Origin of the sequence: Novosphingobium sp. ZW T3_23, assembly GCF_044987305.1 — a bacterium.
Classification (GTDB): domain Bacteria; phylum Pseudomonadota; class Alphaproteobacteria; order Sphingomonadales; family Sphingomonadaceae; genus Novosphingobium.
In genome coordinates, this window is record NZ_JBJDRF010000005.1 from 115,344 (window position 1) to 170,464 (window position 55,121).

The 55,121-nt window shown below is 65.1% G+C and carries 53 protein-coding genes and 1 other RNA gene (2 of these 54 cut by a window edge); 21 read left to right on the top strand and 33 right to left on the bottom strand.

The annotated features are described in order from the left end of the window. Together ACI3K3_RS04910 and ACI3K3_RS04915 are read left to right on the top strand one after the other, a co-directional pair. Nucleotides 1–990 carry the 3' portion of a M16 family metallopeptidase gene (locus ACI3K3_RS04910; protein WP_404912504.1) on the top strand. It extends 1,923 nt beyond the left edge of the window, so the window shows 990 of its 2,913 coding nt (coding positions 1,924–2,913); its start codon lies beyond the left edge, outside the window; the stop codon is at nt 988–990. Between the two features lie 28 nt (nt 991–1,018). Further along, nucleotides 1,019–1,321: a hypothetical protein gene (locus tag ACI3K3_RS04915; RefSeq protein WP_404912505.1), complete on the top strand. Its 303-nt coding sequence runs from the start codon at nt 1,019–1,021 to the stop codon at nt 1,319–1,321. A 75-nt stretch (nt 1,322–1,396) separates the two neighbouring features. Here the strand turns inward: ACI3K3_RS04915 and gatB are convergent, their stop codons facing one another. The 7 genes from gatB to ACI3K3_RS04950 all read right to left on the bottom strand — a co-directional run bounded on the left by gatB (nt 1,397) and on the right by ACI3K3_RS04950 (nt 7,313). Further along, a complete protein-coding gene (gatB, locus tag ACI3K3_RS04920; RefSeq protein WP_404912506.1) occupies nt 1,397–2,893 on the bottom strand; it encodes an Asp-tRNA(Asn)/Glu-tRNA(Gln) amidotransferase subunit GatB in 1,497 nt (498 codons plus the stop codon). Nucleotide 2,894: 1 nt separating this feature from the next. Next, entirely contained in the window at nt 2,895–4,385 is a 1,491-nt protein-coding gene (gatA, locus tag ACI3K3_RS04925) for an Asp-tRNA(Asn)/Glu-tRNA(Gln) amidotransferase subunit GatA (protein WP_404912507.1), read from the bottom strand. Beyond that, nucleotides 4,385–4,687, bottom strand: coding sequence for an Asp-tRNA(Asn)/Glu-tRNA(Gln) amidotransferase subunit GatC (gene gatC, locus ACI3K3_RS04930; RefSeq protein ID WP_021234714.1), 303 nt, complete (start codon nt 4,685–4,687; stop codon nt 4,385–4,387). Before gatC ends, gatA begins: the two co-directional genes overlap by 1 nt. A gap of 125 nt (nt 4,688–4,812) precedes the next feature. Beyond that, nucleotides 4,813–5,370 (bottom strand): FKBP-type peptidyl-prolyl cis-trans isomerase, encoded by a 558-nt coding sequence (locus ACI3K3_RS04935; protein ID WP_404912508.1) that lies wholly within the window; start codon nt 5,368–5,370, stop codon nt 4,813–4,815. Nucleotides 5,371–5,384: 14 nt separating this feature from the next. After that, nucleotides 5,385–5,969 (bottom strand): FKBP-type peptidyl-prolyl cis-trans isomerase, encoded by a 585-nt coding sequence (locus ACI3K3_RS04940; RefSeq protein WP_404912509.1) that lies wholly within the window; start codon nt 5,967–5,969, stop codon nt 5,385–5,387. 264 nt (nt 5,970–6,233) lie between these two features. Beyond that, complete coding sequence (rpsU, locus tag ACI3K3_RS04945; protein ID WP_007688176.1) at nt 6,234–6,440, bottom strand: 30S ribosomal protein S21; 207 nt, start codon at nt 6,438–6,440, stop codon at nt 6,234–6,236. Between the two features lie 234 nt (nt 6,441–6,674). Continuing rightward, nucleotides 6,675–7,313 carry a hypothetical protein gene (locus ACI3K3_RS04950; protein WP_404912510.1) on the bottom strand — a complete coding sequence of 213 codons (639 nt, stop codon included), beginning with the start codon at nt 7,311–7,313 and terminating at the stop codon, nt 6,675–6,677. 112 nt (nt 7,314–7,425) lie between these two features. Between ACI3K3_RS04950 and crcB the strand changes: the two genes are divergently transcribed. From crcB to ACI3K3_RS04975, 5 genes are read left to right on the top strand one after another with little or no spacing between them, the layout of a single operon-like run. Next, nucleotides 7,426–7,836 (top strand): fluoride efflux transporter CrcB, encoded by a 411-nt coding sequence (crcB, locus tag ACI3K3_RS04955; protein WP_404912511.1) that lies wholly within the window; start codon nt 7,426–7,428, stop codon nt 7,834–7,836. Beyond that, complete coding sequence (locus tag ACI3K3_RS04960; RefSeq protein ID WP_404912512.1) at nt 7,833–9,101, top strand: RluA family pseudouridine synthase; 1,269 nt, start codon at nt 7,833–7,835, stop codon at nt 9,099–9,101. The genes crcB and ACI3K3_RS04960 overlap by 4 nt, the downstream gene beginning before the upstream one ends. An 8-nt stretch (nt 9,102–9,109) precedes the next feature. Further along, nucleotides 9,110–9,760, top strand: a complete 651-nt coding sequence (locus tag ACI3K3_RS04965) for an HAD-IA family hydrolase (RefSeq protein WP_404912513.1) — start codon at nt 9,110–9,112, stop codon at nt 9,758–9,760. Next, on the top strand, nt 9,757–9,966 hold the full coding sequence (locus tag ACI3K3_RS04970) for a hypothetical protein (protein WP_313437689.1): 210 nt from the start codon (nt 9,757–9,759) through the stop codon (nt 9,964–9,966). The genes ACI3K3_RS04965 and ACI3K3_RS04970 overlap by 4 nt, the downstream gene beginning before the upstream one ends. Further along, nucleotides 9,963–10,673 carry an ATP12 family chaperone protein gene (locus ACI3K3_RS04975; RefSeq protein ID WP_404912514.1) on the top strand — a complete coding sequence of 237 codons (711 nt, stop codon included), beginning with the start codon at nt 9,963–9,965 and terminating at the stop codon, nt 10,671–10,673. The genes ACI3K3_RS04970 and ACI3K3_RS04975 overlap by 4 nt, the downstream gene beginning before the upstream one ends. 154 nt (nt 10,674–10,827) lie before the next feature. On the opposite strand, the gene ACI3K3_RS04980 is transcribed toward ACI3K3_RS04975, so the two are convergent. From ACI3K3_RS04980 to ACI3K3_RS04995, 4 genes are read right to left on the bottom strand one after another with little or no spacing between them, the layout of a single operon-like run. Next, complete coding sequence (locus tag ACI3K3_RS04980; protein WP_404912515.1) at nt 10,828–11,472, bottom strand: ABC-type transport auxiliary lipoprotein family protein; 645 nt, start codon at nt 11,470–11,472, stop codon at nt 10,828–10,830. Nucleotides 11,473–11,513: 41 nt separating this feature from the next. Continuing rightward, entirely contained in the window at nt 11,514–12,452 is a 939-nt protein-coding gene (locus ACI3K3_RS04985) for an MlaD family protein (RefSeq protein WP_404912516.1), read from the bottom strand. A 10-nt stretch (nt 12,453–12,462) separates the two neighbouring features. Continuing rightward, nucleotides 12,463–13,368, bottom strand: coding sequence for an ABC transporter ATP-binding protein (locus ACI3K3_RS04990; protein ID WP_404912517.1), 906 nt, complete (start codon nt 13,366–13,368; stop codon nt 12,463–12,465). Continuing rightward, entirely contained in the window at nt 13,365–14,480 is a 1,116-nt protein-coding gene (locus ACI3K3_RS04995; RefSeq protein ID WP_404912518.1) for an MlaE family lipid ABC transporter permease subunit, read from the bottom strand. The genes ACI3K3_RS04990 and ACI3K3_RS04995 overlap by 4 nt, the downstream gene beginning before the upstream one ends. A gap of 174 nt (nt 14,481–14,654) precedes the next feature. Between ACI3K3_RS04995 and ACI3K3_RS05000 the strand changes: the two genes are divergently transcribed. The 3 genes from ACI3K3_RS05000 to ACI3K3_RS05010 all read left to right on the top strand — a co-directional run bounded on the left by ACI3K3_RS05000 (nt 14,655) and on the right by ACI3K3_RS05010 (nt 19,859). Continuing rightward, a complete protein-coding gene (locus ACI3K3_RS05000; protein WP_404912519.1) occupies nt 14,655–17,312 on the top strand; it encodes a valine--tRNA ligase in 2,658 nt (885 codons plus the stop codon). Between the two features lie 362 nt (nt 17,313–17,674). Continuing rightward, complete coding sequence (locus tag ACI3K3_RS05005) at nt 17,675–18,421, top strand: 7-carboxy-7-deazaguanine synthase QueE (RefSeq protein WP_404912520.1); 747 nt, start codon at nt 17,675–17,677, stop codon at nt 18,419–18,421. A 7-nt stretch (nt 18,422–18,428) separates the two neighbouring features. Continuing rightward, nucleotides 18,429–19,859 (top strand): MATE family efflux transporter, encoded by a 1,431-nt coding sequence (locus tag ACI3K3_RS05010; RefSeq protein ID WP_404912521.1) that lies wholly within the window; start codon nt 18,429–18,431, stop codon nt 19,857–19,859. Between the two features lie 3 nt (nt 19,860–19,862). Here the strand turns inward: ACI3K3_RS05010 and ACI3K3_RS05015 are convergent, their stop codons facing one another. The 7 genes from ACI3K3_RS05015 to ACI3K3_RS05045 all read right to left on the bottom strand — a co-directional run bounded on the left by ACI3K3_RS05015 (nt 19,863) and on the right by ACI3K3_RS05045 (nt 26,723). Continuing rightward, nucleotides 19,863–21,488 (bottom strand): ATP-binding protein, encoded by a 1,626-nt coding sequence (locus tag ACI3K3_RS05015; RefSeq protein WP_404912564.1) that lies wholly within the window; start codon nt 21,486–21,488, stop codon nt 19,863–19,865. Between the two features lie 105 nt (nt 21,489–21,593). After that, on the bottom strand, nt 21,594–22,358 hold the full coding sequence (locus ACI3K3_RS05020; protein WP_404912522.1) for a TIGR02186 family protein: 765 nt from the start codon (nt 22,356–22,358) through the stop codon (nt 21,594–21,596). After that, nucleotides 22,355–23,269, bottom strand: a complete 915-nt coding sequence (locus ACI3K3_RS05025) for a sulfite exporter TauE/SafE family protein (RefSeq protein ID WP_404912523.1) — start codon at nt 23,267–23,269, stop codon at nt 22,355–22,357. The genes ACI3K3_RS05020 and ACI3K3_RS05025 overlap by 4 nt, the downstream gene beginning before the upstream one ends. Before the next feature lie 47 nt (nt 23,270–23,316). Beyond that, nucleotides 23,317–24,510 carry a hypothetical protein gene (locus tag ACI3K3_RS05030; RefSeq protein WP_404912524.1) on the bottom strand — a complete coding sequence of 398 codons (1,194 nt, stop codon included), beginning with the start codon at nt 24,508–24,510 and terminating at the stop codon, nt 23,317–23,319. Continuing rightward, nucleotides 24,507–25,880: a glycosyl transferase family protein gene (locus tag ACI3K3_RS05035; RefSeq protein ID WP_404912525.1), complete on the bottom strand. Its 1,374-nt coding sequence runs from the start codon at nt 25,878–25,880 to the stop codon at nt 24,507–24,509. Before ACI3K3_RS05035 ends, ACI3K3_RS05030 begins: the two co-directional genes overlap by 4 nt. Before the next feature lie 221 nt (nt 25,881–26,101). Beyond that, on the bottom strand, nt 26,102–26,530 hold the full coding sequence (locus ACI3K3_RS05040) for a VOC family protein (protein ID WP_404912526.1): 429 nt from the start codon (nt 26,528–26,530) through the stop codon (nt 26,102–26,104). A 40-nt stretch (nt 26,531–26,570) separates the two neighbouring features. Next, nucleotides 26,571–26,723: a hypothetical protein gene (locus tag ACI3K3_RS05045; RefSeq protein WP_404912527.1), complete on the bottom strand. Its 153-nt coding sequence runs from the start codon at nt 26,721–26,723 to the stop codon at nt 26,571–26,573. A gap of 31 nt (nt 26,724–26,754) precedes the next feature. On the opposite strand from ACI3K3_RS05045, the gene ACI3K3_RS05050 reads away from it, so the two are divergent. Beyond that, nucleotides 26,755–27,582, top strand: a complete 828-nt coding sequence (locus ACI3K3_RS05050) for a metallophosphoesterase (RefSeq protein WP_404912528.1) — start codon at nt 26,755–26,757, stop codon at nt 27,580–27,582. Nucleotides 27,583–27,735: 153 nt separating this feature from the next. On the opposite strand, the gene rnpB is transcribed toward ACI3K3_RS05050, so the two are convergent. The 4 genes from rnpB to ACI3K3_RS05070 form a co-directional block, all read right to left on the bottom strand. Further along, nucleotides 27,736–28,176: RNase P RNA component class A (gene rnpB / locus ACI3K3_RS05055), an RNA gene on the bottom strand. Nucleotides 28,177–28,185: 9 nt separating this feature from the next. Beyond that, the gene (locus ACI3K3_RS05060; protein ID WP_404912529.1) at nt 28,186–28,890 is read right to left on the bottom strand and encodes an N-acetylmuramoyl-L-alanine amidase; all 705 of its coding nucleotides are present in this window, start codon (nt 28,888–28,890) and stop codon (nt 28,186–28,188) included. Between the two features lie 22 nt (nt 28,891–28,912). Next, a complete protein-coding gene (locus ACI3K3_RS05065) occupies nt 28,913–29,554 on the bottom strand; it encodes a histidine phosphotransferase family protein (protein WP_404912530.1) in 642 nt (213 codons plus the stop codon). A gap of 36 nt (nt 29,555–29,590) precedes the next feature. Further along, complete coding sequence (locus tag ACI3K3_RS05070) at nt 29,591–30,028, bottom strand: M67 family metallopeptidase (protein ID WP_404912531.1); 438 nt, start codon at nt 30,026–30,028, stop codon at nt 29,591–29,593. 18 nt (nt 30,029–30,046) lie between these two features. On the opposite strand from ACI3K3_RS05070, the gene ACI3K3_RS05075 reads away from it, so the two are divergent. Next, nucleotides 30,047–30,991 (top strand): RluA family pseudouridine synthase, encoded by a 945-nt coding sequence (locus ACI3K3_RS05075; protein ID WP_404912532.1) that lies wholly within the window; start codon nt 30,047–30,049, stop codon nt 30,989–30,991. 93 nt (nt 30,992–31,084) lie between these two features. Next, nucleotides 31,085–31,987 carry an RNA polymerase sigma factor RpoH gene (rpoH, locus tag ACI3K3_RS05080; RefSeq protein WP_313437738.1) on the top strand — a complete coding sequence of 301 codons (903 nt, stop codon included), beginning with the start codon at nt 31,085–31,087 and terminating at the stop codon, nt 31,985–31,987. Nucleotides 31,988–32,241: 254 nt separating this feature from the next. Here the strand turns inward: rpoH and ACI3K3_RS05085 are convergent, their stop codons facing one another. Genes ACI3K3_RS05085 through ACI3K3_RS05100 form a run of 4 tightly spaced genes read right to left on the bottom strand, consistent with a single transcriptional unit; the run spans nt 32,242 to nt 37,819 of the window. Beyond that, on the bottom strand, nt 32,242–33,324 hold the full coding sequence (locus ACI3K3_RS05085) for an oxidoreductase (RefSeq protein ID WP_404912533.1): 1,083 nt from the start codon (nt 33,322–33,324) through the stop codon (nt 32,242–32,244). Between the two features lie 16 nt (nt 33,325–33,340). Beyond that, the gene (locus ACI3K3_RS05090) at nt 33,341–34,966 is read right to left on the bottom strand and encodes an NAD-dependent malic enzyme (RefSeq protein ID WP_404912534.1); all 1,626 of its coding nucleotides are present in this window, start codon (nt 34,964–34,966) and stop codon (nt 33,341–33,343) included. A gap of 16 nt (nt 34,967–34,982) precedes the next feature. Beyond that, complete coding sequence (locus tag ACI3K3_RS05095; protein ID WP_404912535.1) at nt 34,983–36,452, bottom strand: alginate export family protein; 1,470 nt, start codon at nt 36,450–36,452, stop codon at nt 34,983–34,985. A 44-nt stretch (nt 36,453–36,496) separates the two neighbouring features. Further along, nucleotides 36,497–37,819, bottom strand: coding sequence for a dicarboxylate/amino acid:cation symporter (locus tag ACI3K3_RS05100; protein ID WP_404912536.1), 1,323 nt, complete (start codon nt 37,817–37,819; stop codon nt 36,497–36,499). A gap of 236 nt (nt 37,820–38,055) precedes the next feature. Between ACI3K3_RS05100 and ACI3K3_RS05105 the strand changes: the two genes are divergently transcribed. Beyond that, nucleotides 38,056–39,768, top strand: coding sequence for an ATP-binding protein (locus tag ACI3K3_RS05105; protein ID WP_404912537.1), 1,713 nt, complete (start codon nt 38,056–38,058; stop codon nt 39,766–39,768). Continuing rightward, the gene (locus ACI3K3_RS05110) at nt 39,765–41,075 is read left to right on the top strand and encodes a sigma-54-dependent transcriptional regulator (RefSeq protein ID WP_404912538.1); all 1,311 of its coding nucleotides are present in this window, start codon (nt 39,765–39,767) and stop codon (nt 41,073–41,075) included. The genes ACI3K3_RS05105 and ACI3K3_RS05110 overlap by 4 nt, the downstream gene beginning before the upstream one ends. A gap of 200 nt (nt 41,076–41,275) precedes the next feature. On the opposite strand, the gene ACI3K3_RS05115 is transcribed toward ACI3K3_RS05110, so the two are convergent. The 3 genes from ACI3K3_RS05115 to ACI3K3_RS05125 form a co-directional block, all read right to left on the bottom strand. Further along, on the bottom strand, nt 41,276–41,659 hold the full coding sequence (locus tag ACI3K3_RS05115; protein ID WP_404912539.1) for an OsmC family protein: 384 nt from the start codon (nt 41,657–41,659) through the stop codon (nt 41,276–41,278). 13 nt (nt 41,660–41,672) lie between these two features. Further along, nucleotides 41,673–42,569 carry a pirin family protein gene (locus ACI3K3_RS05120; protein WP_404912540.1) on the bottom strand — a complete coding sequence of 299 codons (897 nt, stop codon included), beginning with the start codon at nt 42,567–42,569 and terminating at the stop codon, nt 41,673–41,675. 137 nt (nt 42,570–42,706) lie between these two features. Then, entirely contained in the window at nt 42,707–43,405 is a 699-nt protein-coding gene (locus ACI3K3_RS05125; RefSeq protein WP_334185668.1) for a pirin family protein, read from the bottom strand. 116 nt (nt 43,406–43,521) lie between these two features. Between ACI3K3_RS05125 and ACI3K3_RS05130 the strand changes: the two genes are divergently transcribed. The 4 genes from ACI3K3_RS05130 to ACI3K3_RS05145 all read left to right on the top strand — a co-directional run bounded on the left by ACI3K3_RS05130 (nt 43,522) and on the right by ACI3K3_RS05145 (nt 47,166). Next, nucleotides 43,522–44,451, top strand: coding sequence for a LysR family transcriptional regulator (locus ACI3K3_RS05130; protein ID WP_404912541.1), 930 nt, complete (start codon nt 43,522–43,524; stop codon nt 44,449–44,451). A 238-nt stretch (nt 44,452–44,689) separates the two neighbouring features. Then, complete coding sequence (locus tag ACI3K3_RS05135) at nt 44,690–45,196, top strand: helix-turn-helix domain-containing protein (protein ID WP_404912542.1); 507 nt, start codon at nt 44,690–44,692, stop codon at nt 45,194–45,196. Between the two features lie 306 nt (nt 45,197–45,502). Further along, nucleotides 45,503–45,910 (top strand): DoxX family protein, encoded by a 408-nt coding sequence (locus ACI3K3_RS05140; RefSeq protein WP_404912543.1) that lies wholly within the window; start codon nt 45,503–45,505, stop codon nt 45,908–45,910. A 212-nt stretch (nt 45,911–46,122) separates the two neighbouring features. Beyond that, nucleotides 46,123–47,166, top strand: coding sequence for a tyrosine-protein phosphatase (locus ACI3K3_RS05145; RefSeq protein WP_404912544.1), 1,044 nt, complete (start codon nt 46,123–46,125; stop codon nt 47,164–47,166). A gap of 82 nt (nt 47,167–47,248) precedes the next feature. On the opposite strand, the gene ACI3K3_RS05150 is transcribed toward ACI3K3_RS05145, so the two are convergent. From ACI3K3_RS05150 to ACI3K3_RS05165, 4 genes are all read right to left on the bottom strand, one after another. Beyond that, nucleotides 47,249–48,523: a fibronectin type III domain-containing protein gene (locus ACI3K3_RS05150; RefSeq protein ID WP_404912545.1), complete on the bottom strand. Its 1,275-nt coding sequence runs from the start codon at nt 48,521–48,523 to the stop codon at nt 47,249–47,251. Nucleotides 48,524–48,534: 11 nt separating this feature from the next. After that, on the bottom strand, nt 48,535–51,747 hold the full coding sequence (locus tag ACI3K3_RS05155) for a TonB-dependent receptor (RefSeq protein WP_404912546.1): 3,213 nt from the start codon (nt 51,745–51,747) through the stop codon (nt 48,535–48,537). A 112-nt stretch (nt 51,748–51,859) separates the two neighbouring features. Then, entirely contained in the window at nt 51,860–52,831 is a 972-nt protein-coding gene (locus ACI3K3_RS05160) for a FecR family protein (RefSeq protein ID WP_404912547.1), read from the bottom strand. Further along, nucleotides 52,828–53,343 carry an RNA polymerase sigma factor gene (locus ACI3K3_RS05165; RefSeq protein WP_404912548.1) on the bottom strand — a complete coding sequence of 172 codons (516 nt, stop codon included), beginning with the start codon at nt 53,341–53,343 and terminating at the stop codon, nt 52,828–52,830. Before ACI3K3_RS05165 ends, ACI3K3_RS05160 begins: the two co-directional genes overlap by 4 nt. A gap of 277 nt (nt 53,344–53,620) precedes the next feature. On the opposite strand from ACI3K3_RS05165, the gene ACI3K3_RS05170 reads away from it, so the two are divergent. Further along, nucleotides 53,621–53,959, top strand: coding sequence for a hypothetical protein (locus ACI3K3_RS05170; protein WP_404912549.1), 339 nt, complete (start codon nt 53,621–53,623; stop codon nt 53,957–53,959). Beyond that, on the top strand, nt 53,956–55,121 hold the 5' portion of the coding sequence (locus tag ACI3K3_RS05175) for a PepSY-associated TM helix domain-containing protein (RefSeq protein ID WP_404912550.1). 394 nt of this gene lie beyond the right edge of the window; the window shows 1,166 of its 1,560 coding nt (coding positions 1–1,166); the start codon lies at nt 53,956–53,958; the stop codon falls past the right edge of the window. Before ACI3K3_RS05170 ends, ACI3K3_RS05175 begins: the two co-directional genes overlap by 4 nt.

Genomic DNA, 55,121 nt, shown 5'->3' on the forward strand with positions numbered 1-55,121 from the left:
GTGGCGCGCGTAAAGGCGCAGACGGAGGCCGAACTGGCGCAGGCACTCTCGACGCCCAGCGCACTGGCCGCGCGTTCGCTCGGCGCCGAACTGTTCGGCTCGCACCCTTACGCGCAGCCGGGCGACGGCCTTGGCAACGCCGCCTCGCTGGGCGCGCTCACCCCGGACCAGCTCCGGGCCGCGCATGACAAGTGGCTCCGCCCCGACCTCGCGCGGATCACCGTGGTGGGCGACGTGACCATGGCCGAACTCAAGCCCATGCTCGAACGCGCCTTCGGCCAGTGGCAGGCGCCCACCTCGCCCCGTCCGGCAAAGCCGATCGACGCGCCGGTCGCCGCCGCCCAGGGCAGCCGCATCGTCCTGATCGATCGCCCCAACTCGCCGCAGTCCGTCATCGTGGCCGGGCGCGTTCTGCCGATGACCGGCAGGACGCCGGATACCGAGGCGGTGCAACTCGCCAACGATGTGATCGGCGGCGGCTTCCTCTCACGCCTCAACAAGGACCTGCGTGAGGAAAAGGGCTGGAGCTACGGCGTGCACAGCGGCGTGGCCCAGCCGGTCGGCCCGCGCTCGGTACAGGTCGCCGCGCCCGTCCAGTCGGACAAGACGGGTGAGGCGATCAAGGCGATCATCGCCGACATGGCCGCTTTCCCCGCGCGCAAGCCGGTGACGGCGGAGGAACTTCAGCGCGTGACCGAAGGCGCGATCAGGCAGCTTCCCAACCAGTTCGAAACCGGCGCCGCGGTGCAGGCCGCAATCCGCAAGAACGACCGCCTCGGCCGTCCTGAAGACTACTACGTCACGCTTGCCGCCAAGTACCGCGCGATCGACGCCAAGGCGATCGGCGCTGCCGCCACGCAATATCTCCAGCCTAATGGGCTGACGTTCGTCGTGGTGGGAGACCGCAAGGTGGTGGAGCCGCAACTCAAGAGCCTGGGCCTGCCCGTCGAAGTGCGCAGCGCACCGGCGGCGTCCCAGGGTCAGGAATAAGGCCAGGGTCAGGAATAAGGAGAAAAGAATGTCGCTGCTCGGCGGAACCTACGAATGTTCGACCAAGACCCCGCTGGGGCACCAGAAGGGCACGCTGACGATCGTGCCCGAAGGTGACACCTTCACCGGCCAGATCACCGGCGATCTCGGCACGATGGAACTGCGCGACGGCCGCATCAGCGGCAACCAGTTGAGTTGGAAGATGAAGATGACCTCGCCGATGGCCATCGACCTCGACTGCAAGGCCGCCGTCGAAGGCACGGAGCTGACCGGCACGATCAAGGCAGGGTTTTTCGGCACGATGTCTCTTACCGGAACCAAGACTTCGTAAGCGCGCAAAGGTCACGAAAAAGCCCCGGAAAGCGCACTGCTTTCCGGGGCTTTCTTAATCCGTCGCGTGGCGGGATCAGCCGAGCTTGGCCTTGAGGATCTCGTTCACCACCTGCGGGTTGCCCTTGCCGGCCATGGCCTTCATCGTCTGGCCGACGAAGAAGCCGAACAGCGCGACCTTGCCATCGCGGTACTGGGCGACCTTGTCGGCATTGGCGGCGAGGATCTCGTCCACCTTGGCCTCGATGGCGCCGGTGTCCGATTCCTGCTTCAGGCCCTCGCGCTCGACGATCACGCCGGCATTGTCGCCGGTCTCGATCATCGTTTCCAGCACCTGCTTGGCGATCGAGCCCGAGATCGTGCCCTTGCCCACCAGCGCCAGCAGTTCCGCCGCCTGCTCATGGCTGACCGGGGAATCTTCAAGGCTCTTGCCCTGCTTGTTGAGCGCGCCGAAGAATTCGGAGATCAGCCAGTTGGCCGCCTGCTTGGCGACTTCGGCGGGCGCCTTGCCCTGCGCCGAAGCGGTTTCTGCCAGCAGTGCCTCGAACCATCCGAAGGTATCGACATCTGCGGTCAGCACGGCGGCGTTGTAGGCGGAAAGGCCCAGTTCGCCTTCGTAGCGGGCGCGCTTGGCGTCAGGCAGTTCGGGCAGGCTCGCGCGGCAAGCCTCAAGGAAGGCATCGTCCAGTTCCAGCGGCAGCAGGTCCGGATCGGGGAAGTAGCGATAGTCGTGCGCGTCTTCCTTCGAGCGCATCGAACGCGTCGAACCGGTGGTGGGATCGAACAGGCGGGTTTCCTGCACGATCTTGCCGCCCGCTTCCAGCACGTCGACCTGACGGCTCGCCTCGTGCTCGATCGCCTGCATGACGAAGCGCACGGAGTTGACGTTCTTGGTCTCGGTACGGGTGCCCAGCTCGTCGCCGGGCTTGCGCACCGAGACGTTGACGTCGGCACGCATCGAGCCCTGGTCCATGTTGCCATCGCACGAGCCGACATAGCGCAGGATCGTGCGCAGCTTCGACAGGTAGGCGCCGGCCTCGGCGGGCGAAGCCATGTCCGGACGGCTGACGATTTCCATCAGAGCGACGCCGGAGCGGTTGAGATCGACATAGGACATCGTCGGATGCTGATCATGCATCAGCTTGCCCGCGTCCTGCTCGACGTGGATGCGCTCGATGCCGATCACCTTGTCGGCCGGGATGCCCGCCTTCTCGTCCGCATCGATAGTCAGCGAGCCCTCACCCACGATCGGGTGGTAGAGCTGGCTGATCTGATAGCCCTGCGGAAGATCGGCGTAGAAGTAGTTCTTGCGGTCGAAGCGCGACCACTTGTTGATCTGCGCCTCGATCGCCATGCCGGTGCGCACGGCCTGCCGGATGCATTCGCGGTTCGGAACCGGCAGCATGCCCGGCATCGCCGCGTCGATCAGCGAGACCTGGCTGTTCGGCTCCGCGCCAAATGCCGTCGCCGAGCCGGAGAACAGCTTGGAGTTCGAGGTGACCTGCGCGTGGACTTCGAGGCCGATCACGACCTCCCAGTCACCGGTGGCGCCCTGGATGCGATAAGTGCTCATATTACCACCACTTTTCCGGCTTGGCCGCGAACTGTGCGCGGGCCTCGATGGCGAGACCGGCGTTCAGCACGCCTTGTTCGTCGAAAGCCTTGCCGATGACCTGAAGACCCAGCGGCAGACCCTCACGGTTGAGGCCGGCCGGGACCGACATCGCCGGAAGACCCGCGAGCGAGGCCGGCACCGCGAAGACGTCGTTGAGGTACATCTTCAGCGGATCGTCGACGTTCTCGCCGAGACCGAAAGCGGCCGAGGGCGCGGTCGGCGCGAGGATCACGTCGCACTGCTCGAAGGCCTTGGCGAAGTCCTGCGCGATCAGCGCGCGCACCTTCTGGGCCTGCGTGTAGTAGGCGTCATAGAAGCCGGCCGAGAGCACGTAAGTGCCGATCAGGATGCGGCGCTTCACCTCGGGGCCGAAACCGGCGGCGCGGGTGGCGGCGTACATGTCCTGAAGGTTGGCGCCGTCCGGCAGGTCGCGCAGGCCATAGCGCACGCCGTCATAGCGCGCGAGGTTGGACGAGGCTTCGGCAGGCGCGATGATGTAGTAGGTCGGCAGCGCGTACTTGGTGTGCGGCAGCGAGATCTCGACGATCTCCGCGCCCGCATCCTTCAGCCAGGCGATGCCGTCGTCCCACGACTTCGACACGTCTTCGTCCAGGCCATCGACGCGGTATTCCTTGGGAATGCCGACCTTCTTGCCCTTCATGTCGCCGGAAAGCGCGGCTTCCCAGTTCGGCACCGGCAGGTCGAGGCTGGTCGAATCCTTGGCGTCGAAACCGGCCATGGCTTCGAGCATGATCGCGCAGTCCTGCACCGAGCGGGCCATCGGGCCGGCCTGGTCGAGCGAGCTGGCGAAGGCCACGACGCCCCAGCGCGAGCAACGGCCATAGGTCGGCTTGATGCCGGTGGTGCCGGTGAAAGCGGCAGGCTGGCGGATCGAGCCGCCGGTGTCGGTGCCGGTAGCCGCGGGGCAAAGACGCGCGGCGAGAGCCGAGGACGAACCGCCCGAGGAACCGCCCGGCGCGAGCGCGGCATTGCTGCCGTCGTTGCGCTTCCAAGGAGAGATCACGTTGCCGAAGTAGCTGGTCTCGTTCGACGAGCCCATGGCGAACTGGTCGAGGTTGAGCTTGCCCAGCATGCCCGCACCGGCATCCCACAGCTTCTGCGAGACGGTCGATTCGTACTGCGGCTTGAAGCCTTCCAGCATGTGGCTAGCGGCGGTGGTCTGCACGTCGAAAGTGGCGAACAAGTCCTTCATGCCGATCGGCACGCCGCCCATCTTGCCGAGGGCTTCGCCACGCGCGCGCTTGGCATCGGTGGCCTGTGCGGCTTCGATGGCCTTTTCAGGCGTGGCGATGATGAAGGCGTTCAGCGCTTCCTGCGCGGCGGCGACATTGGCGTTGAACGCTTCTGCCACTTCGACGGCGGAGAAATCGCCGTTCGCAACGCCGTCGCGAATCTGCGCGACGCCAAGTTCAGTCAGTTCGATGGTCATTATTCGATCACCTTGGGCACGCCGAAGAAGCCGTGTTCGGCGGCGGGAGCATTGGCCAGGACGGCATCGCGCTTGTCTCCGCCGGTCAGCGGATCGGCGTCGATCACGTCGTCGCGCAGGCGCAGCGTGTTGGGGATGACGGCGGTCATCGGCTCTACTTGCGAAGTATCGACTTCGCCGAGTTGCTCCACCCAGGCGAGAATGCCGTTGAGTTCGGGGACCATCGCCTCGATTTCAGCCTCGCTCACCTTGATGCGGGCAAGGCTGGCGATCTTCGCAACGGTTGCGGTATCGACCGACATGGCTTTCCTTCAGATTTGACCGGCGGGCTGCGCGCCGCGCCGGAATGTCAGGATCGGGCAGCTAGCACCCGTCCGAATTTGCTTCAAGCGGGGACGCCTCCGTCAGGGAGCGTCCGCCAGGCGCATTACTGGCCGGTTTGCGCCGGTTGCGCCTGTTCAGCGCCCTGTTGCGCGCCTTGCTGCGCCCCCTGTTGCTGGGCGATCATCGCGTCCAGTTCGGCCTGGGTCTTGAAGTCCAGCAGGGTCACTTCGAAGACGAGATCCGAATTGGGCGGGATCGGTCCGCCGCCCTCTGCGCCGTATGCGAGTTCCGAGGGGATTTCGAGGCGATAGGAACCGCCGCGCTGCATCTGGACAAGGCCATCCGCGAATCCGGGAACCACGCTGCCGACCGCCATCGGCATCTGCTCGTTCTGGTCGAACACGGTGCCGTCCTTGAGCATGCCCTTGTAATTCACCAGCACGTAATCCTCGCGGGTGGGCTTGGCGCCCTCCCCCGCCTTGAGCGCGGTGACGGTTACCTTGCGGGCGGGAACGGCGGGAGTCACGGCGGGAGCCGCTCCTGCCGCCGCTGGCTTGTCCTGCGCGGCGAACGAAGTCGCCGGCAGAACGAGCGTGAGCGCGAGAAGCGCGCCGGAAGCCGCGTGGATCGTGTTCGGGCTGATCATCTTTGCGCGGATCATCTGGGCGGGAGCGATCAGCGGGCCGGACCTTCGGCGCCCGGCATCGCCGCACCACCCGGAATGGCTGCGCCGCCCGGAATGCCGCCCGGAACGCCTGCGCCCGGTGCGCCGCCGCCCTGCATCTGCATCTGCTGAAGCTGCTGCATCATGCGCTGCTGCTGTTCGATCTCCGCGCGGCTCTTGAAATCGAGCAGCTCGATCTGGAAATTCAGATCGGTATTGGCGGGGATCTGGCCCACGGCCTTGTCGCCGTAAGCGAGCTTGGCGGGGATCTCGACATCGTACTTGCCGCCGCGCTGCATCTTCACGAGCGCCTTGGAAAAGCCGGGGATCACCTCGTTCAGGGCCATCGGCACCTGCTGCGCCTGATCGAACACCTTACCGTCCGGCAGCGTGCCCTTGTAGTTGATGAGCACCACATCGGCCACCGTGGGCGATTCGCCCGAACCGGCCGTCAGCGTCTTCACATGAACCTGCGGCGGCAGGGCGGCATAGGCCACGCCGCCGGCAGCCAGTGCAACGGCAACAACGCCGAGCCAGATCTTGCCCAGCGAGCCCTTGGCAATCGGCTGCAACGGAACGCGCGTGATCTCAGTCATGGTCTAGGGCCTCGTTCGGGTTCGCCCGGCGTCTAGCAACGTACGGCAGATGCACAAAGGGCGCGGATAAATTTCCGCGCCCTCATGGCTCAAGCCGGAGCGGTGTTCAAGCCGCAAGCCGAGCAATTCAACATGTGCCAATCACAATCGTGCCTGCATTGGTTTCAGGACTGCGATCATGATTGCAGTGCGGTGCCTTGCGATCTTCGCCGAGGCGAGAGGACCGGCACCGCTGCCCCGCCCGAAAGCGGGGCCGACGCCGCCTTACTTGGCGCCGTCACGCTCCATGCGCTTGCGCTCAAGCTTGCGAGCGCGGCGAACGGCGGCAGCCTTTTCGCGAGCGCGCTTTTCCGAGGGCTTCTCGTAGTGGCGACGCAGCTTCATTTCGCGGTACACGCCTTCACGCTGCAGCTTCTTCTTGAGAGCCCGAAGAGCCTGATCGACGTTATTGTCGCGAACGAGAATCTGCATAAACCAACACACCTCACAAATCGAAGGTACGAATTCCGCATTCCGACGCGGAAGGCACCTTGAAAGAAAACACGTAAATGCGCCGAATCCCTTATCGGGGTCGGCTCGAAGTTGGGCGCCGCTAGCACTGCCAGCGCGGGAAGGCAAGCAATCTTGGCCGATTTCTTGGCCGGGAATGCGCTCTCCACCGGGTACGAAGCCCCGATGGAGAGCAGTATACACCGATCCGCGCCGTCAGGCCAGTTGATCGACGATCAGGCCGGAAGCCGCGGCACCGGCCGAACTCACCGCCGAGGCCGTGTAGGTCACGCCCTCGGCCTGCTGGGCCTGGAGGTTTTCGAGGAATGCCTGGAGAGCGGCCAGGGCGGCGTCCGCCTCCTCGGATTCTTCAGCCTCGTCGGACTCTTCCGTTTCCGTCGAGTCGGTTTCATCCGTCTCTTCGGCTTCCTGGGTGGATGAAGCGCCCGGCGGCGGGCCGCCCGCGCCGCGAGGGCCACCGGGACCGCTTGGCCCGCCTGCTCCACCCGGCCCACCTTCGCCCGACTCGCCAGAGCCCGAAGGCGCGCCTTGCGAAGGCCCTTGCGCGAACAGCGACTGGAGCGCGCTGGCCTGCTCCTGCGTAAGGTCCCCACTCTCAACCTGATCGGAAATCAGGGAATCGATCCGCTCCTTCATCTGCGAGGGGTCGAGTCGGCTGCCGGAAGTGTCCGCATCAAGCGACTCGTCGATCGAATCGAGAGCCGATTCCAGCACCGAGGCATCGGTATCGCTGATCGAACCGTTGCCCACGGCAGTGGCGATCTTGTCGTCCATGTCCTGGCGTGGATTGAAAAGAGCGCTCAGCGCGCTTGTCGAGGATGATATCTGCATCATTATGTCTCCTTGCGGAGTGGGGTCGCACCCAAACTCCCTTATAGACGGGTGATGGGACACCCGGTCGGACGGAACGATTGGAAATCCGCGCATTCGCGGCTAAGGCGGCGCGATGCCCCAACCATCCTTCCTTGCCGCGTCGATCCTCGTCGCGCTGGGCGGCGGCCTAGGGTCCTGGCTTCGGTATCTCACCGGAACGGCCTGGACCATGCTGCTCGGCCCTGCCCGCACCGGCGCCTTCCCTTACGGCACGCTGACCGTCAACGTGCTCGGAAGCTTCGCCATGGGCCTGCTCGCGGGCTGGCTGCTGTCACGCGGCGCGCAAGGCGAAAACGCGCGTCTGCTGATCGGCGTCGGCGTGCTCGGCGGCTTTACTACGTTTTCCTCGTTCAGCCTCGATACCGTGGCCCTCGTTTCGCGCGGGCAGGTCGGTCTTGCGGCTTTCTATGTCGCGATCTCACTGATCGCGGGCTTCGCCGCGCTGTTCGCCGGCCTTTCCATCACGAAGGGAGTCGCCGCATGAGCCGCGACAATTCAGATACCGTCCGCCAGTTCACCGTCGGCCGCGACGATAACGACATTCGCCTGGACCGCTGGTTCAAGCGCCACCTCCCCGATGTGGGCTTCGCGATGGTTTCGCGCTGGGCGCGCACCGGCCAGATCCGCGTCGACGGCAAGCGCGCCGACGTCGACACCCGCCTCGCCGCAGGACAGGTCCTGCGCGTACCGCCGGGCGGCGAAGCGAAGCCTGGCCTTGGCGGATCGCGCCCGCGCCGTGAACTGACCGAAGCCGAGATCGAACTCGCCGATTCGATGGTCCTGACCCAGGATCGCTCGGCCATCGTGCTGAACAAGCCCCCCGGCCTCGCCACCCAGGGCGGTTCGGGCATGAAGGAGCACGTCGACGGCCTGCTCGACGCCTATTCCGAGAAGGGCCCGCGCCCCCGCCTGGTCCATCGCCTCGACAAGGACACCTCGGGCGTCCTGCTGGTCGCCCGCACGCCGGGCAGCGCCGCGTTCTTCTCCAAGCGCTTCTCCGGGCGCACGGCCAAGAAGATCTACTGGGCGCTGGTGGTCGGCGTTCCCAGCATCAACGACGGCATGATCGAACTGCCGCTCGCCAAGCAGCCCGGCACCGGCGGCGAGAAGATGCACGTCGACGAGGAAGGCGGCCAGTCGGCCAAGACCCGCTACCGCGTGCTCGATCGCGCCGGTAACCGCGCCGCCTGGGTGGAACTGCACCCGATGACCGGACGCACCCACCAGTTGCGCGTCCATATGGCGGCAATCGGCCACCCGATCGTCGGCGACGGCAAGTATGGCGGGCAAGAAGCGTTCCTGTCCGGCACGATCAGCCGCAAGATGCACCTTCACGCGCGCCGCCTGATCATCGAGCATCCGGACGGCGTTCCGCTGGACGTCACCGCCCCTCTGCCCGAGCACTTCGCCAACTCCCTGGCCTCGCTCGGCTTCGACGAGGCTGACGGCGCCGACCTGCCCGAATCCGCGCCGGAATTCACCAAGGACGACGAGAAGCGCGCTGCCAAGGCCCACGCCAAGCAGTACCGCAAGGAGCGGCGCGGCGAACGCCGCTCGCGCCGCGACGGCGCTTCCGAGCGCCCCGGTTCGCGCGGCAAGCCTTCGGGCAAAGGCCCCGGAAAACCTGGTGCCAAGCCTGGTGCCAAGCCGGTTCGCGCGGGTGCCCGGCCCGGAGCCAAGCCCGGCGCAAGGCCCGGCACGCGCAAACCCGCAGGCAGTGGTCCGTCCGGCCCGCGAGGCAAGCGTTGAGCGGTGCGATGAAGCTTGCCGTCTTCGATTGCGACGGCACCCTCGTCGACGGCCAGGCACCGATCTGCGAGGCGATGGAGGCGAGCTTCGCCGCCTTCGACCTCGTCGCGCCATCGCGCGGCCTGATCCGACGTGCGGTGGGGCTCTCGCTGCCCCAGGCGATCCAGCAACTTCTGCCGGACAGCGACGCAGCGCAGCAGGATGCCATGGCCGAAGCCTACAAGGTGGCGTTCCGGCAGGCCCGCGACGAAGGCCGCGTCTCGCAGCCGCTGTTTCCGGGCATCGAGGACTGCCTGCGCACCCTCCACGCGCGCGGCTGGACGCTCGGCGTCGCCACCGGCATGTCGGATCGCGGCCTGACGCACTGCCTCGCCGCGAATGGGATTTCGGACCTTTTCGTCACGCTGCAAACCGCCGATCGCCACCCCTCCAAGCCGCATCCGGCCATGCTGGAGGAAGCCCTGATCGAAGCCGGCGCAATGCCCGAAGCCGCCGTCATGATCGGTGACACCGCCTACGACATGAAGATGGCCCGCGCCGCCGGCACCCGCGCCATCGGCGTGGACTGGGGCTATCACCACCCGCGCGAACTGATCGAGGCCGGCGCCGAAAAGGTCGTCGAGGCTCCCAACGAATTGATGGAGTACTTGCTGACGTGAGCGCGAACGATCCTGCCAGATCCCGATTTGCGATCATCCAGCTCGTGCGCATTTTCGGCGTGGCCTGCGTGATCGCGGGCATGGCCATCGGTGCCCGCAAGGTCGACCTGCCCCTATGGGTCGGCTACCTGCTGATCGCGAACGGACTCATCGACGTCTTCGTGGTGCCCAAGGTACTCGCGCGCAAATGGCGGAGCCCCCGATGAAGCGGTTCTACAAAGACGCCTCGGTCGGTGAAATGGCCGATCCCGATAAAGGTAGCCAGTGGCGTGTCCTGCTGGACGGGCGGCCGATCAAGACGGCGGGCGGCCGTCCGCAGGTCGTCTCCACGCAGGCACTCGCAGAGGCGCTGGCCGCCGAATGGGCCGCGCAGGGCGAGCAGATCGACGCGCAGTCCTTTCATTTGCGCGACCTAGCCGATTTCGCCATCGATGCCGTGGCGCAGGACCGCGCGCAGACGATCCGCGACATCCTGCCTTATGCGGAAACCGACACGCTCTGCTATCGCGGCGATCCCGAGGATGCGCTTTACGAGCGGCAGCTTGCGGTCTGGGAGCCTCTGCTGGCCGAAGCGGAGACCCGCTACGACGTCCGCTTCGCACGCGTTTCCGGCATCCTCCACAAGCCCCAGCCTGCCGAGACCCTCTCCCGGCTCGAAACCGCGCTTGCAGCCGAGAACGACTTCGTGCTGGCTTCGCTCAAGATGCTCTCCAGCCTCGCGGCATCGCTGGTGATCGCCATGGCCGCGATCCGGCCGGGCACAGACGCCGAAGCGCTGTGGAACGCCGCCAGTCTCGAAGAGGACTGGCAGGTGGAACTCTGGGGCGAGGACTGGGAAGCCGCCGAACGCCGCGCGGCGCGATTCGAGGCTTTCAGGCTGGCGATCCGGCTGGCGGAACTTTCGCGGGCTTGAAGAACAATGCAGGGGCCATCGCCCCTGCACCTCCGGCAGCGCGCCCCTCGCATCGGACCGAATGGAATGGCTGCGCCGCAGGGAGCGCAAGACGAATCTGCGCGCGCAAGATCGACATTCCGAGGGTCCGGGGGATCATCCCCCGGTCTTCCCCTTAGTTCTGCTCACCCTTGACCCAGGCCGATACTTCCCGGGCCACCTTGTTCGCCGCATCGTTGACCGCCGGTCCGACAGCCGCCGCCTCGGGCTTCACGCCCGACACCACGGCTTCGAACCGCTTGGTGACGATCGGCCCGCCACGCTCGGTGCGGACGGCATCGAAGCGCACGACGACCGAAGAGGTCGGGACGTCATAGCCCATGTCGAGCAGTCGTCCGCCCACCAGGGTCTTGCCGGTCACTTCGAACTCCACGCCTTCGACGACCAGTTGCCCGGTATCCGCGCGCAGGGTTTCGGCCAGCAACGAGCGGAACTGGCGGCTGGGCTTCTCGATCCAGAACGCATCCTTGAGATAGGACATCGTGGCCGCATCAATCCGCACCGGCACGCGCAGCGCGTCGAGGCTGCGATCCGCTTCCGGGTCGAGCACGACGATCGCCTGCGCAATCTCGCCGCTACGCTGCGATCCCACCGGCGCGCGCGCCTCGGGCGAGAGGCGGAACAGCACTTCCGGCGGCTTGGCCGCCAGGCTGATGCAGCCGGAAAGCGCGAGGGCCGCCACGGCCGCCATGGCGCCGCCGAGGATCGGGGTCTTGTGCCGGAGCTTCATCGCGGTTCCCATCGTCGTTCTCGTGGTCATGGCCTGCTCATTCAGGGCCGATTCGTTCAGGGCCGGCTCGTTCATGGCTTATAGGTGGGCAGCTTCTGCCCCTTGATGAGCGCGCCTGCGCCCTGTTCGTCGATCTTCTCGGTCACGCTGCGCAGCGCCCTGCTCGTCGCGCGCAGATCGCGGATCGCGGCTTCGGCGGCGGGCAGCGTCTGGTTCGAGACCTTATCGAAGGCAGGTTGTGCGTGCTGGAGCGTCTGGTCGAGCGTTTCCATCGACTTCTGCGCCGCGCCCAGCGTGTTGCGGAGCTGCTCGGCCAGGGAATTGCCCTGATCGCCCAGGAGGTTGTCCGCCTTTCCTGCCACACCTTCGAACGCGACCAGGGTCTTGGTGGCCTGATTCAGCGTGGCCTGGAGTTCGGAGAGCGTGGCCCTCACTTGCGGCGTTGCGGCCGAAAGATCCTTGGTCATCTTGTCGGTATTCTTGAGGATACCGGTGATCGATCGGCGGTTCTCTTCGGAAAGCATCAGGTTGAGATTCTCCGTCAGCGTCGCCAGGCGTTCGAGCAACAGTGGCGCGTTGGAGAGGATTTCACCCAGACCGCCTCGCTTGGTGGGGATCACCGGCACGCCTTCCGGGCCCGGCTCGGTCAGCAACGGAGCGTCCTTCACCGCACCTTCAAGCTGGATATCGGCGACGCCGGTGAAGCTGCCCTGGATCGTCGCGGTGGTGCCGACGGTCACGGGTACCTTCTTGTCCACGCTGATGCGCACGCGGATGAAGCTGGGATCCTGCGGCCAGAGCTCGATCTGCTTGATCTGCCCCACCGGCACGCCGTTGTAGTCCACGCCGGAACCCTTCGCGAGCCCGTCGACCGACTGCTTGAAGAAGATGTCGAATTCGTTTCGCGCGTTGTCGTTGATGCGCGCGATCCAGATGATGAACGCCGCCAGCGTCGCCAGCAGCACCAGCGTGACGGCTCCGACCCATACGTGATTGGCCCGTGTTTCCATGCTGTGTGCCCTATGCCCCGCTTTCGTTGGTGTTCTGGATGGCGGGCCCCTCGGGTGCGGAGCCCTTCTGCGCGACCGGCGCATCTTCCTTCGTCGAAATCTCGTCCTTGGCGCCGAGCGCCGCCCGGCCGCGCGGACCGTTGAAATACTCCTGGATCCACGGATGGTCGAGCGCCAGCAGTTCCGAGATCGTGCCGACCGCGATCACCTGCTTGTCCGCCAGCACCGCCACCCGGTCGCAGATGGCGTGGAGCGTGTCGAGGTCGTGGGTGATCAGAAACACCGTGAGGCCAAGCGTATCGGCCAGTTCGCGGGTCAGGCCATCGAAGGCCGCGGCGCCGATCGGGTCCAGCCCTGCGGTCGGCTCGTCGAGGAACAACAGTTCGGGATCGAGCGCGAGCGCGCGGGCCAGGCCGGCGCGCTTCTTCATGCCGCCCGAAAGCTCGTTGGGATACTTGTAGGCCGCTTCTTCGGCCAGCCCGGCGAGCCGAACCTTGAACCGCGCGATCTCGGCACGGAGGCCATCGTCGATCTCGGGATAGAACTGCTTGAGGGGCACTTCCACGTTCTCGCCCACCGTCAGTGTCGAGAACAGCGCGCCGCCCTGGAACAGCACCCCCCACCGCGACCGCAAGTCCCTGCCCTCGTCATCGGTGGAGGCATCCATGTGATGCCCCAGCACGGTGATCTCTCCGGCAGTGGGCTGCTGGAGGCCGATGATCGAGCGCATCAGCACCGACTTGCCGGTGCCCGAACCGCCGACCACACCCAGGATTTCTCCCTTGCGGACCTTGAGCGACAGGTTCTCGTGAATGACATGGTCGCCGAAGGCGTTGCGCAGGCCCTCGACCACGATCGGAAACTCCTCCGACGCGGACGCAGGCTGTGGCGATTCCAGAGTTTCGACTTCGCTCATTGCCAGCCGATCTTGGTGAAGAAGATCGCGAAGAAGGCATCGAGCACGATCACGGTGAAGATGGCGGTGACCACCGCCTGTGTGGTGCGCGCGCCGACTTCCTCGGCATTGGAGGTTACCTGCATGCCCTGGTAGCACCCCGCCAGCGCCACGATCAGCGCAAAGACCGGCGCCTTGAGCAGCCCCACCCAGACGTCGGTGATCGGCACCACTTCCTGGGTGCGCTGGAGGAACGTCCAGAACGGGATGTCGAGCGCGAAGTTGGCGATGAAGGCGCCGCCGATGATCGCCAGCACCGTGGAATAGAACCCCAGCAAAGGCATCATCAGCATCGCCGCCAGCACCCGCGGCACCACCAGCGCCTGCATCGGCGAAACGCCGATAGTGCGCATGGCGTCCACTTCCTCGGTCAGCTTCATCGTGCCAATCTGCGCCGCGAACGCCGAGCCCGAGCGGCCCGCGACCATGATCGCGGTCATCAGGATGCCCAGTTCGCGCATCGCGAGCCGGCCGGTGAGGTTGATCGTGTAGATTTCGGCACCGAACTGCGCCAGCTGCACCGCGCCCTGCTGGGCGATGACGATGCCGATGAGAAAGCTCATCAGCCCGATGATCCATAGCGAATTGATGCCCACATGCTGCATGTGATGCACCAGCGCCGTGCCGCGCAGCCGTGAGGGGTGGCGAAGGACGGTGCCGAGCGCGGTGATGAGTTCGCCCAGGAAGCCCACCATGCGGACCAGGCCATGCCCCCAGTTGACCACGAGATCGCCGAGTTCGCCCACGGTCCGCACGAGCAGCGGCTTCACCGGCTCGATCTCGGGCTCATCCTCGGGAACTTTGCCGATGGCGGCGAAAAGGCGCTGGGCCTGCTCGCTCTGGCCGACGACTTCGAGATCGTGTTCGCTGGCATAGCGACAGACCAGCCAGGCGCCCGTGGTGTCTATATCGGTGACGCCGGACATGTCGATCCGCGCGAAAGGACCGTGCAGCGCGGCCAGCTTGACGCCGAGATTACCCAGCGAATGGACGCGCAACGGCCCCTTCAGCGCCACGGTCTGGACGCCATCCTGGTCGCTTTCCGACAGAGTGAATTCAGCCCATTCCCGCATGTGCGCTCGTATTGGGGGAAAATGCCTGTACCGGCAAGGGGTTCCCCTGCCGCGACAGATTGTTGATTTCGCAAGAGTCAGTCTGGGAAGATACCGTGGCGATTTCATGGCAGACCGCCAGCGAACCCTACGCGTACTTGCGCGCGGGTGCCTCTGCTGGCAAAGCCCCGCGCCATGACCGACACTCCAGAATCCGCGCCCGAAGCCGCTCTCGACAAGACTTTCGACCCCGCCCAGATCGAGGCGAAGTGGTATCAGCACTGGGAAGGCGAAGGGCTGTTCCGCCCCGAGCGTCCTGACGCGCAGCCGTTCACCATCGTGAACCCGCCGCCGAACGTCACCGGATCGCTCCACATCGGCCACGCGCTGGACAATACGCTTCAGGACATCGTGATCCGTCACGAGCGCCTGAAGGGCAAGGACGCGCTCTGGGTGGTCGGCACCGACCATGCCGGCATCGCCACGCAGATGGTGGTAGAGCGTCAGATGGAAGCGAAGCAGGACAAGCGCGCCAATTACACGCGCGAAGCCTTCATCGAGAAGGTCTGGGAGTGGAAAGCCGAATCCGGCGGTACCATCACCGGCCAGCTGCGCCGCCTGGGCTGCTCGATGGACTGGAGCCGCGAGCAGTTCACGATGGACCCGCACTTCACCAAGGCCGTGGTCAAGGTCTTCGTGGACCTGCACAAGCAGGGCCTGATCTACCGCGACAAGCGCCTGGTGAACTGGGACCCCAAGTTCCGCACCGCCATTTCCGACCTCGAGGTCGAAACGCGCGAGACCAACGGCCACTTCTGGCACATCAAGTATCCGCTTTCGGACGGTTCGGGCCACATCCACGTCGCCACCACCCGCCCGGAAACGATGCTGGCCGACATGGCCGTTGCGGTGAACCCGGAGGACGAGCGCTACAAGGAACTGCTGGCGCGCGGCGCCACCGTCACCCTGCCGCTGACCGGCCGCGAGATTCCCATCGTCGCGGACGAACACGCCGATCCCGAACTGGGTTCCGGTGCGGTGAAGATCACGCCCGGTCATGACTTCAACGACTTCGAGGTTGGCAAGCGTGCGGGCTTCAAGGCCGGCGACATGCTCAACATGCTCGATGCCGACGCCAAGGTCTGCCAGACGCAGGACGGACTCGTTCCCGCGCAGTTGATCGGCATGGACCGCTTCGAGGCGCGCAAGGCCATCGTCGCGTTCCTGGAAGAGGACGGCCTGCTCGAAAAGGTCGAGGATCGCGTGATCCAGACACCTTACGGCGACCGCAGCGGCGTCGTCATCGAACCCTGGTTGACCGACCAGTGGTACGTCGATGCCCAGACGCTTGCCGGCCCGCCGATGGAAGCCGTCCGCTCCGGCGCGATCGAGATCGTCCCCAAGACCTGGGAAAAGACCTTCTTCAACTGGATGGAAAACATCCAGCCCTGGTGCGTTTCCCGCCAGCTCTGGTGGGGCCACCGCATCCCGGCGTGGTATTCGGAAGACGGCGAAATCTTCGTCGCCGAGACCGAGGAGGAGGCGCAGGCGCAGGCCGGCAACAAGAAGCTGACCCGCGACAACGACGTGCTGGACACCTGGTTCTCCTCAGCGCTCTGGCCTTTCGCCACGCTCGGCTGGCCTGATGAAGACGCGCCGCTGCTGAAGAAGCACTATCCGAACGACCTGCTCGTCTCCGGCTTCGACATCCTGTTCTTCTGGGATGCGCGCATGGCGATGCAGGGCATTCATTTCATGAAGGAAGTGCCGTGGAAGCGGCTTTACCTCCACGGCCTCGTCCGCGCCGCCGATGGCCAGAAGATGTCGAAGTCCAAGGGCAACGTGGTCGATCCGCTGGGCCTGATCGACAAGTACGGCGCCGATGCGCTGCGCTTCTTCATGGCCGCCATGGAGAGCCAGGGCCGTGACGTTAAAATGGATGAAAAGCGCGTCGAAGGTTACCGCAACTTCGCCACGAAGCTGTGGAACGCCGCGCGCTTCTGCCAGTCCAACGGCATCGTCGCCAGCACCTCCGTCGCCGCCCCCAAGGCGACCACGGCGGTCAACAAATGGATCATCGGCGAAGTCGTGGAAACCGTCGCCGCGCTGGACAAGGCCATGGCCGACCTGCGCTTCGACGCTGCCGCCAATGCGATCTACCACTTCGTGTGGAACCAGTTCTGCGACTGGTACATCGAACTCATCAAGGGCAGCTTCGACGAAGAAACCAAGGCCGTCGCCGGCTGGGTGCTCGACCAGATCCTGGTCATGCTCCACCCCTTCATGCCCTTCGTCACCGAAGAGCTGTGGAGCAAGATGGGCACGCGCGAGAACGACCTGATCGTCGCCGCATGGCCCGCGCCGGAAGCCGTGGTGGATGCGGAAGCCAAGGCCGAAGTCGAGTGGCTGATCGCGCTGATCGGCAACCTTCGCGGCGCCAAGTCGGAACTCGGCATCGCGCCGGGCGCTCGCCTCACTGCCTATGTCGCCGATCCCTCGGACGCGACCCGCGCGGTGATCGGCCGCAACGGCACCGCGATCGACCGTCTGGCGCGTCTCGATGCGATCCACTTCGAGGCTGCTCCCGCCGGTGCCGCCATGCAGGTGGGCGCGGGCGACGCCACTTTGGCGATCCCACTTGAAGGCGTGATCGACATTGCCGCCGAGAAGGCGCGCCTCGAAAAGGCCATGGCGGCTTCGGTCAAGGAGCGGGACTCGCTCGACAAGCGTCTGGGCAATCCGGCCTTCGTCGAGAGGGCCAAGCCCGAGGCCATCGACAAGGCGCGTGCGGATCATGCGCACCACTCGGCCGAAGCGGAGCGTCTGGCTGCGGCGCTGGCGCGGCTGGGATAAGAAAAGGGAAACGCAGGGGTTAACACCCCTGCACCCCGATACTGGCGAGGTCGCGCGCGCAGCCGCGCCCGTGCTCTCCTTGCGGCTGCAGGCCATTTGTCTCCCGGCTCACAGTAAGCGCAAAACGGCCAGGCAGGGCGAGACCTCGACATTCCGAGGGTCTGGGGGATCATCCCCCAGGACTTCTCTCTTTTCGTTTTCCTACACCACGCGCATCTGACACCTTCGCGCGCATGACCACTCTGCCCCCTTGCACGCAATCAGCCGCGAGATGACACCTCTCGACAGAAGGTGACATTTTCTCCCCTGGACCGTGTAAACTGTGTCAACCACGCTCCATCAAACTGCATTCGAGAATACCCGTGACGCTTGCCCTTGCCACCACCACTCCCGGCGAACCCGAAGTGTTCGCCTCGCTTCAGGGCGAAGGCGCCAGCATGGGGCGGCCGAGCACCTTCGTGCGGCTGTCGCGCTGCAACCTCGCCTGCGAGTGGTGCGACACCGCTTATACCTGGCGCTTTTCCGGCGATAACCGCTTCCATCGGGACGACCTGGCGTTCGAGCGCAAGGCCAACCAGGTCATGGCCGAGGAAGCCGACGTGGCGCGCATGGTGGCCGACCTTCCGCCCGACCGGCTGGTCATCACCGGCGGCGAGCCCCTGCTTCAGGGCGCGCAGCTCGCGCGGATGCTGGCGGCGCTCGACGAGGCGCGGCCGGGAATGCATGTCGAGATCGAGACCAACGGCTCGGTCGCGCCGCACGCCGTGCTCGATGCGCGGGTGCAGCAGTACAACGTCAGCCCCAAGCTCTCGCACAGCGGCAATCCCGCGGAACTCGCGCTGGTGCCCGAGCGGCTCGATGCCTGGGCGGCCGATCCGCGCGCGTACTTCAAGTTCGTGGTAGCGGAACCGGCCGATGTGGACGAAGTTCGCGCGCTGAAGGATCGCCATGCGATCCCTGCCGAGCGGATATTCCTGATGCCGGAAGGCCGCTCCAGCGATGTCATCCGCCAGAGATCGGGTTGGCTATCGGATATCTGCACGCAGGAAGGCTATCGCTTCACCGACCGCCTGCACATACATATCTGGGGCGATACGCGGGGGACTTGAGGGGTACATGAACGAAGCATCGCCGATTCCCGCTGGAGAAACCGAGCCCCAGGAAGCACCCGCTCCGCAGCAGATGGAACGGATGAAGGGCGATCTCACGCAGGGTCCGATCCTCAAGACCCTGCTGATCTTCTCGATCCCGATGCTGATCTCGAACGTCCTCCAGACGCTCAACGGGTCGGTCAACGCGATCTGGGTCGGGCGGCTGCTGGGCGAAAGCGCGCTGGCCGCGACGGCTAATGCCAATATCATCATGTTCCTGCTGATCGCGCTGGTTTTCGGCTTCGGCATGGCGACCACGGTGCGCGTCGGCCAGCATTTCGGCGCGCGGGATATCGACGCGGCGCGGCGGACGTTCGGTTCCGGCGTCGGCTTCTGCCTCCTGCTCTCGGTGATCTGCGGGCTGGCCGGATGGTTCGGTGCCGAGGCGCTGTTGAACGCCCTCGGCACGCCCGGCCAGAGCCGGATCGAGGCGCTAGACTATCTGCGCGTGATCTTCGTGACGCTGCCGCTCGGCTCGCTTTCGTTGATGGTCTCGATGGGCATGCGCGGCGCGGGCGATTCCAAGACGCCGCTCTATGCCATGATCCTGACGGTGGCGCTGGACGTCATTCTCAACCCGCTGCTGATCATCGGCCCCGGCCCGCTGCCCTCGCTGGGCATCGCCGGGTCGGCGGCGGCTACGGCCTTTGCGAACTTCGCGGGGTTGGTGTTCCAGCTCTGGACGATCTACCGCAAGGATCTGCCGATGCGGCTGCGGGGCGCGGAACTGGGCTATATGATCCCGCGCGGCAGCGAACTGCGCTACGTGATCCTCAAGGGCCTGCCAATGGGCGCGCAGATGCTGCTGGTGTCTTCGGCGGGGCTGATCATGGTCGGCCTCGTCAACCGCGAGGGGTTGGACACTGCGGCGGCTTACGGCGCGTCGCTGCAATTGTGGAACTACCTCCAGATGCCGGCGATGGCGATCGGCTCGGCGGTCAGCGCGATGGTCGCGCAGTCGCTCGGCGCGCACGACCATGGCCGCGTCGGCAAGGTGACGGAAATCGGGCTGCTCACCAACCTGGCGCTCTCCACGCTGCTGGCGGCGCTGATCGTGGTGTTCGACCATCCGCTGCTGGCGCTGTTCCTGGGCAGCGACAGCCCGGCGATGCCGATCGCGCAGCATATCCAGTTGGTCTGCACCGCCTCGTTCGTGATCGTGTCGATCACCATGATCCTCACCGGCACCTTGCGGGCTTATGGCGCCGTCGTGATGCCGCTGATCATCATGTTCCTCGGCCTCTATCCGGGACGCCTCGGCTTCTATTACCTCGCCTACCCGCTGCTCGGCAGCGAGGCGCTGTGGTGGTCCTATCCGGTGGGATCGGCGCTGACCGTGGCGCTGACGCTGGCCTACTACCGCTGGGGCAAGTGGCGCGCGGCCTTCGATCTGTAACCTTTACCTCCCCTGCGCACGCCATCGCTGGACCGTGCGCAGGACCATCTCCTCCTCGCCGCCGGACGTGCTCCACAATTCGGTAAACGAGGGATCGGCGGAGGCGGGCCGCCTGGATTCCTCCAGATCGTCGAACGAGGCGCGGATCGGGATCGCCACGCCTTCGCCGCAGATCACGCATTCGCGGTTGCGCAGCGCCGGGATCGAATCGAGGAAGCCCCGCGCCCCTTCCGGCATGGCCGCGCGAACGAAAGCCTGGTCGCGATCGTTGTTGAGACGCATCGCGATGATCGTGCCGCACTGCGAAAGCACACCTTCGGCAAGGTCCGAGGGGCGCTGCGTGATCAACCCCAGCGAGATCCCGTACTTGCGCCCCTCCTTGGCGATGCGCGAGAGAATGCGCCCCACCGAGGAACCGTCGGCGTTCTTCTCGTTCGGAACATAGCGATGGGCCTCTTCGCAGACGAGCAGGACCGGCCGCGTCTTCTCCTCGCGCGCCCAGACGGCGAAGTCGAAGACCATGCGGCTGAGCACGGCAACCACGGTGCTGGTGATGTCCGAAGGCACGCCTGAAACATCGATGATCGAGATCGGCCGGCCGCGCGAAGGCAACCGGAACAGCGTCGAGACGAACTCCGCCATCGTGTCGCTTACCAACATGCCGGAGAACATGAATTGATAGCGCGGATCGCCCTTCAACTCGTCGAGCTTGTTCTTCAGCCGCATGTAGGGCGCGCTGGAGTGCCCCTTGTCGAGCTTGCCCATGTGGTTGTTGAGGATGTTGGACAAGTCGGACAGCAGATAGGGGATCGGCGAATCGACGGTGATCTTGCCGATCTGTTCGGCCAGACGATTCCTTCCCCGCGCCTCCAGCAGACACTTGCCGAGGATTTCGCAATCGAGTTGGCGCTCATCGCCCCGCGTGGTGACGAGGATTTCGCAATGTTCCTCGAAGTTCATCAGCCAATAGGGCATCTGCAGGTTCGAGACGTCCAGGATCACGCCGGTATTTCGGAAGGCGGCCGCATATTCGCCATGGGGGTCGACCATGATCACGTGGCCTTCGGGCGCCTGCTCGCAAATCCGGTGGAGGATCAACGCGGCGCTGGTGGATTTGCCGGTGCCGGTCGAGCCGAGCAACGCGAAATGCTTGCCCAGCAGCGCATCGATGTAGAGCCCGGCGCGGATGTCCTTCGTGGGATAGACGGTGCCGATCTCGATCGCCTGCCGTCCATCGCTGGCATAGACCTGTCGCAGATCATCGGTGCCGGCCGGATAGACCAGAGCGCCCGGCGTCGGATAGCGGGTTACGCCGCGGCGAAAACCGTGGATGCGCCCGGTCAGGCGCTCCTCCAGCCCTTCGCCCAGGAAGTCCGCCTCGGCAACGATGCCGCCGGGGACGGTGGAATCGCTCTTCTGGTTGCGGATACTGGCCAGCAGCCACCCTCGACCGACCCTGACCTTGACCTGGCTGCCCACTTGCCCGGCCATGGCGATCGAAGGATCGGCATCCCGCGCGGCTTGATCGAGCCGGTCGAGATCGAAGGCGATGCGAGTTCCGGCCCCGGATATCTCGAGGACGACTCCAATGGGCTCCTGCGCGGCGTAGAGTCCTGCCTCGCGCTCCATCCCGCCGCCTGCCGTCAGCAATTCGTTCATTGTGCCCCCGAAATGCGCCATTTCGACGGCAGGAGTTAGGCGCTTGCAGTTAATTTCCCGCTAAATGTGCCGTGATCAGCGCAGTGCGAAGAGTCTTCCGGCAAGCCACCCCATGCCGACCGAGACCAGCACCGCAAGCAGGCCATAGGCGAAGCCGTAGTTCTCGGAAAAATTCGCGATGGCACGCTCGAACCCCAGCTTGCGCACTTCCACCTGGCTGCTGGCCGAGGCGACCACGCGTCCCTGCGAAACGGCGTAAGTCTCGGCAGTGTAGGTGCCGGTCGGCACCTGCGAGGGTAGCCAGATCCGGGCCTGATAGAGCACCTGCTCGCTCACTTTCACGCCCCGCTCTTCCTCCCGATACAGGCGGTTGCGGCGGTTGAGATCGACCAGGCCGTCGGAAAAGCGCGCCTGCTCGGCAGGGTCGATGGCGCCGATGGGCGACAGTTGCAGCCACTTCAGGCCAAGTTCGTAGATCGCGGCGGTCTTGTCGTCGACGATGTCCTTGATCGGCCGGGTCGATGCCAGGCCGTAGAAGGATGGGGCAGAGCGGAGTTCGGTACTGTCGGCGTTGATCCAGATGCCCGCCACCTTCTGTTTTTCGCGCAGGACGATGGACTGGGTCGGGCCTTTCAGCACGACGACGATGTCGTAGTCCTGCGCGGCGCGCGAGCCTTCGGGTGTCAGGATGGCGCCGAAAAGCAGCAGTTCGGTGCCGGTAAAGCCCTGCCGCAAGTCCACTTCGTGCTGGGAGACTTCGGGCACCAGGATCGGATCGCGCGCAGCGCCGAGCAGGACTGCCGCGAAAAGCGCGAAAGCCGGGGCCAGCGCCCGCTTCACAGCGGCGCGACCGTGTATATCTCGTCCGGGCGATAGCCGAGGCCGATCGCCATGCGCCCCGCGACCAGAAGGACGATGATCGCCAGCACGAGGCGCAGCTTCACCGGGCTGGCTTTCTGCGCGAACTGCGCACCAAGCTGCGCGCCCGTGACCGACCCCAGCAGCAGCAGCGAAGCCAGCACGATATCCACCGCATGGGTGGTCATCGAATGCATCATCGTCGTCGCCATGGTCACGAACAGGATCTGGAACAGCGAGGTTCCGACCACCACGTTCGCGCTCATGCCCAGAATGTAGAGCATGGCGGGAACGAGGATGAAACCGCCGCCCACGCCCATCAGCATCGTGAGGATGCCGGTGCCGATGCCCAGCAGCAGCGGCGCCAGGGGGGAAATGTAAAGGCCGGAACGATAGAACCGCCAGCGCAGCGGCAGGCTGGCGACCATGGGATGATGTCGCCGCTTGCGCGCCGCGATCGGCACGCCGGACCGCTCCGCACGGATGGTCTGGATGCTCTCCTTGGCCATCAGGCCGCCGATCCCGCCCAGCATCAGTACGTAGAGTATGTTGATGACGGTATCGATCTGCCCCAGTCGCTGGAGCAGGCTGAACAGGCCCGCGCCGATCCCGGTGCCGATGATCCCGCCCACCACCATGACGCCGCCCATGTGATAGTCCACGCCGCCACGCCGCGTATGGGCGAAGACGCCGGATACGCTGGCGCCCGTCACCTGGCTGGCGGCAGAAGCCGCGGCCACGGTCGGCGGAATCCCGTAGAAGATCATCAGCGGCGTCGTGAGAAAGCCGCCGCCCACGCCGAACATGCCCGAAAGCAGGCCGGTGATCGCCCCCAGGCCAACGATGATGATGCCGTTGACCGAGAGGTTGGCTATGGGGAGATAGACATCCATTCCACCCCTCTCGCTACCGCAGCATCAGCCTCCAGGAAAGCCGGGAATCAGAAACCTGCGGATAGAGTGAGCGCCGGGCCCGATCCGGGATCCGCATCGCCGGCGACACGGAACCGCCAGTCGGCTGCCACTCTGCCGAACGCCCCGCGCCCCAGCGGCATTGTCAACGTGGCCGAAGGCCCCGCGTCGAGCCGTCCGGCCCCTTCCTGCGCGCCGCCCCAGACACCGCCGCCCAACCGCAGTTCCGCCCTGCCCTGGCCCAGGAACTTTCGGTCGGCGCGGAACTGTCCATCCGCGAAGGGCGTGGCGAATTGCCCCCCTACATAGCCCGCCTGTGCGTAGGCCTCGCCCCGCAAGCCACCCGGCATCCTGATGTAGGGAAGCTGAGTTACGAGCATGGCGGCGGGCTGAATGCGCGTGGTGCCGCCCTGTTGGGTAAGCTGCGCCTCCACGGCGGCGATCACGGGCACCCTTGGTAAAGGCCGACCCGAGAGACCCAGTGCCGCCGTCGTCTCTCCGCGCGCCGCGCCCAGGGTCGCAGTCGTTCGCAGGTAGCCGGAAAACTGCCGTGGATCGCCCTGGACCAGCCGGTAGCGCACCACAGCGCCGGTCTGGCTGGCGCCATAGGTCGCGGGAAGCGCGCCGTTGGTCAGTGGTCCGGAACTGCCCTTGCGGACAAGCGCCCAGGCGTCCGACGACCACCTTTTCGGCGGCACGACCGGCAGGGATACCGGCGTCGCGCTGGACGAGGGATAGGGCTGCGCGGCCAATTGCCGCAGCGACGGCAGACCTGCGGGAAAGCTTGCATCCCCGGCCATTCCCGATCCCAGAGTCACCGGATAATCGGCAGCCGCTTCCGGGGAGCCGGCCAGTCGATAATCCCCGTGGAGCATGGAAGGCGAAGATCCCTGGAACGGCGCTTGCCGCTCCACCCAAACCGGCACTTTCACATAGACCGGGTACGCACTGCGCACCTCGGAGGCGGGAGCATAGCCGGGGACGAAGCCGGGCGGCGGGTAAAGGCCTGAGCCTGCGAAGGACAGCGGTCCAGGCATGAAGTCACCCTCGGAGCGGTCCTCCAGGTGGCTCTCATACGTCCCTGACAGAGGTTGCGCATGAACCTTTGCGGCCGGGATCGGCATGGTTATGTCCCAAGCCGATATGCGCCCTCCCATCCAGCCGGCCAGAACGGCCAGCAAGGCGACGAGCGGTTGCCCGCGAAGATGCCGAGCCATGGTCATGCGGCGGCTCCCCCTCCGGCGGCGGGGTGGGCATCATGCCGCGTCTTGTCCCAGACGACCTCTCCGCCACGCAGCGTCTTGATATAGGCGGCCAGGGCATCGCGGCCCGCCATGATGGCGATGTAGTTCGCCACGGGAATTCGAAGGATCGCCCAGATGCCTTCGACGAATCCGTACTCGCGCGCCGTCAGCACGGCTCTCAAAAGGCTGCGCCAGATCAGGCTGAGAAGCCCCGCGCCGATCATCCACTTCAACAGAGGCGGCCCCGGCATCGCCGGTATGTCCCAGCCCAGCGCGCGCGGTATGCCCAATATTCCTTCGACGATCACCAGCCCGTAGCTGCCTGCCAGCACGATGGCGGTAAGCGGCCCGCGTCGATCTCTGAGCGCCATCCAGGTGTCGGCCGGCTTGCCTTCCCAACCGAGACGCTCCCAGCCCTGAAAAGCGATCCCGTGGATCCAGCGCGTCTTCTGCCGGACCGATTCCTTGAGGCGCGCAGGAAAATAGGCGCGTGTGGCAACGAGTTCGCCCTTCTCGTCGCGAGCACGCAGGAAACGCGCGCGGCCACCTTTGCGAGCGACCAGAACGCCCAGCTCGTAATCCTCGGTAAGGCATTCCGCCGCGAATGGCCCCGGGTTGCCGTCCAGCTGCCGATCGACCGCGATGCGTTCGAGCATGTCCCTGGCAAAGCCGCATCCAACCCCGGCGGCGGGGATCGCCGCTCCAAGCGCATCGCGCACGACCAGCGATTTGCTGTGCGCTTCGGCGAATTCATCGACGTAGTGGCCCCCAATCCAGCGCGAGGCGGGTTGCGGCTCTGGTCTCACCGGCAGTTGCACGAAGTCGGCAGAGCAGAGCCCGGCATCGATCACCGCCAGTTCGGCCGCGTGAACCATGTCCTCGGAATCGTGCAGGATCACGCATCGGAACCGCCGCCCGGTCATCCGCTCGTCGTCGCAGAGGGCTTTATAAAGGCGGTTGAGGCAATCGGCCTTGGTGGTGGGGCCGGCGCGATCATGGATGACCACCCGCGCCCGCGAATCCATGCCCGCACCTTCCATCGCGGCACAGACCGTGGCCGGATCGTTGCCGTAGCAGCCGATGTAGAGCGTGAAATCGTCCTGTTGCCATGCTGACAGGGCATGGCGGATCGTATGGCCGATTACCTGCTCTTCCTGCCAGGCCGCGATGAAAACGGCTGCCTTGCCGCGAAGCGGCGCATGGACTTCACTGCCGGAAATACGCGTGGTCCGCGCCCGCCCGACAAGACGGAACCAGATCCAGCAACAGTCCACGGCCAGTTCGTCGAAACTGCCGATCAGCACCCAGAATCCCGCGAAGAGCAGAAGCTCCAGCTCGATAAAGAGCAAGCCGTTCAACGCCTGTGAAGTTAGTTCAACCAGTCCCACCTTAGCCCCCGCCGTGGATCGGATCGACTCAATGCGAGAACAACCGGAGCCCGAGAGAGCTACCGGTTGTTCGAGAATTTCATCGTGTAGGGTGGACTATTGGCAATGCTTTCGGCGCACCAATGAACATGCGTCTATTTCATAAAGTTAACTGACAAGGCTTACGCGGTGAGGGGTCAAGCCTACCAACTGCCGATGTTGGGCATCGAGGCCCAGGGCTCTGCCGGGTCGAGACGGCCGTCCTGGAGAAGTTCCACGGAGATCCCGTCCGGCGTGCGCACGAACGCCATGTGGCCATCGCGCGGCGGGCGATTGATGGTGATGCCCGCGTCGGAAAGCGTCTGGCAGGTCGCGTAGATATCCTCGACCTGGAACGCCAGATGGCCGAAGTTACGGCCACCGGCATATTCCTCGAACGATCCGTCTTCGGCCGGCCAGTTGTAGGTCAATTCCACTTCGGCTTCCTCGCCGGGCACGGCAAGGTAGATCAGCGTGAAGCGCCCCTGATCGCTGGAAAAGCGGCGCGTTTCCTTGAGCCCGATCAGTTCGAAGAAGCGGATCGTGGCGTCGGGATCGGTAACGCGGATCATGGTGTGGAGGTACTTGGTCACGGGGTATTCCTTTGGTTCATCACAGCCACGAAACGGTTCATCATCGGAACACGCGGCAGGCGACATGCTCCGGAGACTTCAGGGAGAAGCTGCGATCAGCGACGATAGCCCAGGCAACCACCGTCACTCCACCTCCTTCTTGCGCGATCCGGCTCAAGCCTGGCTCGTCGCCCTCGGTTCCGCTTGTCGGCATCGGCGGGGCTTCCTATACTTCCGGCCACTCGATGCTAGCGAAGATCAGAAACCTCCTCGGCCGCGCTCCCAGCGCCCGCCTTCCCCAACTGCCCGCAGGACAGCGCGTCTACGCTATCGGCGACGTTCATGGGCGCCTGGACCTGTTCGAACGGCTGATCGAGGCCATCGAGCGGGACGATTCCCATCGCGCGCTCCATCCCGCCAACCCCGCGCAAGGCAAAGTCAGAAGCCTGATCATCCTGCTGGGCGACCTGATAGATCGCGGGCCCAGCAGTGCCGGCGTCCTTGCCCGAGCCCGAGAGCTGGCCGCCGAAAGAGACGTTGAATTCATCCAGGGCAATCACGAGGAGATGCTGCTGGTCTCCCGCGACAAGCTCGACGCATTCCGCAGCTTCCTCAAGTTCGGCGGGCGAGAGACGATCCTGTCCTACGGCATGGATCCGGCATTCGTGCGAGAGGCCGAACTGGATGCGCTGCACGGCGCGGCCATGGACGCGATCCCGCAGGAAGACTTCGACTTCATCGACGGCTTCCAGAAGATGATCCGCCTGGGCGACTATGTCTTCGTCCATGCCGGGGTAAGGCCCGATACGCCGCTGGAGAACCAGCTCGGCCACGACTGCCGGTGGATTCGCGAACCCTTCCTCAGCCACAACGGAGGCTTCGGCGGCTTCGTCATCCACGGCCACACGATCACCGAGGAACCGGATGTGCGGGGCAACCGCGTCGGCATCGACACCGGGGCCTACATGCACGGACGCCTCACCGCGATCGGGCTGGAAGGCAGCGAGCGCTGGTTCATCCAGGCGTGCGAAAGCGATGACGGCATAAGCGTGCAGGTTGCGGCGGAGTTTTAAGAATTGCGTCGTCCCGGACTTGATCCGGGACCGCTGGCCTCGCGTCACCCAACTCTCGGCTAGGCGCTGTTCAGCGAGGTTTCGCCTGAAGAACTGCCAGCGGTCCCGGATCAAGTCCGGGACGACGGTTAACCGTCAGCCTGGTCCAGAAAAAGCACCGGGGAGCCTGTAAGCCGGGTTTTGTACCTGGCGTGGTCTCCCCAAGGAGGGACCTTACGCCGCGGCGGCAGCCATTCCTCTAGGCGACGCATTGCTGCGCCGCTCAAGCGACCAACCCGGGCTGCCTGGGTCCGAAACGAACCCGCCGTTCAAAGACGGCGCGCAGCCCCTATTCGGTCTTGCTCCGAGTGGGGTTTGCCATGCCGCTTTCCGTTACCGGAAGCGCGGTGCGCTCTTACCGCACCCTTTCACCCTTACCTGCCGCAAGGGACGAACCCTGTTGGCGAGGCGGTCTGCTCTCTGTGGCACTTTCCCTAAGCTTCGCCGGGCCTGAAAACCCGACTCGCCCGGCGGGTGTTACCCGCCACCCTTGTTTCGTGGAGCCCGGACTTTCCTCGCGCGCCAAAAGACGCCCGCGGCTGCCCGGCTCCCCGGTGCGGGCGGTCACGTAGCACGGCCGGCGTCGCGCTCCAACAGCAGTTCCAACAGAATCGCGCCGATTTCTCCATCGATCTCGCCATCGATCAGTTCGGGCCGCCAGCGCCGCTGGAATGCGGTTACGGCTGCCCGCCCATCGGCGATGTCGTATCCGAACCGTTCGAGCGCTAGGTAAAAGGCGCCGGGGTTGTCGTAAAACAGGTTCATCTTCGCCGGCGGAATCTTGAGCGCAAGGCCCAGCTCGCCCAGCCGCGCCCAGTCGAAATATTCGCCGGGGTCCTGCTTGCGTGCCGGCGCGATGTCGGAATGACCGACCACATTTCCACGCGGGATGCCGTTGCGCCTGACGATGTCCGCCAACAGCGGAAGGAGCGCTTCCATCTGCGCTTCCGGGAAGGGCCGATAGCCCCAATCGTGGCCGGGATTGACGAGTTCGATGCCGATCGAGGCGGAGTTCACATCGGTCACGCCGCGCCAATAGGATCGCCCGGCGTGCCAGGCCCGCTTGCCTTCCGGCACGAGCGAGGTGACCACGCCCTCCTCGTCGATCATGTAGTGCGCCGAGACTTCCGCCTTGGGGTCGCACATCCGCTCCAGCGCCTCGGTGGCCGATTTCATGCCCGTGTAGTGCAGCACGACCATCGAGATCGGCAGCTTGCGCTCGTTGAAGTTGGGCGAGACGACGGTCCTGTTGACCAGCCAGCGGTTCATCGTCGTCTCCCGCCCCTTTCCATCAGGCTCCGGGCAGCACCGCGCCTAGAACCAGCGCGTCGTCCGCCAGGGCATATTGCAACTTGCCGCCCTGACCGTACGCCAGTTGCTGGATCATCGCTGCGGGCGCGGTGCGGCTGGAAAGATCGCCTTCCGGCAGCGTCCCTTCCAGCGCGCGGCCGATATCGCGATCGAAAGCTATGCGCGGGCCCGCCGCCCGGACGACGATTTCGCTCACGCCGTCGCGGAATTCCGCCGCAAGATCCAGGGTGCCGCCGCGCGGCAGCGCCTCGATGCCGACGAGGCCGAAATTGAGCAGGGTCTTGACCGCCGGCTTGGGCAGCATCTCGCTGCCGAGTGCCCAGTTCAGCACAATGCGGGCATTGTTCGCCACCAGCGCATCGATCAGCGCGCGTGCTTCACTGACGGGAACCATGTCTCCGAAACCGCCTGCGGCTCCGAAGGCAAGCCGGAAGAACTTCAGCTTGTCGGCAGAAATCCGCGCGCTCTGGTCCAGCAGCTCGAAGCAGCGCTGGCGCATCTCGGGATCCTTCTCGTCCGCGAGCAGCTCCAGCCCGTTGGTCAGCGCGCCGACCGGGCTGAGCATGTCATGGCACAGGCGCGAACATAGCAGGCTGGCAAGTTCGAGCGAGCTGGTCGTCATGGACTGGGGACTTCCCTATTAAGCGATCGATGGAGTTCAGGCATTCGGATTCAGGCTGTTAGAAGCCGTCTGTCCGACCATATGGCATGTGATGGGTGCAAATCCATTCCCGGTATCGCGCCAGAATGCAACCTGCCCGTCCGCTATGATCGCCCAAACGCGCAAATCCCCGGTGGAATGTTCGCAATCCGTCGCCGAAGGCACCGGATGACCGACCGGATGGGAGTGGTAATAGCCCAGAACCTTCGCGCCGCCCTGACGCGCCGTCCGGTGCGCCGCGAGCAGCGTGGCCGGGTCGATCTCGAAATGGCGGGTGGGGTCGGCAGCGACGTTGGCGGCCGGAATCGCTTCTTCGATGCGATCGACGCCCTGCCCTACCTCTCCCACGAGAATGCCGCAGCACTCCCGTGGGTGGGCGCTGGCGGATTCTTCATGCAATCTTGCGATCACGTCACTTGTCACTTCGACATTCATCCCCAAATCCTACAGGCAATGGGGGCTTACGAAAACATCATCCAGGGTTTCATCGGCAGCGAAGGCGGCCGTTTGGACAAGGCACTGGCCGACGCCAGCGGACTTTCGCGCGAACGCGTCAAGGCGCTGATGGGCGAAGGCCGCATCTCGCTGGCCGGCAAGCCGGTCTCGCAGGCCTCGCTCAAAGTGGCGGGCGGCACGGCTTTCGCGATCGATGTGCCCGAGGCTGCGCCGGCCGAGGCGGTGGCGCAGGACATTCCGCTCAACGTCGTATTCGAGGACGAATACCTGATCATCGTCGACAAGCCGGCGGGGCTCGTCGTCCATCCGGCAGCCGGCAATCTCGACGGTACGCTGGTGAACGCCCTGCTGCATCACTGCCGGGGCCAGCTTTCCGGAATCGGCGGCGTTGCGCGGCCGGGGATCGTCCATCGGATCGACAAGGACACCTCGGGCCTGCTGGTGGTCGCCAAGACCGACAAGGCGCACGAGGGACTGGCCGTGCAGTTCGCGGACCATTCGATCGCACGCGCCTACCGGGCCGTCGTGTCCGGTCGCCCGATCCCGATCGCCGGAACGGTGCGCGGCGCGATCGCCCGCTCCAGCGTCAATCGCAAGAAGATGGCGCTGGTGGAAGATGGGCGCGGCAAGCATGCAGTAACCCATTACCGCACGCTGGAAGCGCTGAAGAACGCGAGTCTCGTGGAGTGTCGCCTGGAAACGGGACGGACCCATCAGGTCCGCGTTCACATGTCGTCAATCGGGCATTCGCTACTGGGAGACCCTGTATATGGTCGTACACCTTCAGCGATTCGCCCGATTCTTCAGCGACTCGGTTTTACCCGACAGGCTCTTCATGCCGCGGAACTTGGCTTCGTCCATCCCGTTACAGGAGAGAACGTCCATTTCGTCAGTCCGCTGCCCGACGACATGCGGACACTGATCGACGAACTGCGACACTGAAATCGGATAAATGTGCTATCTTGATTAGGTGGCCCCAAGCTAAGACGCCTCGCAAGGGTCTTCGACCGCGGGCCGACCGGAAAGGACGGAATTGTGAGCAAGCAACGTAATCTCCCGGCAGTGCCGGCACTGGGCGGTGAGCAGAGCCTCAACCGCTACCTGTCCGAAATCCGCAAGTTTCCCCTTCTCGCGCCCGAGCAGGAATACATGCTCGCCAAGCGCTACAAGGAGCATGAAGACCCGGCAGCCGCCGGCCAGCTGGTCACCAGCCACCTTCGCCTCGTCGCGAAGATCGCGATGGGTTACCGCGGCTACGGCCTGCCGGTCTCGGAACTGATCTCTGAAGGCAACATCGGCCTCATGCAGGGTGTGAAGAAGTTCGAACCCGATCGGGGCTTCCGCCTCGCCACTTATGCTATGTGGTGGATCAAGGCTTCGATTCAAGAGTACATCCTGCGTTCGTGGTCGCTCGTGAAGATGGGCACCACGGCCGCGCAGAAGAAGCTGTTCTTCAACCTGCGCCGTATGAAGAAGAACCTCGACGCTTACGAGGATTCCGACCTTCATCCGGACGATGTGGCCAAGATCGCAACCACGCTCGGCGTTTCCGAGCAGGAAGTGGTCAACATGAACCGGCGCATGATGATGGGCGGCGATGCCTCGCTGAACGTCTCCCTGCGCGAGGAAGGCGAAGGCCAGTGGCAGGACGTTCTCGCGGATGACCGTCCGCTCCAGGACGAAACCGTTGCGGATGCGGAAGAAGCCACCGTCCGTCACGCGATGCTGGTCGAGGCCATGGATGGCTTGAACGAGCGTGAGCGCGACATCCTGATGGAACGCCGCCTGACCGAAGACCCGAAGACGCTCGAAGAGCTGAGCCAGGTCTATCACGTCAGCCGCGAGCGCGTCCGCCAGATCGAGGTGCGCGCGTTCGAGAAGCTGCAAAAGGCGATGAACCGCATCGCCAGCGACCGTAAGCTTCTGCCTGCGGGCTGAGCTTCGGCTTCCGAGAAAAGAGAAACGGGCCGTCCGAAAGGGCGGCCCGTTTTCTAGTGCCGGCGCGAGATACGGTAACGAGCACCCCACAGCCTGCCGCGAACCCTTCGATCAGCGCACAAGTCCTCGTGCTAACACACCGTCATCCTGAACTCGTTTCAGGATCCAGCGTGCCGAACGACCGACCGTCGATGGTCAGAAATGGATCCTGAAACGAGTTTAGGATGACGAGGGTGAGATGCCTGACGGTGGCTTCAGACCCGGCTGGCCATCCAGGCCGTGCGCTCGGCCTCGGTCAGCGGCAGCGCCACCGAACGCCCTTCCGCAGCGGATCGCTCCGCCGCCTCGATCACCGCCATGACGGCCAGCGACTGGACCGGCGGCACCGGATTGAGCGCCCTGCCCCGCGCCGCCTCGCCAACCAGGCGGTAGAATTCCCGCTGGTCGCCGGGTTCGGCCGGAAGGCGGCTCGCATGTCCTTCGTCATCATAGATCACCACCGGGTCGGGGTCTTCGCCCCAGCCCGGCGCACCCGGCGTCATGCCGGCGAGAAGCTGGCCTTCCTGCACGTCCATGCCGTGCTTGACCGCGCTGCCGCCTGTGCCGTGGACGATGAAGCGCGGCACGCCGCCTGCCACCAGCATCGAGGCATGGAGAACCGCGCGGTTTCCGCCGAAATCGAGAACGACATGCGCCCAGTCCGGACTGCGAGCGCCCTCGCGCTGCATGGCGAGCGAGGCGGTGACGCGATCCGGCAAGCCCATCAGCAGCAGTGCATGATCGACAAGGTGCGGCCCGAGATCGAACCACACGCCGGCGCCCGGCCCGTCACCCTCGCGCCAACGATCGCGGACTTGCGGGCGGAAGCGGTCGAAGTGGATTTCCAGATGCGTGGGATCGCCCACCAGGCCTGCATCGATTGCCTTGCGCACACTGCGAAAATCACTGTCCCAGCGGCGGTTGTGGAAGACGGTGAGTTGGCGGCCGGTTTCCTCGGCCAGCGCGATCAGCGCCCGCGCCTCGGCAAGGTCCAGGGTGAAGGGCTTGTCGACGACGACATGCTTGCCCGCCCGCAGCGCTGCTTCCGCCAGCGGGAAATGCGTATCGTTGGGCGTTGCGATAACGACAAGATCGACTTCCGGATCGCCGAGCACGGCCGACGAATCTTCGTGGATGGTCGCTTCCGGGAAGCGTTCGAGAACCTTGTCGCGGCTGCGGCTGGCGAAGCGGTCGAGTTCCAATCCCTCGACCGCCCGGATCAGCGGCGCGTGAAACGTCGCCCCGGCATAGCCATAGCCAAGAAGGCCAACCTTGAGTGTTTCGCTTGCCGGGGTCATGGTCTTGTCCTTCCGCTCAGGCGTATCGGGCCTGCCACATGCTTGCGGCGATGCTCTCGCGCGTCAATGCTGCGGGCTCGGCAGTTGCGAGCCCCTCAGCTTGCGCCTGCACCGCGACGGCAACGGCGATTTCCAGAGCCACCTCGCGAAGTTCGGTAACGGCGGGTAGCAGGCCGTCGTGGCTGTCGTCGCTGAGTTCCCCCAGACGCCGCGCAGCGACCATGAACATGCCGTCGCTGATGGCGGTGGCCCCGCTGGCCAGCGCGCCGAGGCCGACACCAGGAAAGATGTAGACATTGTTGACCTGCGTGACGCCCGGTGTGCCGAAGGGGCTTCCGGTGCCGACGATCGCCTTGCCGCCGGTCCATTCGAGAACGTCCGCCGGATGCGCTTCGGCACGCGAGATCGGGTTCGAAAGCGGGAAGACCACCGGGCGCTCGACCTTCTCGGCCATCGTGCGGATGGTGCGCTCGTCGAAGGCCGCCTTCTGGCCCGAAGTGCCGATCAGCACGGTGGGATGGACATTGGCGACCACTTCCTGAAGCGAGATCATGTTCTGGCCGCTGACGTTCCAGCCTTCGATCTCGGCGGGATCGCGCGCCAGCTTCAACTGCTGCTGCGGCAGGCGCGGAATGTCGGAGAGGATCAGGCCGTCGCGGTCCACCGCCCAGATTCGCGCGCGGGCCGCCTTTTCGTCGAGCCCGTCGGCCATCATCGCCTGAACGAGCATCTCGGCCACGCCGCTACCGGCGGCCCCGGCACCGAACAGCACCACGCGCTGCTCGATGAGCGGCACGCCGGTCCGGCCGATCGCCGCAAGCAGCGTGCCCACGGCGGTGGCGGCGGTGCCTTGGATATCGTCGTTGAAGCTCAGCAGCCGGTCGCGGTAGCGGACCAGCAGGTCGTAGGCGTTCTTGCCCGCGAAATCCTCCCACTGGAGCAGGACACCGGGAAAGCGATCGTCCACCGCGCTGACGAAAGCCTCCACGAAATCGTCGTAGTCCTGCCCGCGCACGCGTGGCGCGCGCCAACCCACATAGAGCGGATCCTCGCGGCGGGCATGGTTGTCGGTGCCGAGGTCCAGCAGGATCGGCAGGACTTCCGACGGATGGATGCCGGCGCAGGCGGTGTAGAGCGCCAGCTTGCCGATGGGAATGCCCATGCCGCCCGCGCCCTGGTCGCCCAGGCCGAGAATCCGCTCGCCATCGCTGACGACGATCACTTTCACGCGGTCGTAGGCGGGATCGGCCAGGATATCGGAAATGCGGTCGCGGTTGGGATAGCTCAGGAACAGGCCACGCGGGCGCCGCCAGATCTCGCTGAAACGCTCGCAGCCCTCGCCCACGGTGGGCGTATAGACCAGCGGCAACATGCGCGGCAGGTCGCTTTGCACCAGCGCATGGAACAGCACTTCGTTGGAATCCTGAAGCTCGCGCAGGAAGGCATAGCGCTGGAAGTCGCTTTCCTTTTCCTCCAACGCCTTGCGGCGGCGCTCGATCTGGCTGTCGAGCGTGCCGACATGCGGGGGGAGCAGGCCGTGCAGGCCGAACGCGTCACGCTCCTCGGCGGTGAAGGCGGTCCCCTTGTTGGTCAGGGGATCGGAAAGCAGCGCGCGGGCGGCGGCGTGACGGGTGGGGGACATCGACGACCTTCTTTCTTCAGAAACGAAAACTCAACCAGCCCGCGAGAAAATCGGAGCTGCGGTACCCCGCATCGGTCAGCGCGGGGCCGGCTTCGAGATGCTCGTAGCGCCCGGTGAACGAGACGCGCGGCGAGATCGTCCAGACCGCCTGCAAGCGGGCGAGTTCGGCGATCTTGCGCGCCCGGCCGTTCTGGGTGCCGGCAAAGGGTTGGCCGTTGGCCCGATAGACCGCATCGGTGACACTGTCACGCCAGGCGAAGCGGTATTCGGCATTCACTTTCACGTTCTTCAGCGGCGAGAAGCTGAAAGTGGGCGCGAAGGAACGCAAGTTGCTGGGCGTCAGATAGAGCTGGTAGCTGTAGTAGACGTTGTTGCCGAAGGGCGAGTAGGCATTGCGCAGCTTTCCGTCGCCATAGCCGCCCCCACCGCTGGCATAGTCGGCACTGAGACCGATGCGCGGCGCGGACTTCGACGCCCCCAGGCGATAGGACTGCGCCAGCAGCACCTGCCAGGCATCGATCTTCTGATCCATGAACGTGCCCCACTGGTGGTTCACCGTCCAGTCCAACTGGAGCGGCCCGGCATCGCCGTAGACGTGGACCCCGCCATACCAGCGCGTCGCCGGGCCGATCCGCCCTCCCCAGGTGCCGACGCCGTTACGCCGCCGCCAGAGGAAGGGATCGACGAAGAGTTTCGAATCGCCAAGGAAGGTCTTCGGCACTGCATAGCCCAGCGTGACGCCGGAAAAGCGGCGCTCGGGATCGCTCTTGTCGTCGCCGATGCCGTCCTCGCCGTAAGCCGTGGGGCGCAAGTCGAACACGTCGGCGCGCACCGCCTTGCCGCGAACCCAGGCGCGCACGCCGTTCAGCGTGTAATGGATGGTGTTGTTGTCGCGCTGCGAGGTCAGCAAGTTGGGTCCGTCGACGAACTCCTGCCGACCATAGCGAATGCCCGCGTCGAGTCCTGCCAACCGTCCGTTGGCTTCCGCAAAATACTGCTGGGCGACAAGGCCGTTGCGCATACTGGTGGCTGGTGTGCCGAGGTTCCTGCCCGCGAGTCCGGCGTGAGCCAGTTCTCCGAAGAAGCGCAAGTGCGGCCCGACATGCAGGTCCGCGCCCGCCACCAGGCGGCTGATGTCCTGCCGCTGCGCCTCGGCTTCCCGCAAATTGGGATTGGTGGTCTGGTTGACCCGCAGGCGCAACTCGCCCGAAAGCGTGACGTAGATGTCTCCGGCCTCGTTCAAGGGCAGATACTTGAGCCGGTCGAGAAAGTCGTCGCGCTTTCTGTCGTCGGCCATGGACCGCCAGTCCTCCGCCCAGCGGGAGATGCTGTAGCCATTGGTGACGGCGCCGTCGCCATTGGAGGAAACCGGGTAGCTCGGGGCTTTCGCCTCGTCGGCCAGCGCGGCAGTGGGAGCCGTGAAAAGCGCCGAAGCCGGGGCGTAGCAAAGGGTGGCGGCAAGCAGCCGCGAAAGACCAGTCTTCATAGGGGTGTTTCCTGTGCGGGGCCGAAGCCCCGAGGACCGTCAGGTCAGACGAGCACGGGGCTCGGCACAGCGGCGGGCTCGCGATTTGCGAGCACGGCGTTGAAGCGCTCGGTGTCGAGCTTGCCTTCCCAGCGCGAGACCACCACCGTCGCCACGGCATTGCCGATGAAGTTGGTGAGGCTGCGGCATTCCGACATGAAGCGGTCGACGCCCAGGATCAGCGCCATGCCCGCGACCGGCACCGAAGGGACGATCGACAGGGTGGCGGCCAGGGTGATGAAGCCTGCGCCGGTCACGCCCGCCGCGCCCTTGGACGAGAGCATGGCCACGCCCAGCAGCAGCACCTGCTGGCCCAGCGTCAGTTCCACGTTGCAGGCCTGGGCGATGAACAGCGCCGCCAGCGTCATGTAGATATTGGTGCCATCAAGGTTGAAGCTGTAGCCGGTGGGCACGACGAGGCCGACGATGCTCTTGGGGCAGCCCGCGCGCTCCATCTTTTCCATCAGCGAGGGCAGCGCGCTTTCCGAGGAGGACGTGCCCAGCACCAGCAGAAGCTCTGCCTTGAGGTAGGAAATCAGCGAGAAGATCGAGAAGCCCGCAAGCCGCGCGACCACCCCCAGCACCACCACCACGAACAGCGCCGAGGTGACATAGAACGTCGCCACCAGTCCCACGAGATTGGCAAGGCTGCCCACGCCGTACTTGCCGATGGTGAAGGCCATGGCGCCGAAGGCACCGACGGGTGCGGCCTTCATGACGATCGAAACGAGCTTGAAGAACACCAGCGACACGTCTTCGAGCAGCGAAAGCGGGCGCGCGCCGCGATCGCCCAGCATGGCCAGAGCGATGCCGAAGAGAATGGCGACCACGAGGACCTGAAGGATGTTCCCCTGCGTCAGCGAGGAAAGGAACGTGTCCGGGATCATCTCCATGAGGAAGCCGGTGATCGAGGTGTCGTGCGCCTTTTCGGAGTAGGTTGCGACCTTCGAGGCATCGAGCGTGGCGGGATCGATGTTCAGGCCTTGTCCGGGGCGAACCACGTTCGCCACGATCAGCCCGACGATCAGCGCCAGGGTGGAGAAGAAGAAGAAGTAACCGAAAGCCTTGCCCGCAACGCGGCCGACCGAGCGCAGATCGCGCATCGAGGCGATGCCGGTGACGATGGTCAGGAAGATGACCGGTGCGATCACCATCTTGACCAGCTTGATGAAGGCATCGCCCAGGGGCTTGAGCGCCTCGCCCGTTGCCGGGAAGAAGTGTCCCAGCGTCACGCCGGCCGCAATGGCGATCAGCACCTGCACGTAAAGGTGCCCGTACCAGCGCTTGGGCTTGGACGGTTCGTGCGTTTCGGACAACTCTACGTGCATCGGTAAGGCCTTTCTTCCTCTCTCTGGCATGCGCCGGACTTACGCCGATCGCCTGCTGCACCAAAGCTGTTCGCTTTTTCGCTGCGGCCAAAGACATTTTTGCACGCGTCGAAAATGGCGGATTTCCGGGCATTGATAAGGTTTGCATATACGACATCCGGGCAGAAATCGGCACATTGCACTGCCGCAATGTGCCGAAACTTGCACATCCGTTATCGGCGGCATAGACAGGCGAGGTGAAACGCGCCCACGCCCTCTACTGGCTTGTCGCCGCCGTTTGCGCCGCCCTGGTCGCGGGAGGCGTAGCCGGGGAACTGGTACGCCGCCGCGCCGCCTCGGCTTTCGCGCAATCCGTGCAGGCCGATGCCCGCCTCAGGCAAGCCTTGCTCGACAGCGAGATCGCCCGTTTCCGCCTGCTGCCCCAGGCCCTGGCCGACGACCGCGACGTCATCGCCGCTGCCGATGGGGCGCCAGGCGCGGACCGGCGCCTGAATGCGAAGCTGGAGGCTTTCGCACATCGGATCGGCGCCTCCGCCATCTATCTGGTGGGCGAAGACGGCTTTGCGATTTCGGCCAGCAACTGGCGCGATGGCCAGAGCTTCGTCGGGCGCGATTACCGTTTTCGCCGTTACTACCGCGACGCCCTGCGGTACGGCGACGGTGCCCAGTTCGCACTCGGCACCGTCAGCCATCGTCCCGGCCTCTACCTTGCGCGCAAGGCGGCGGGGGACTGCGTGATCGTCATCAAGCTCGATTTCGACCGCATCGAAGCGCAGTGGCGTACGGCAGGCGGCGAGACATTCGTGACCAACCGCGATGGGGTAATCCTGGTCGCCAGCCGCCCGGACTGGCGCTTCGCCATGACCCGCCCGATCGATTCCGCGCGGCAGCAGGCGATCGCAGGCGACGTCGGCATCCCCAGCCTGATCCCGGCGCCCTACAGGATCGACCGCGACGGCCTTCTGCGCAGGCCCGGCGAGACGGCGCGGTTCCTGCTCGCCACCAGCCCGCCGAACCGCGACCGCTGGCGGGTCAATCTCGCCCTGCCGATCCGCGTCGCCGTCACCACGCCGATGCGCAGCGCGCAGGCGGTCGCGGCGATCCTCGCGTTCTTCACGGTCGGTGCCTTGTGGTGGCTCGCCCAGCGCAATCGCCGCCGTCGTGAACGGACCGCGCTGCTCGAAACCGCAGTGGCCGAACGCACCGCCGAACTGCGCCGCGAGATCGAGGAACGCGCCGCCCTCGAACAGCGTGCAGCGCTGCTGCGCGAGGAATTGCGCCTGGCCAACCGGCTCGCGACGCTGGGGCAGGTCACCGCCAGCGTGGCGCATGAGACGGCGCAGCCCGTCGCCGCGATCCGCAACTACGCGCGCTCGGCGGAGCAATTGCTCGACCTCGGCGCCAACGGAGACGTGCGCGGAAATCTTTCCGCCATCGACCAGCTTGCCGAGCGCATCGGCGTGATCACCGCGCAACTTCGCGGCTTTGCCCGCAAGGCCAGCGCGGGTGAAAGCGCGGTGCCGCTCGCGGAAGTCGTGGAGGGCGCGCAATTGCTGCTCAAGGAACGCCTCGCCGCGCTGACATTCGACGTACCCGAAATTCCCGACGACCTGAAAGTACGCGGCGACAAGGTCCGGCTCGAACAGATCCTCGTGAACCTGCTCCAGAACGCCACCGAGGCACTGGGCGCCCGGCCCGATGCACGCATCACCCTGGCTGTCGCCGTCGAGGATGAAAGGTTGCGCCTGACCGTTTCCGACAACGGCCCCGGCATCGCTCCGGAAATCGCCGACCGCCTGTTCACCCCGTTTGCGACCAGCCGCGCCGAGGGTCTCGGCCTCGGCCTCGTGATCGCACAGGACATTGCGCAGGAGTTCGGCGGCTCCCTGCGCCTCGTGCCGAGCGAAACCGGCGCCGCCTTCGAACTCTGCCTGAGACTTGCCCGATGACCACGACCAGTTCGGCTCCCTCTCGCATCGCCCTTGTCGAGGATGACGAACATCTCGCCCGCTCGACCGCGCAACTGCTGCGGCTTGCGGGCTTCGAGGTGGAGCATTTCCCCGCCGCCGCCCCGGCGCTCACCGCCGTTACCGCGGACTGGCCCGGTGTAGTCGTGACCGACGTGCGCATGCCGCATGTCTCCGGAATCGACCTGTTCCGCCAGCTTCACGAACGCGATCCCGAACTGCCGGTGATTCTGGTGACGGGGCATGGCGACATCGAAATGGCGGTGCAGATGCTCAAGGCCGGGGCCTGGGACTTCCTGACCAAGCCCTTCGCGCCCGACGCCCTGATCGCCGCCGTCAACCGCGCCGCCACCGCCCGCGCGCTGACCTTGGAAAACCGCCGCCTGCGCAGTCTGGCCCAAGCCGAGGACGCCCCGGTATTTCTCGGAGAAAGCCCCGCGATCCGCCGCCTGCGCGAGATGATCCCGGTCCTCGCCAATGCCGATATAGACCTGTTCATCGAAGGCGAGACAGGCACCGGCAAGGATCTCCTCGCCCGGCTGATCCACCGCTCCGGCAAGCGCGCACGCCAGCGCTTCCTGCCCATCGCCTGCGCCGGAATGCCCGAAACCCTTGCAGAGCCGCTGTTCACGGGCAGTGGCCATGCCGAACCCGGACTTGTCGCCGCGCATCGCGGCACGCTTTACCTGGACGACATCGATCGCGCCCCCGCGCATTTGCAGGAGCGCCTGCTGCCCTTCGTCGAACAGCGAGCGCTGCGCCGCCGGGACGAGGCCATGCCGGTCGACGTGCGGGTGATCTCCACCAGCCAGACCGCCGCCGAAGGTCCGCCGCCCGCGCTCCTCCCGCCGCTGTTCTACCGCCTCGCCGCGATGCGCCTCTCGGTGCCGCCGCTGCGCGAACGCCGCGAGGATATCGCGCCGCTCTTCGCCCGATTTGCCGGAGACGCCGCCAGCCGCAGCGGCCGCGACCTGCCGCCGGTGACCGCTGCCGTGCGCACGATGCTCGAACGCCACGACTGGCCGGGCAACGTGCGCGAACTCGCCAATTTCGCGGAACAGTTCGCGTTGGGTCTCGGCGAATCCTCCCCCACGCCCTCACCCTCCGTCGCCAGGGGCCTGACCGAACGGGTTGATGCCTTCGAACGGGAAGAAATCGTCGCCGCCGTGCTCGCGGCGAACGGAGAGATCGGAGCCGCCATCCGCGCGCTCGATCTGCCGCGCAAGACGTTCTACTACAAGGTGAACAAGCACGGGATCGATCTGGGGGCTTTGCGCCAAAAGGGGTGAAGAAAAGGAAAAGCAGGGGAGCTTAGCCCCCCTGCACCCCCAGGAATGTCGATGTCACGCGGGCCAACCGCGTCGTGCGCCCACGGCTGCGTCGGGAGACCTATTGGCTGCGCCGCAGGGAGCGCAAGACGGTCCGGCAGCGCGCGACGCTGAAATTCCGAGGGTCTGGGGGATCATCCCCCAGGACTTCCTCTTCCCCTTCAAACCAGCTCCGTCTCGATCCCCAGTCCCGACTTCAACGTCAAAGTCACCGGGGTCCGCTCGGCAATATCCGCAAGCCGGGCCTTCTGCTCGTCATCCAGCCCGACGATCGAGAGCTTCCGCTCGATCCGCATCTCTTCCTTCGAACCCTTGAGCCGAAGATCCACGTCCACCGAAACCAGCGGCCAGCCCTTGCGCGCTGCGTACATCTTCAGCGTGATCGCCGTGCAGGCGCCGAGGCTGGCCAGCAGCAGGTCGTAGGGCGCCGGCCCCACCCCTTGCCCGCCGAGTGTTTCCGGTTCGTCGGCAGTGATCGCGTGGCCGCCGACCATGATCTCGGTGCGCCAGGGGGTCTCGCCGATATGGGCAGTTCCATGTGCCATAGTCTGGTGTTCCTCAGGCCGGAAGGGGGATGAATTCGTGCTCTTCGGGCACGCGGGCGAAGCGCTGTTCCTTCCAGTCTTCCTTGGCCTGTTCGATGCGGTCGAGCGAGGAGGAGACGAAGTTCCAGAAGATATGGCGCTTTTCCGGCAGCGGTTCGCCGCCCAGCAGCATCAGGCGGGTGCCGCCCTTGGCCCTCAGGATCACTTCGGCGCCCGGCTTGAAGACCACGAGTTCGGTCTCCTTGAAGCTGCCGGTCTGCCCTTCCACTTCCACTTCGCCGCCGACGACGTAGATCGCGCGTTCGACATGCTCGGCCTTCACCTGGTAGCGCGCGCCGTCGAGCATGACGATATCGGCATAGACCATGTCGGAGTAGGTCTTGAGCGGCGAGGTAAGGCCGTCGGAGGTGCCTGCGATCACCGTCAGCCGGGTTCCGGCGTCTTCGGTCACGGGAATTTCGTCGGCCTTGTGATGCGCAAAGTCGGGAGCGATCTCTTCCGCTTCCTTGGGCAGCGCGATCCAGGTCTGGAGGCCGAACAGCTTGCCGCCGCTGGCGCGCACTTCGGGAGAGGTGCGCTCGGAGTGGACGATGCCGCTGCCCGCCGTCATCCAGTTGACCTCGCCGGGGCGGATCGCCTGGACCGAGCCGAGGGAATCACGGTGAAGGATTTCGCCCTCGACCAGGTAGGTCAGCGTGGAGAGGCCGATGTGCGGATGCGGGCGCACGTCCAGGCCTTCGCCGCTGCGGAACACCGCCTCGCCCATCTGGTCGAAGAAGATGAAGGGGCCGACCATGCGGCGCTGCGCGGTGGGCAGCGCGCGGCGGACCTGAAAGCCATCGCCGAGATCGCGGACGGGGGGAAGAACGACGAGGTCTACGCCTTCGATATCGGATGAATGGACGGTCATGGGGCAATCCTTCCTTGCGCTTCTTTTGTGCGATTGAGCGCCGGGGCAGAAAGTCGGCGCCGATAAGGGAAAATGCAATCGGGGAAGAGTTGGGAGCGGACGATTTCCGCCCGCTCCCGCCTCCTGTCAGGTTCGCGTCAAGCCGCGTCGACCAGTACGATCTCGCTGTCCTCGATCGCGGTGATCCGCAACACGTCGAGATCGCTGATCGCCACGCCATCGCGGGCATTGGCGCGCACGTCCTCGATCTGCACCGCGCCGATGGCGGGGACGAGGTAGGCCTTGCGGTCCTTGCCCAGCGGGTACTCGGCGGTTTCGCCGGCCTTCAGCGTGGCACCCACGACGCGGGCGTTGGTGCGGATCGGCAGGGCGTCATTGTCGTTCTCGTAGCCCGAGGCGAGCGTCACGAACTGGCCCGAACGGTCGCCCTTGGGGAAGGGCTTGGCGCCCCAGCTCGGCTCTTCGCCGTCGCGGGTCGGGATGATCCAGATCTGGAAGATCTTCGTCGTCACGTCCTCCAGGTTATATTCCGAGTGGGTGATGCCGGTTCCGGCGCTCATCACCTGGACGTCGCCTGCTTCAGTGCGGCCCTTGTTGCCCAGGTTGTCCTGGTGGGTGATCGCGCCTTCACGGACGTAAGTGATGATTTCCATGTCGCGGTGCGGGTGCGGCGGGAAGCCGGTCTGCGGAGCGATCGCGTCGTCGTTCCAGACGCGCAGGTTGCCCCAGTGGACGCGGGCCGGATCGTGGTAGCCGGCGAACGAGAAGTGGTGCTTGGCGTCGAGCCAGCCGTGGTTGGCACCGCCGAGGCTGTCAAAGGGGCGAAGTTCGATCATGTCCTGTCTCCGGGGGCGGCGGGGTAAGGTGCCGTCCTGTTGAAACCCATATAGACCTGGGATCATTTCAAGTTCAGAGGGATAAAATCGACCTGACTGTTCGAGGAGATTGAAAAGTGAGTAACCCCGGTACGCCGACACTGGACCAGCTGCGCATCTTCCTGGCCATCGTCGATACCGGCAGTTTCGCCGCTGCCGGGCGCAAGCTGAATCGCGCGGTATCGGTCATCAGCTATGGCATCGCCAACCTCGAAGCCCAGCTTGGCGTCATGCTGTTCGAGCGCGAGGGCACACGCAAGCCGCAGCTGACGACGGCGGGCCGCGCCGTGCTGTCCGAAGCGCGCGGCGTCGCGGAAGGCATCGACGGGTTGCGCGCCAAAGTGAAAGGCTTGCTTGACGGACTCGAGGCCGAAGTCGATCTGGCGGTGGACGTCATGTTCCCGGCCGAGCGCCTCGGCGTGATCCTGCGCGCCTTCGCGGCCGAGTTTCCAACCGTCCAGCTTCGCCTCCATGTCGAAGCGCTGGGCGCGATCACATCCATGGTGCTCGACGGGACCGCCGTGGTCGGGCTCTCCGGCCCTCTGTTCGCGGGCGTGGGGGGGCTGGAAAGCGTATCCGTGGGCTCGGTGGCGATGGTGCCGGTGGCCGCCCCCGACCATCCGCTGGGCCGCATGGACCTAATCCCGCCCGGCGCGGGGCGCGAATATACGCAGCTGGTGCTAAGCGACCGTTCGCGCTTCACCGAGGGCAAGGACTTCTCGGTCATGAGCCCGAAGACCTGGCGCCTTGCCGACCTTGGCGCCAAGCACGCCCTGCTGCGGCAGGGGATCGGCTGGGGCAACATGCCGCTGCCGATGATCGAGGCCGACCTGGTTTCCGGCACGCTCATCCGTCTCTCCATGCCGGATCACCCCGGCGGCATCTACCGTTTCGGCGGCATCTGGCGGCGCGACACCCCTCCCGGCCCCGCCGCGGCCTGGCTGCTCGACAAGTTCGTGGCCCAATGCGCGCTCGACACCGGCCTGGGCGAACTTCCCGATATCTGATCCGATGGCGATGACGAGAACAGGAATTCCGCTCTCGCTTATAGTAAAAATCCATTCCCCTTACGCAGAAGCATGACTGCAATCTTCATACCGCATTGATGTGTTATCTCGAATCGAATGAAGAATCGGTTTGTCACAGCCAATTACTATGCGACAAACCCCGACATCGCGATTTTCACCAGTGTCGCGACTGGTTCGATCCCTCGGTCGAATCAGTCGACGGTTTGGAGAGTTGATCATGCTTCATGACGCGTTGAGCACGACAACAACGAATACGGGTCAGGTTCCCGACCATACTTATACCGCCATCTCATCGCCGCCTTCATCCCGCTCGCCATGCACAAATGCGCCGCTCCTGCCGGGAACGCCCCATGCCGCGCAGGAACAAGAGGTATCCGCAAGAGGGGGCCTGGCGGGATGGCAACTGCGCAAGGTCATCCGACACATCGATGAAAATCTAGGCCACGCACTGCCCTGCTACGATCTCGCCACCGTTGCGCGGCTGAGCACCGGGCATTTCTGCCGTGCCTTCAAGACCAGCGTCGGCGAGCCTCCGCATGCCTACGTCATTCGCCAGCGCATCCGCCGCGCGCAAAGCCTCATGCTGCATACCGAGGATACGCTTTCCGAAATCGCCTGCACCTGCGGCTTGACCGACCAGGCGCATCTGACCCGGCTGTTCCGTCGGATCGTGGGCAGCACCCCGAAGGCCTGGCGCACCCGATGGCGGCCGCGCGCGGCCTGAAGCGAACGAAACGCGCGGCAGCGGCTCGCCCGTGCCGTGCCTCTATCTGAATATCGAGAGCCCGCCGACCATCGAGCCGGGACCACGTTCGGCGCGTTTCGGCGCGGCCGGACTTACTTGGGGACTGGCGGATTCCCTCCCCCGCCAAGCCGCCAGTCCCCCCTTCCTTCCGTCCGGTGCTTTTCCGTTTTTTCGAACGTTTGCGGTGAATTTATCGGGATTTTTGAAGGTCAGTTTCTGCGGCAAATCCTTGGACATCGAGGGTTCGTGACCAACCGAGCCCCTCTTTCGAGCAAGGAAATCGTCATGAACACCGCTACTCTGAATGTTGCCCCGATCGCCGCCGACAAGGGTCTCGTCCGCTTCCTGCCCCTGGCCGGTCGCATCCTGATTGCCGCCATCTTCATCCTTAGCGGCCTTTCCAAGATCTCCGACCCTGCCGGGACGATGGCCTATATCGCCTCTGTCGGGCTCCCCCTTCCCGCTGTCGCCCTGGCCGGTGCCGTCGCGGTGGAAGTGGTCGGCGGCGCACTGCTGATCTCCGGCTATCGCCTGCGCAGCGTCGCGGCCGTGCTGGCCCTGTTCAGCCTGTCGACGGCAGTCTTCTTCCACGCGCAACTGGGCGACCAGAACCAGTTCATCCATTTCTTCAAGAACGTGGCAATGGCGGGCGGCCTGCTCCAGATCGTCGCCTTCGGCAAAGGCCGCGACTGAGCACGCCTTCTCAGACCGGAAACAACGAAGGGCTGCCGAAAGGCGGCCCTTTTTTCGTACATCTCCGGAAACAGATACATTCGTTCTACAAAATTCACCACGGCGATCCTGATCACGATAAAATCGAGTTTAATTGACTGGGCGACTGTCACAAAGGATACATACATCCGTTTTAACCGCCCGAACGTCAGTTTCATCAAGGATACCGCCACATGCGCAAGCTCGCTCCCATCGTCCTTCTCGCGGCGCTCACCGCCACGCCCGCCATGGCGCGTGAACTGGCAACGCTCACCCGTCTGGACGATGCAACGGTGGAGCTTGCGCGCATGGAAAACGCCCCGGTCGGCGTATGGATCAGCAGCGATCCCGTGCTGGACAAAGGCGACCAGCGCGTCGCGACTGCCAGTACGGCCGCCGCGCTGAAGCTGCCGATCCCGGCCAATGAGCGGCGCTACGTCATCCTCAAGGGAAAGAACGGCAAGACCACCGTGGTGGCCGAGCGCGTACTGCCGCTTCAGCAGGGCAGCAATTTCCGCGACATCGGCGGCTACGTCACCAAGGATGGCCGCACGGTGAAGTGGGACAAGGCGTTCCGTTCGGGCGCGATGCCCTTGCTGACCGATGCCGACTATGCGCTGCTGGGCCAGCTCGACCTTGGCGCGGTGGTGGATCTCCGCTCGATCGAAGAACGCGAAGTCGCGCCCGACATGCTGGACGACCGCACCGGCGCGCTGTTCCTCGCCAACGACTATTCGATCAAGCCCCTGTTCAAGGACATGGCCAAGAGCGGCGGCGAGAACATGTACAAGGGCATGGAGCTGATGCTCGTCCCGCAGTTTCGCGCCCTGTTCAACCGCCTGCTCGCGAACGAGGGCGCGGTGGTCTATCACTGCTCGGCGGGGCAGGACCGCACCGGCATCGCCACGGCCCTGATCTACGACGTGCTGGGCGTCGATCGCGAAACGATCCTGAAGGACTACCATCGCTCCACCGAGCTGCGCCGCCCGCAGTGGGAGATGCCCAAGGTCGATCCCGCCGACTACCCGAACAACCCCATTCTCAAGTATTATGCCGCGCGCGCCGACGGGCAGCCGCCGAAGGCCGAGCCGCTCTATACCAAGGGCGGTGCCTCGCACCTCGCGCAGTTCTTCACCTATCTCGACCAGCAGTATGGCGGATCGGAAGGCTACCTGAAGCAGAAGGTCGGCCTGACCGACGCCGATATCGCCAAGCTGCGCCAGACTATGCTTGATTAAGGCAAAGCCGCCCTTCAGGTCGCTATTCGAAGGTGGCCCAATGAAGGCCGGAGCGATGCCCCTCGCTCCGGCCTTTTCACTGTCAGGGCTTGCGCAAGGTTACCGCGTCGAGTGGCTCGCCCGTGGCGGTATAGGCGCGATAGCTGAGTTCGCCCTGGCTGACGTCGATCACCTGATAGGCCTGCGTGCGCGAGGCCGACTTGCGCGCCCAGGGCAGGCTGCCGACATCGTACATCTTCGGCCCGGCGACCGAGACGGCATAAGTCGTGCCGGCATCGTCGGCGGCAGGGCCGTCCTTGCCGATGGCGCCGCGCGCATAGCCGTGATCGTGGCCCTGGAGCACGAGATCGACATGGTACTTGTCGATCAGGGGTTTCAGCGCCGCGCGCACCTTCGGATTGTCGCGCCCCGGCTCGCTGGAGAACAGCGGGAAGTGCAGGAACAGGACCGTCCAGCGGTTCGGGTTCTTCGCCAGCAGGCCGTCCAGCCACTTCACGATAGCCTTGCGGGCGGTCTCGTCACGATCGACCTGCATCGAATCGATCGAGATCAGGCGCAGGCCCTGATAGTCGGTGTACCAGCTGGTTTCCCGGCTGGCCGGGACATCGGCCGGGCCGTTCTCGGGCAAAGTGAACTGGCGGCGCCACTGGCCGTTGATCGACGATCCCGCGCGCGCCGCCTCGTCCCGCACGTATTCGTGGTTTCCCGGCGTCGGCATCTGCGGCGTCTGGGCATAGAGGAAGCCGCCCGAAGCGAACCATTCGCCCCACTCCGCGTCGCTGTCATGCCGGTTGATCAGGTCTCCGGCGTGGATCGTGAAAGCCGCGTCGCCCGCTTGGCGGAAGGCCATGCGCAAGGTGCGCGAGGCTTCCGACAGGACCTGGTTCTGCATGTCGCCCATGTAGATGAAGCGGAACGGCTTGGCCTCGCGCGCGGCCGTGCGGAACTGGAACCATTCCGACCACTGCGTACCGTCACCGACGCGGTAGGCATAGACGGTGTCCGGTTCGAGGCCGGTCAGCACCGCCGAGTGATAGGCGGCGCGAAAAGCCGGGTCTTCACGCACCGCAAGGGTGGCGTCGTCGGTCTTCGCCGCCACGGACAGCGGCGCCTTCACGAAGTCGGGGCTATTCGTCGCCTTCGCATACTGGACCTGTCCCACAAGGCCCGGCGCCGAGCGCCAGGTCACGGCCATTTCGGTCGCCGGGTCGGCGGTGAGGTTAAGGATCACGCGTTCAGGCCGGACCGTGGCGGGCGCCAGCGGTTCCTGCTGCGCAGCCGGCGCATCGGCGGCGATTGCCGGGAGCGGCAGGCACGTGGCCAGCGCTCCCAGCAGGATAAGTGTCTTGGTCTTCATTGCGGCGATCCTCAGAAGATCAGGTTCAGGCCGAGCGTCACGCTGCGACCGTTCTTGATGTAGGCGCGGCTTGCCCCCGTCCCGGAGGACACGGTTTCCCAATAGGTGTGCGAGTCGAAGAGGTTCTGGACCTGAAGCTGGACCGAGGACTTCTTCAGGAAGGTCTTGCGGAAGGTCAGGTCCACGAAGCTATAGGCCTGCTCGTAGGGATTGTTGCCGAAGTCCTGGATGCCGCCGAGGAATCTCGACTGATAGTTCCACGCGCCGTAGATTTCCCAGCCCTTGCGCTCCCAGAACACTTGCAGGTTGGCGATCGTCTCGGGCGTTTCCATCAGCGGCAGCTTGTAGCCGTCCGGATGCCAGGTAAGCCCCGTCACGGCCCTGGAGCGCTGCAAGGTCAGGTTGCCCCCCACGCCCAGCGAGCCGAGAATGCCGGGCAGCCAGTGCAGCAGCTGCTGGCCGCTGATTTCCATGCCGTAGACTTCCGCGGTCTTGCCGTTGTTGGGCATGGAGATCGCCACGCCCGCCGGATCGACGTTCTCGCCCAGCGTTCCGTCGCGGATATTGCTGGAGGAGGAGCGGAACAGGAAGTTGGTGATATGCTTGTAGTAGAGCGCCACCGAATAGGCGCCGGTGCGCCCGGCATAGTGCTCCAGCGACATGTCGAGGTTAAGCGAACGCATCGGCTTCAGGTTCGGGTTGCCCTGCGCGATCGAAGTCAGCACCCACTGTGAGATCGGGTTTTCCTCGCCGTCGCCATCTGGGTCGACATCGTATCCATACTCGCGCGCCGAGCTCATGCGGGCGATGTCGGGACGGGCGAAGCTGGTCCAGACGGCACCGCGCAGCTTGGTGCGGTCGTCCAGTTCGTAGTTGACGTGGACCGAAGGCAGCACGTTGACGAAGCTGGATTTGTCCGAAACGAAGCGTTCGCCCTGGATCAGGTCCATGTTCCAGGCGTCAATCGTGTTGCGCGTGGCTTCCATGCGCACGCCCGCGATCACTTGCGCCCGGCCGAAACGCGCGGTGCCCATGGCATAGGCGGAGATCACGCGCTCCTCGAAGCGGAAGCTGTCCTCGTTCGAGAGTTCGGCCTGGCTGGGATCGACCGCGAAACCTTCGAATATTTCGCTTTCACCGTCCCCGGCGCGCTGGAGTTCGGCCAGCATCTTGCGATTGTCGATCGTCGTTCCCAGCCGATAGAGGCCGCTATAGGCGCCCCCGAACAGGCTGTTCACGTCCTTGCCATAGAACTCGGAAAAGTCCGCCAGCGTGCCGTCTGCCTCCAGGTTCAGGAACGAGCCCTGATAAGTGCGGCGGCGCGAGTTGTAGAACTTGGCGCCGGTCTTGAACGATTCCAGCCAGGAATCGACCGGCTTCCATTCGAGGTTGAACTGCGCCTGCCACAGCTTCTCGCTGCTGCCGCCCACTTCGCCTTCGAGGCTGCTGAAGTCGTACTGCGACGGATCCTGGACGGCAGCCAGGCCGGCGGAGTTGAGCAGCCACTTGGGGAAGCGCGAATCCTCGCTGCTGCTGAACAGCACGCCCTGGTTGCCCAGCCAGCCGTACTTGTCGCTGCGGAATTCCAGGGTGTAGCCGTCGTCCAGATTGTCTTCCGACTGCGAGTAGGACACGTCGTAGTCCACCGTCACTTCGCCAAGACGCGAAACGCCGCCGAGGTTGGCCGAAGCGAGGCTGCCCGTCTCGCGCGAGCCCTCCCAGAACCGGCGCAGGCGGAAGCCCTGTGGATCCCAGGTGCCGGAGCCACCGTTGAGGCTGTAGAACGAACGCGTCGAACGGTCGGCGTCGGTGATCAGCCCGTCGCCGTCGCGGTCCACGATCTGGCCTGCGGTGTAGCCATAGATACGGCCGAGCTTCGCATCATAGCCGGTCACGTTGTCGTCGGGCTGGAGCAACGTGGTATCGTCGGTGTCCACCTGCGAGAGGCGGGCCGAGTTCTTGGACGTATCGTTGCGGAAGTTCAGGCGGTTGAGGAATTCGTCCTTGCGGTACTTGTTGTACTGCCCGCGAAAATGGAAATCGTGGTCGTCCGAGCGGTAGTCGATGCTGGTATTGGCGCCCCAGCGCTTCACGTCGGTCTCGCCGAAGCCCAGGTTCATGCCGCGCATGACGAAGCGGTTGGGATCCCAGCCCAGCGTCTCGCTGTTGTCGTACCATGTGTCCGGCTGGTTGTCGCCGTCGACGCCGTTCTGCTCGAACTGCGACTTGCGGCGGCTCCAGTTGCCCGAGACGTAGATGCCGAAATGCTCGTTGAACTGACGCGAAAGCGCGCCCGAAACCTGGCCGGACTTGCGATGATCGTACTTGTCCAGCATGCCGCCCTCGACCGAGAGACGCGCGTACGTGGGCGTCTGGTCGAAGGCCGTGGGCGTGGAGATGTCCACCGAGCCGCCCAGCGCATCACCGTCGCGGTCGGGCGTCAGGGTCTTGTAGACGGTGATCTGCTTGATGCCGTCGGGCGGCAGGACCGAAAGGCGCACGCCGCGATAGAAGTTGTTGTCCCGCGACCCGGCGCCGCCAAGCCGCACGCCGTTGATCGAATAGTTGTTCAACTCCGTGGAGAGCCCGCGCACGGTGATGCGGTCGCCTTCGCCCGTGGTCGGGCTGCGCACGGCATTGACGCCGGGCAGGCGGGCCAGCGCTTCGGAGACGTTGTTGGCGGGCAGCTTGCCCATGTCGTCGGCGCTGACGGTATCGGAAACGGTGTCGTTCTTGCGCTTGATGTCGAGCGAGCGCTGGACCGCTTCGATATAGCCGGTGACGACGATCTCGCTGTCTCCGCCCCCGGCAGGATCTTCAGCCGCGACGGCTGCGGCAACCGGCGCGGCCCGACGCGGCGCGGCAGTCGCGGCTGCCGGGCGCGGCCTGGCGGCCGCGCGTGCCTTTAGGATCACGGTTCCTCCGCTCACCCGCGTATCGACATTGGCCCCGCGCACCAATTGCGACAGCGCCTGCTGCGCGCTCATCTTGCCGGAAACGGCAGCACTGCGGCGCCCCCGCACCGCATCCGGCGCCGCCGCCACCTGCATGCCCGTGACGCGGGAGAACTCCTGGAGCGCACGCCCCAGATCCTGCGCCGGAATGGTAAAGGTATATTGCGCGGTCGCGGCCTGCGCCGCCGGCGTGGCAAGGCCGCCCCCGACCGTTGCCAGCGCTATGGCCAGCGCGGAAACCCGCGCCAGGGCTTTACTCGAACGAAACATAGATCCCCCGTTGGATTAGGCATTCGGGGGGAAGACGCGCGCACCCGGCCGATCCCGACAAATATTTTTTCTTACATTTTCATGTCGTTATCAAGTAATTCTGATGACACTCTTATCGTGACAGGACGTAGCGGGCCTGTTCCTTGCGCCAGTGAAGGTCGTGGATAGCCGCCAGAGCCTCCAGCACCAATTCAGGGTCGGAGGTCTGAAACCGGCCTGTCACCAGCAGGTTGCCCAGGCCCGGATCGGCCATCACGACCGGCAGACTCGATCCGCGATTGAGGCGCTGCACCAGTTGTTGGATCGAAGTGTCGTCAGCATCGAACCAGCCGTCGATCCATCCGGGGTGATCGCCGCGAACCTCGCCCAGGCTGCGCACGCGATCGCCGCCGACCTCGATGCCGTTGCCTGCGGGAAGCCGCCAACGCCGCCCCGCGCCGGCATCGACGCTGACAAGCCCTCGGTAGACCCGCACCACGCGCGTCTCCGCGTCCACCAGATCGATGTCGAATGCAGTGCCCAGCACCGTCACGCTGGACTTGCCGGTGTCCACCGAGAACGTACGGAGCTTCTCGTGCGCCACGTCGAAGAAGGCTTCGCCGCTGAGGAGCGCCACTTCGCGCGACCAGGGCGTGATGCGCACGTTCATCCTGGTGCCGCCGCTCATCCGCACTTTCGACCCGTCTGGCAGGACCGTCTCGCGCGATATGCCCCGCGCCGCGACATAACTCGATTCGCTGACCATCGCGCGGGCGCCGATGGAGACGAGCACCACAAGGCAAAGCGCCACCGCCGCGAAAGCCGCGAACTGCTTCCACGCCTGGGCCGCCCAGCCGGGTGCCTCGGCATCGTGCGACAGGCCGAAATCGTCCCCCGCTTCGGCGCCTTCAAGAGCGTTCTGCAAGCCGCCGGACTGCCAGATCGCCTGCATCCGCGCATAGCTTTCCACGTTGCGCGGATCCTGCATGATCCAGCGGTCGAATTCGGCCGCCACTTCGGCGTCGTGGAGCGGACGGTTCATCCTGTCCACCCACTGCGCGGCCTGGCGGTCGATCGCGTCGAATTCCTGATGTTGCGCGTTCATTCGCCGAGCACCGAGAAATCGACTCCCGCCCGTTCGAGCGCGCCGCGCAAGTCCAGCAGGCCGCGCGTGATATGCTTCTCGACCGCCTTCGCGGTCATCGAAAGATCCTGGCCGATGGCACGGCAGCTTTCCTGATTCAGGCGTCTGCGAATGAGAACTTCCCTGCGTAGCGGTGGCATTCGCCGCAGGCAGCGCGAGAGCACGTCCAGCGCGCGGCGCGAATCGAGGATCCTGTCCAGCGAGGGATCATCGCTTTCCCATTCCTCGTTTACTTCCCCGCCTTGGCGAAACTCCCGGCGTTTCGCATCGACGATCAGGTTGTCCGCGATCCTGAACGCCAGTGCGAAAAGACTGCCGATCTGTTGCGTCTGGCTCATAGCAATCAAGCGCGCAAGCGTTTCCTGCGCAACATCGTCGGCAATATCCGGCGCGGCGCCCCGCGCGCGCAAGTAGCGCAGGAGCGTGGCCCTCACGTCGTTCCAGTCCTGCGGCGAAGCCGCCGGCCGATCCATGGCATTAGAAAGCACGTTTTTTATCGCCTTGCGCCCCGCCGTCTCTTGTCCGGCGCAGGGCGCCCTAGGCGCGATCCGTGACGGTTTGAGGAAGCTTGGGAAACACCACGAGAATGCCGCGTTCCCGCCGCACCCGAAAAAGGCGGCCGCGGCGCGTGTCAGCCTGCCGGAGTGCTCCCCCCGGTGCTGCAAACAGTGTTCTCCATTGACTCCGGGCCGCCTCGAATTTACCGGCGATTTTTGCGAGTGATTTGCAATATCTTGCTCTCAGGGGTGAATGAGCATGGCCAGTAGTGCCGCCAAGTCAGGGAAAGCGCGGAGCGGGATCGGCCGCTGGAACGTCACCGCGCGTATCGTCGCGGCCGTGCCGGCGAACTATCTGGTGACGTCGCTGTTGACGGCCTGCCTCGCCCGGCTTCTGGCGCATGGCCTTGCCGTCAATCCAGCCGAAGCCAGCGTCACCGCGATGCTGCTTTCCTTCGCAATCTTCGCCACGATCGCGCTTTTCGCCTTCGGCCTGCGCTCGATTGCGCGGCTGTGGCTCTGGCTCGCCGTGATCTCGGCCGTCAGTGGCGGTATTCTCTGGATTTCACTCGGCACGGGAGGTCGGCTGTGAAGGAAGGTCTGCGCCAATCGATGGCGCTGCTCCACACCTGGACGGGCCTGCTGCTCGGCTGGCTGCTGTTCGCCATGTTCGCTTCCGGCACTTCGGCCTATTTCCAGGACGAGATCACCCGCTGGATGCAGCCCGAAGTCACGGGCGAGGCCGATCCGGTCACCTCGGCGGAAGGCGCCGTCCGCTTCCTCCAGCGCGCCGCGCCGGATGCCGCAAGCTGGTATATCTCGCCCCCCAACAGCCGCAGCGCCACTACCCAGGTCTTCTGGCAGCCCGGCGACGGCTCCCGCGGCAAACGCGGCGAGACGAGCGCCGTGCTGGACCAGTCCGGCAAGGAAGTCTCCGCCCGCGAGACGCGCGGCGGTTTCTTCCTCTATCGCTTCCACTTCGACCTGCATTACATGCCGGTGCTCTGGGCCCGCTATCTCGTGGGCGTGGCGGCGATGTTCATGCTGGTGGCGATCCTGTCCGGGATCATCACCCACAAGAAGATCTTCGCCGACTTCTTCATGCTCCGCTTCAATAAGGGCCAGCGCTCCTGGCTGGACGCGCATAACGTGACGGCGGTGATCGCCCTGCCCTTCCACCTGATGATCACCTTCACCGGGCTGGTCACGCTGGCGATCATGTACATGCCCTGGGGCGTCGCCGCCAACTACGCCGAGCGCTCGACCTATCAGGAAGCCGTCTTCGGCAAGAGCGAAGACGTGGCGCGCAGCGGCGAAGTCGCGCCGCTGGCGGCACTGGGCCCGATCATGCAGTCGGCCTCGGCGCATTGGAACGGCAAGCGCGTCGGCTATGTGCGCGTCACCAATCCCGGAGACGCCAACGCCACGATCGCCATAACCCGCGCTCCCGAAGGCGGTATCGGTTCGCGGGGCGAGGAAGTATCGTTCAACGGCGTCACCGGCCAGCCCCTGAGCGAAAGCATGGCCAAGGGCCCCGCGCTCGCTACGGAAAGCGTGATGATCGGTCTCCATGCCGGTCGCTACGCCGAATACGGCCTGCGCTGGCTCTATTTCCTGTCGGGACTCGGCGGCACGATCATGGTCGGCAGCGGCCTCGTGCTGTGGACGGTGAAGCGCCGGACGAAGCTGCCCGATCCCAGCCGCCCGCATTTCGGCTTCCGCCTGGTCGAGAAGCTCAACATCGCCACCATCGC

What these genes read in the sequence shown, in the direction of transcription:
- ACI3K3_RS04915 (WP_404912505.1), top strand. Translation starts at nt 1,019, where the DNA reads ATGTCGCTGCTCGGCGGAACCTACGAATGTTCGACCAAGACCCCGCTG.
- gatB (WP_404912506.1), bottom strand. Translation starts at nt 2,893, where the DNA reads ATGAGCACTTATCGCATCCAGGGCGCCACCGGTGACTGGGAGGTCGTG.
- gatA (WP_404912507.1), bottom strand. Translation starts at nt 4,385, where the DNA reads ATGACCATCGAACTGACTGAACTTGGCGTCGCGCAGATTCGCGACGGC.
- gatC (WP_021234714.1), bottom strand. Translation starts at nt 4,687, where the DNA reads ATGTCGGTCGATACCGCAACCGTTGCGAAGATCGCCAGCCTTGCCCGC.
- ACI3K3_RS04935 (WP_404912508.1), bottom strand. Translation starts at nt 5,370, where the DNA reads ATGATCCGCGCAAAGATGATCAGCCCGAACACGATCCACGCGGCTTCC.
- ACI3K3_RS04940 (WP_404912509.1), bottom strand. Translation starts at nt 5,969, where the DNA reads ATGACTGAGATCACGCGCGTTCCGTTGCAGCCGATTGCCAAGGGCTCG.
- rpsU (WP_007688176.1), bottom strand. Translation starts at nt 6,440, where the DNA reads ATGCAGATTCTCGTTCGCGACAATAACGTCGATCAGGCTCTTCGGGCT.
- ACI3K3_RS04950 (WP_404912510.1), bottom strand. Translation starts at nt 7,313, where the DNA reads ATGATGCAGATATCATCCTCGACAAGCGCGCTGAGCGCTCTTTTCAAT.
- crcB (WP_404912511.1), top strand. Translation starts at nt 7,426, where the DNA reads ATGCCCCAACCATCCTTCCTTGCCGCGTCGATCCTCGTCGCGCTGGGC.
- ACI3K3_RS04960 (WP_404912512.1), top strand. Translation starts at nt 7,833, where the DNA reads ATGAGCCGCGACAATTCAGATACCGTCCGCCAGTTCACCGTCGGCCGC.
- ACI3K3_RS04965 (WP_404912513.1), top strand. Translation starts at nt 9,110, where the DNA reads ATGAAGCTTGCCGTCTTCGATTGCGACGGCACCCTCGTCGACGGCCAG.
- ACI3K3_RS04975 (WP_404912514.1), top strand. Translation starts at nt 9,963, where the DNA reads ATGAAGCGGTTCTACAAAGACGCCTCGGTCGGTGAAATGGCCGATCCC.
- ACI3K3_RS04980 (WP_404912515.1), bottom strand. Translation starts at nt 11,472, where the DNA reads ATGACCACGAGAACGACGATGGGAACCGCGATGAAGCTCCGGCACAAG.
- ACI3K3_RS04985 (WP_404912516.1), bottom strand. Translation starts at nt 12,452, where the DNA reads ATGGAAACACGGGCCAATCACGTATGGGTCGGAGCCGTCACGCTGGTG.
- ACI3K3_RS04990 (WP_404912517.1), bottom strand. Translation starts at nt 13,368, where the DNA reads ATGAGCGAAGTCGAAACTCTGGAATCGCCACAGCCTGCGTCCGCGTCG.
- ACI3K3_RS04995 (WP_404912518.1), bottom strand. Translation starts at nt 14,480, where the DNA reads ATGCGGGAATGGGCTGAATTCACTCTGTCGGAAAGCGACCAGGATGGC.
- ACI3K3_RS05000 (WP_404912519.1), top strand. Translation starts at nt 14,655, where the DNA reads ATGACCGACACTCCAGAATCCGCGCCCGAAGCCGCTCTCGACAAGACT.
- ACI3K3_RS05010 (WP_404912521.1), top strand. Translation starts at nt 18,429, where the DNA reads ATGAACGAAGCATCGCCGATTCCCGCTGGAGAAACCGAGCCCCAGGAA.
- ACI3K3_RS05015 (WP_404912564.1), bottom strand. Translation starts at nt 21,488, where the DNA reads ATGGAGCGCGAGGCAGGACTCTACGCCGCGCAGGAGCCCATTGGAGTC.
- ACI3K3_RS05025 (WP_404912523.1), bottom strand. Translation starts at nt 23,269, where the DNA reads ATGGATGTCTATCTCCCCATAGCCAACCTCTCGGTCAACGGCATCATC.
- ACI3K3_RS05030 (WP_404912524.1), bottom strand. Translation starts at nt 24,510, where the DNA reads ATGACCATGGCTCGGCATCTTCGCGGGCAACCGCTCGTCGCCTTGCTG.
- ACI3K3_RS05045 (WP_404912527.1), bottom strand. Translation starts at nt 26,723, where the DNA reads ATGCCGACAAGCGGAACCGAGGGCGACGAGCCAGGCTTGAGCCGGATC.
- ACI3K3_RS05050 (WP_404912528.1), top strand. Translation starts at nt 26,755, where the DNA reads ATGCTAGCGAAGATCAGAAACCTCCTCGGCCGCGCTCCCAGCGCCCGC.
- ACI3K3_RS05060 (WP_404912529.1), bottom strand. Translation starts at nt 28,890, where the DNA reads ATGAACCGCTGGCTGGTCAACAGGACCGTCGTCTCGCCCAACTTCAAC.
- ACI3K3_RS05065 (WP_404912530.1), bottom strand. Translation starts at nt 29,554, where the DNA reads ATGACGACCAGCTCGCTCGAACTTGCCAGCCTGCTATGTTCGCGCCTG.
- ACI3K3_RS05070 (WP_404912531.1), bottom strand. Translation starts at nt 30,028, where the DNA reads ATGAATGTCGAAGTGACAAGTGACGTGATCGCAAGATTGCATGAAGAA.
- ACI3K3_RS05075 (WP_404912532.1), top strand. Translation starts at nt 30,047, where the DNA reads ATGGGGGCTTACGAAAACATCATCCAGGGTTTCATCGGCAGCGAAGGC.
- ACI3K3_RS05085 (WP_404912533.1), bottom strand. Translation starts at nt 33,324, where the DNA reads ATGACCCCGGCAAGCGAAACACTCAAGGTTGGCCTTCTTGGCTATGGC.
- ACI3K3_RS05090 (WP_404912534.1), bottom strand. Translation starts at nt 34,966, where the DNA reads ATGTCCCCCACCCGTCACGCCGCCGCCCGCGCGCTGCTTTCCGATCCC.
- ACI3K3_RS05095 (WP_404912535.1), bottom strand. Translation starts at nt 36,452, where the DNA reads ATGAAGACTGGTCTTTCGCGGCTGCTTGCCGCCACCCTTTGCTACGCC.
- ACI3K3_RS05100 (WP_404912536.1), bottom strand. Translation starts at nt 37,819, where the DNA reads ATGCACGTAGAGTTGTCCGAAACGCACGAACCGTCCAAGCCCAAGCGC.
- ACI3K3_RS05110 (WP_404912538.1), top strand. Translation starts at nt 39,765, where the DNA reads ATGACCACGACCAGTTCGGCTCCCTCTCGCATCGCCCTTGTCGAGGAT.
- ACI3K3_RS05115 (WP_404912539.1), bottom strand. Translation starts at nt 41,659, where the DNA reads ATGGCACATGGAACTGCCCATATCGGCGAGACCCCCTGGCGCACCGAG.
- ACI3K3_RS05120 (WP_404912540.1), bottom strand. Translation starts at nt 42,569, where the DNA reads ATGACCGTCCATTCATCCGATATCGAAGGCGTAGACCTCGTCGTTCTT.
- ACI3K3_RS05125 (WP_334185668.1), bottom strand. Translation starts at nt 43,405, where the DNA reads ATGATCGAACTTCGCCCCTTTGACAGCCTCGGCGGTGCCAACCACGGC.
- ACI3K3_RS05135 (WP_404912542.1), top strand. Translation starts at nt 44,690, where the DNA reads ATGCTTCATGACGCGTTGAGCACGACAACAACGAATACGGGTCAGGTT.
- ACI3K3_RS05140 (WP_404912543.1), top strand. Translation starts at nt 45,503, where the DNA reads ATGAACACCGCTACTCTGAATGTTGCCCCGATCGCCGCCGACAAGGGT.
- ACI3K3_RS05145 (WP_404912544.1), top strand. Translation starts at nt 46,123, where the DNA reads ATGCGCAAGCTCGCTCCCATCGTCCTTCTCGCGGCGCTCACCGCCACG.
- ACI3K3_RS05150 (WP_404912545.1), bottom strand. Translation starts at nt 48,523, where the DNA reads ATGAAGACCAAGACACTTATCCTGCTGGGAGCGCTGGCCACGTGCCTG.
- ACI3K3_RS05155 (WP_404912546.1), bottom strand. Translation starts at nt 51,747, where the DNA reads ATGTTTCGTTCGAGTAAAGCCCTGGCGCGGGTTTCCGCGCTGGCCATA.
- ACI3K3_RS05160 (WP_404912547.1), bottom strand. Translation starts at nt 52,831, where the DNA reads ATGAACGCGCAACATCAGGAATTCGACGCGATCGACCGCCAGGCCGCG.
- ACI3K3_RS05165 (WP_404912548.1), bottom strand. Translation starts at nt 53,343, where the DNA reads ATGGATCGGCCGGCGGCTTCGCCGCAGGACTGGAACGACGTGAGGGCC.
- ACI3K3_RS05170 (WP_404912549.1), top strand. Translation starts at nt 53,621, where the DNA reads ATGAGCATGGCCAGTAGTGCCGCCAAGTCAGGGAAAGCGCGGAGCGGG.